General features: G+C 50.1%; 50 protein-coding genes and 6 pseudogenes. 26 read left to right on the top strand and 30 right to left on the bottom strand.

Annotated features, from left to right (window positions below):
• Positions 1-2,196 carry a KAP family P-loop NTPase fold protein gene (locus CSK29544_RS22015; RefSeq protein ID WP_007778991.1) on the bottom strand — a complete coding sequence of 732 codons (2,196 nt, stop codon included), beginning with the start codon at positions 2,194-2,196 and terminating at the stop codon, positions 1-3.
• Positions 2,197-3,282 carry a hypothetical protein gene (locus CSK29544_RS22010; RefSeq protein WP_007889785.1) on the bottom strand — a complete coding sequence of 362 codons (1,086 nt, stop codon included), beginning with the start codon at positions 3,280-3,282 and terminating at the stop codon, positions 2,197-2,199. It lies immediately after the preceding gene.
• Between the two features lie 339 nt (positions 3,283-3,621).
• On the opposite strand from CSK29544_RS22010, the gene arsR reads away from it, so the two are divergent.
• From arsR to arsC, 5 genes are read left to right on the top strand one after another with little or no spacing between them, the layout of a single operon-like run.
• The gene (gene arsR, locus CSK29544_RS22005; RefSeq protein WP_004206664.1) at positions 3,622-3,972 is read left to right on the top strand and encodes an As(III)-sensing metalloregulatory transcriptional repressor ArsR; all 351 of its coding nucleotides are present in this window, start codon (positions 3,622-3,624) and stop codon (positions 3,970-3,972) included.
• 51 nt (positions 3,973-4,023) lie between these two features.
• On the top strand, positions 4,024-4,386 hold the full coding sequence (gene arsD, locus CSK29544_RS23655) for an arsenite efflux transporter metallochaperone ArsD (protein ID WP_004206665.1): 363 nt from the start codon (positions 4,024-4,026) through the stop codon (positions 4,384-4,386).
• A 17-nt stretch (positions 4,387-4,403) separates the two neighbouring features.
• The gene (gene arsA / locus CSK29544_RS22000) at positions 4,404-6,155 is read left to right on the top strand and encodes an arsenite efflux transporter ATPase subunit ArsA (RefSeq protein WP_007871772.1); all 1,752 of its coding nucleotides are present in this window, start codon (positions 4,404-4,406) and stop codon (positions 6,153-6,155) included.
• Between the two features lie 47 nt (positions 6,156-6,202).
• On the top strand, positions 6,203-7,492 hold the full coding sequence (gene arsB, locus CSK29544_RS21995; RefSeq protein WP_007779001.1) for an arsenite efflux transporter membrane subunit ArsB: 1,290 nt from the start codon (positions 6,203-6,205) through the stop codon (positions 7,490-7,492).
• Positions 7,493-7,504: 12 nt separating this feature from the next.
• Positions 7,505-7,930 carry a glutaredoxin-dependent arsenate reductase gene (arsC, locus tag CSK29544_RS21990; protein ID WP_007779002.1) on the top strand — a complete coding sequence of 142 codons (426 nt, stop codon included), beginning with the start codon at positions 7,505-7,507 and terminating at the stop codon, positions 7,928-7,930.
• Positions 7,931-7,962: 32 nt separating this feature from the next.
• Here arsC and CSK29544_RS25060 read toward each other — a convergent pair.
• Positions 7,963-8,392 (bottom strand): annotated as a pseudogene (locus tag CSK29544_RS25060) (GNAT family N-acetyltransferase).
• A gap of 121 nt (positions 8,393-8,513) precedes the next feature.
• Positions 8,514-8,867: pseudogene (locus CSK29544_RS21980) on the bottom strand (ArsA-related P-loop ATPase); the annotation flags it as partial.
• A gap of 231 nt (positions 8,868-9,098) precedes the next feature.
• Between CSK29544_RS21980 and CSK29544_RS21975 the strand changes: the two are divergent.
• A complete protein-coding gene (locus tag CSK29544_RS21975; RefSeq protein ID WP_029039439.1) occupies positions 9,099-9,596 on the top strand; it encodes a GNAT family N-acetyltransferase in 498 nt (165 codons plus the stop codon).
• Positions 9,597-9,645: 49 nt separating this feature from the next.
• Here CSK29544_RS21975 and CSK29544_RS21970 read toward each other — a convergent pair.
• Positions 9,646-9,897, bottom strand: a pseudogene (locus CSK29544_RS21970) (aquaporin); the annotation flags it as partial.
• Here CSK29544_RS21970 and CSK29544_RS25055 point away from each other — a divergent pair.
• From CSK29544_RS25055 to CSK29544_RS25050, 3 genes and pseudogenes are all read left to right on the top strand, one after another.
• Positions 9,891-10,013, top strand: a pseudogene (locus CSK29544_RS25055) (type II toxin-antitoxin system ParD family antitoxin); the annotation flags it as partial. The pseudogenes CSK29544_RS21970 and CSK29544_RS25055 overlap by 7 nt on opposite strands.
• Entirely contained in the window at positions 9,979-10,098 is a 120-nt protein-coding gene (locus tag CSK29544_RS21965) for a type II toxin-antitoxin system RelE/ParE family toxin (RefSeq protein WP_007374422.1), read from the top strand. The pseudogene CSK29544_RS25055 and the gene CSK29544_RS21965, both read left to right, overlap by 35 nt.
• Positions 10,099-10,134: 36 nt before the next feature.
• Positions 10,135-10,297, top strand: a pseudogene (locus tag CSK29544_RS25050) (type II toxin-antitoxin system RelE/ParE family toxin).
• A gap of 179 nt (positions 10,298-10,476) precedes the next feature.
• Here the strand turns inward: CSK29544_RS25050 and pcoE are convergent.
• From pcoE to pcoA, 7 genes are all read right to left on the bottom strand, one after another.
• Entirely contained in the window at positions 10,477-10,911 is a 435-nt protein-coding gene (gene pcoE / locus CSK29544_RS21960; RefSeq protein WP_004388336.1) for a copper resistance system metallochaperone PcoE, read from the bottom strand.
• Positions 10,912-11,126: 215 nt separating this feature from the next.
• Positions 11,127-12,527 (bottom strand): copper resistance membrane spanning protein PcoS, encoded by a 1,401-nt coding sequence (pcoS, locus tag CSK29544_RS21955; RefSeq protein ID WP_002436614.1) that lies wholly within the window; start codon positions 12,525-12,527, stop codon positions 11,127-11,129.
• Entirely contained in the window at positions 12,524-13,204 is a 681-nt protein-coding gene (gene pcoR, locus CSK29544_RS21950) for a copper response regulator transcription factor PcoR (RefSeq protein WP_001188930.1), read from the bottom strand. The genes pcoS and pcoR overlap by 4 nt, the downstream gene beginning before the upstream one ends.
• 54 nt (positions 13,205-13,258) lie before the next feature.
• On the bottom strand, positions 13,259-14,137 hold the full coding sequence (pcoD, locus tag CSK29544_RS21945; protein WP_229692861.1) for a copper resistance inner membrane protein PcoD: 879 nt from the start codon (positions 14,135-14,137) through the stop codon (positions 13,259-13,261).
• Positions 14,138-14,192: 55 nt separating this feature from the next.
• Entirely contained in the window at positions 14,193-14,573 is a 381-nt protein-coding gene (gene pcoC / locus CSK29544_RS21940; protein WP_000025662.1) for a copper resistance system metallochaperone PcoC, read from the bottom strand.
• A 39-nt stretch (positions 14,574-14,612) separates the two neighbouring features.
• A complete protein-coding gene (pcoB, locus tag CSK29544_RS21935) occupies positions 14,613-15,503 on the bottom strand; it encodes a copper resistance outer membrane transporter PcoB (protein WP_001378118.1) in 891 nt (296 codons plus the stop codon).
• Positions 15,504-15,508: 5 nt separating this feature from the next.
• Entirely contained in the window at positions 15,509-17,326 is a 1,818-nt protein-coding gene (gene pcoA / locus CSK29544_RS21930) for a multicopper oxidase PcoA (RefSeq protein WP_000925242.1), read from the bottom strand.
• Positions 17,327-17,560: 234 nt separating this feature from the next.
• Here pcoA and CSK29544_RS21925 point away from each other — a divergent pair, with 234 nt between their 5' ends.
• Positions 17,561-17,998, top strand: coding sequence for a PcoE/SilE family metal-binding protein (locus CSK29544_RS21925; protein ID WP_023897694.1), 438 nt, complete (start codon positions 17,561-17,563; stop codon positions 17,996-17,998).
• Positions 17,997-18,365: pseudogene (locus CSK29544_RS21920) on the top strand (M23 family metallopeptidase); the annotation flags it as partial. The gene CSK29544_RS21925 and the pseudogene CSK29544_RS21920, both read left to right, overlap by 2 nt.
• Positions 18,366-18,398: 33 nt before the next feature.
• Here the strand turns inward: CSK29544_RS21920 and CSK29544_RS21915 are convergent.
• The 7 genes from CSK29544_RS21915 to silC all read right to left on the bottom strand — a co-directional run bounded on the left by CSK29544_RS21915 (position 18,399) and on the right by silC (position 28,063).
• Positions 18,399-18,596, bottom strand: coding sequence for a DUF2933 domain-containing protein (locus tag CSK29544_RS21915; protein ID WP_000843497.1), 198 nt, complete (start codon positions 18,594-18,596; stop codon positions 18,399-18,401).
• 40 nt (positions 18,597-18,636) lie between these two features.
• A complete protein-coding gene (silP, locus tag CSK29544_RS21910) occupies positions 18,637-21,108 on the bottom strand; it encodes an Ag(+)-translocating P-type ATPase SilP (RefSeq protein WP_131824107.1) in 2,472 nt (823 codons plus the stop codon).
• A gap of 97 nt (positions 21,109-21,205) precedes the next feature.
• Complete coding sequence (locus tag CSK29544_RS21905) at positions 21,206-21,646, bottom strand: DUF411 domain-containing protein (RefSeq protein ID WP_023897695.1); 441 nt, start codon at positions 21,644-21,646, stop codon at positions 21,206-21,208.
• An 86-nt stretch (positions 21,647-21,732) separates the two neighbouring features.
• Positions 21,733-24,879 carry a Cu(+)/Ag(+) efflux RND transporter permease subunit SilA gene (gene silA / locus CSK29544_RS21900; protein WP_000574021.1) on the bottom strand — a complete coding sequence of 1,049 codons (3,147 nt, stop codon included), beginning with the start codon at positions 24,877-24,879 and terminating at the stop codon, positions 21,733-21,735.
• A 10-nt stretch (positions 24,880-24,889) separates the two neighbouring features.
• The gene (silB, locus tag CSK29544_RS21895) at positions 24,890-26,182 is read right to left on the bottom strand and encodes a Cu(+)/Ag(+) efflux RND transporter periplasmic adaptor subunit SilB (RefSeq protein WP_001485328.1); all 1,293 of its coding nucleotides are present in this window, start codon (positions 26,180-26,182) and stop codon (positions 24,890-24,892) included.
• A gap of 113 nt (positions 26,183-26,295) precedes the next feature.
• Positions 26,296-26,649 carry a cation efflux system protein CusF gene (gene cusF, locus CSK29544_RS21890; protein ID WP_001246153.1) on the bottom strand — a complete coding sequence of 118 codons (354 nt, stop codon included), beginning with the start codon at positions 26,647-26,649 and terminating at the stop codon, positions 26,296-26,298.
• 28 nt (positions 26,650-26,677) lie between these two features.
• Entirely contained in the window at positions 26,678-28,063 is a 1,386-nt protein-coding gene (gene silC / locus CSK29544_RS21885; RefSeq protein WP_000475503.1) for a Cu(+)/Ag(+) efflux RND transporter outer membrane channel SilC, read from the bottom strand.
• 189 nt (positions 28,064-28,252) lie between these two features.
• Here silC and silR point away from each other — a divergent pair, with 189 nt between their 5' ends.
• From silR to copM, 4 genes are all read left to right on the top strand, one after another.
• Positions 28,253-28,933: a copper/silver response regulator transcription factor SilR gene (gene silR, locus CSK29544_RS21880; RefSeq protein WP_000697968.1), complete on the top strand. Its 681-nt coding sequence runs from the start codon at positions 28,253-28,255 to the stop codon at positions 28,931-28,933.
• Positions 28,926-30,401: a copper/silver sensor histidine kinase SilS gene (gene silS / locus CSK29544_RS21875; RefSeq protein WP_007374412.1), complete on the top strand. Its 1,476-nt coding sequence runs from the start codon at positions 28,926-28,928 to the stop codon at positions 30,399-30,401. Before silR ends, silS begins: the two co-directional genes overlap by 8 nt.
• 245 nt (positions 30,402-30,646) lie before the next feature.
• Positions 30,647-31,078 (top strand): silver-binding protein SilE, encoded by a 432-nt coding sequence (silE, locus tag CSK29544_RS21870; protein ID WP_007871798.1) that lies wholly within the window; start codon positions 30,647-30,649, stop codon positions 31,076-31,078.
• A gap of 145 nt (positions 31,079-31,223) precedes the next feature.
• Positions 31,224-31,574 carry a CopM family metallochaperone gene (gene copM / locus CSK29544_RS21865; RefSeq protein ID WP_007871800.1) on the top strand — a complete coding sequence of 117 codons (351 nt, stop codon included), beginning with the start codon at positions 31,224-31,226 and terminating at the stop codon, positions 31,572-31,574.
• 407 nt (positions 31,575-31,981) lie between these two features.
• On the opposite strand, the gene CSK29544_RS21860 is transcribed toward copM, so the two are convergent.
• Positions 31,982-32,890: an HNH endonuclease gene (locus CSK29544_RS21860; protein WP_007374408.1), complete on the bottom strand. Its 909-nt coding sequence runs from the start codon at positions 32,888-32,890 to the stop codon at positions 31,982-31,984.
• Between the two features lie 801 nt (positions 32,891-33,691).
• Here CSK29544_RS21860 and CSK29544_RS24090 point away from each other — a divergent pair.
• The 4 genes from CSK29544_RS24090 to CSK29544_RS21840 all read left to right on the top strand — a co-directional run bounded on the left by CSK29544_RS24090 (position 33,692) and on the right by CSK29544_RS21840 (position 36,097).
• A complete protein-coding gene (locus CSK29544_RS24090) occupies positions 33,692-34,072 on the top strand; it encodes a hypothetical protein (protein ID WP_072186403.1) in 381 nt (126 codons plus the stop codon).
• A 125-nt stretch (positions 34,073-34,197) separates the two neighbouring features.
• The gene (locus tag CSK29544_RS21850; protein ID WP_007901142.1) at positions 34,198-34,389 is read left to right on the top strand and encodes a hypothetical protein; all 192 of its coding nucleotides are present in this window, start codon (positions 34,198-34,200) and stop codon (positions 34,387-34,389) included.
• 87 nt (positions 34,390-34,476) lie between these two features.
• Entirely contained in the window at positions 34,477-35,319 is an 843-nt protein-coding gene (locus CSK29544_RS21845; protein WP_023897700.1) for a hypothetical protein, read from the top strand.
• Positions 35,309-36,097 (top strand): site-specific integrase, encoded by a 789-nt coding sequence (locus tag CSK29544_RS21840; RefSeq protein ID WP_023897701.1) that lies wholly within the window; start codon positions 35,309-35,311, stop codon positions 36,095-36,097. Before CSK29544_RS21845 ends, CSK29544_RS21840 begins: the two co-directional genes overlap by 11 nt.
• 381 nt (positions 36,098-36,478) lie before the next feature.
• On the opposite strand, the gene CSK29544_RS21830 is transcribed toward CSK29544_RS21840, so the two are convergent.
• The 3 genes from CSK29544_RS21830 to parA form a co-directional block, all read right to left on the bottom strand.
• Positions 36,479-37,351, bottom strand: a complete 873-nt coding sequence (locus CSK29544_RS21830) for a RepB family plasmid replication initiator protein (protein WP_023897702.1) — start codon at positions 37,349-37,351, stop codon at positions 36,479-36,481.
• Positions 37,352-37,815: 464 nt separating this feature from the next.
• Positions 37,816-38,055, bottom strand: a complete 240-nt coding sequence (locus CSK29544_RS21825) for a plasmid partition protein ParG (protein ID WP_029039442.1) — start codon at positions 38,053-38,055, stop codon at positions 37,816-37,818.
• A gap of 52 nt (positions 38,056-38,107) precedes the next feature.
• Positions 38,108-38,725 (bottom strand): ParA family partition ATPase, encoded by a 618-nt coding sequence (gene parA, locus CSK29544_RS21820; protein ID WP_023897704.1) that lies wholly within the window; start codon positions 38,723-38,725, stop codon positions 38,108-38,110.
• An 896-nt stretch (positions 38,726-39,621) separates the two neighbouring features.
• Between parA and CSK29544_RS25045 the strand changes: the two genes are divergently transcribed.
• The 5 genes from CSK29544_RS25045 to CSK29544_RS21805 all read left to right on the top strand — a co-directional run bounded on the left by CSK29544_RS25045 (position 39,622) and on the right by CSK29544_RS21805 (position 47,016).
• The gene (locus CSK29544_RS25045) at positions 39,622-39,762 is read left to right on the top strand and encodes a DUF5431 family protein (protein WP_007894167.1); all 141 of its coding nucleotides are present in this window, start codon (positions 39,622-39,624) and stop codon (positions 39,760-39,762) included.
• Positions 39,701-39,838 carry a type I toxin-antitoxin system Hok family toxin gene (locus CSK29544_RS23645; RefSeq protein ID WP_234007531.1) on the top strand — a complete coding sequence of 46 codons (138 nt, stop codon included), beginning with the start codon at positions 39,701-39,703 and terminating at the stop codon, positions 39,836-39,838. Before CSK29544_RS25045 ends, CSK29544_RS23645 begins: the two co-directional genes overlap by 62 nt.
• Before the next feature lie 3,084 nt (positions 39,839-42,922).
• Entirely contained in the window at positions 42,923-43,705 is a 783-nt protein-coding gene (locus CSK29544_RS21815) for a thioredoxin domain-containing protein (RefSeq protein WP_023897708.1), read from the top strand.
• A gap of 745 nt (positions 43,706-44,450) precedes the next feature.
• On the top strand, positions 44,451-45,317 hold the full coding sequence (gene repA, locus CSK29544_RS21810; protein WP_042391449.1) for a plasmid replication initiator RepA: 867 nt from the start codon (positions 44,451-44,453) through the stop codon (positions 45,315-45,317).
• Between the two features lie 895 nt (positions 45,318-46,212).
• Positions 46,213-47,016 carry a DUF4225 domain-containing protein gene (locus CSK29544_RS21805; protein ID WP_007778977.1) on the top strand — a complete coding sequence of 268 codons (804 nt, stop codon included), beginning with the start codon at positions 46,213-46,215 and terminating at the stop codon, positions 47,014-47,016.
• Here the strand turns inward: CSK29544_RS21805 and CSK29544_RS23635 are convergent.
• Entirely contained in the window at positions 46,994-47,317 is a 324-nt protein-coding gene (locus CSK29544_RS23635; protein WP_012815896.1) for a hypothetical protein, read from the bottom strand. The two genes, CSK29544_RS21805 and CSK29544_RS23635, sit on opposite strands and share 23 nt — an antisense overlap.
• 689 nt (positions 47,318-48,006) lie before the next feature.
• Here CSK29544_RS23635 and CSK29544_RS21800 point away from each other — a divergent pair.
• On the top strand, positions 48,007-48,747 hold the full coding sequence (locus CSK29544_RS21800; RefSeq protein ID WP_012815899.1) for a DUF8608 domain-containing protein: 741 nt from the start codon (positions 48,007-48,009) through the stop codon (positions 48,745-48,747).
• Between the two features lie 485 nt (positions 48,748-49,232).
• On the opposite strand, the gene CSK29544_RS21795 is transcribed toward CSK29544_RS21800, so the two are convergent.
• The 5 genes from CSK29544_RS21795 to vapB form a co-directional block, all read right to left on the bottom strand.
• A complete protein-coding gene (locus CSK29544_RS21795) occupies positions 49,233-50,009 on the bottom strand; it encodes a TraX family protein (protein ID WP_230582696.1) in 777 nt (258 codons plus the stop codon).
• Positions 50,010-50,461: 452 nt separating this feature from the next.
• Positions 50,462-51,121, bottom strand: coding sequence for a hypothetical protein (locus CSK29544_RS24515; RefSeq protein WP_042391447.1), 660 nt, complete (start codon positions 51,119-51,121; stop codon positions 50,462-50,464).
• A 42-nt stretch (positions 51,122-51,163) separates the two neighbouring features.
• Positions 51,164-51,661 (bottom strand): hypothetical protein, encoded by a 498-nt coding sequence (locus tag CSK29544_RS21785; protein WP_007778984.1) that lies wholly within the window; start codon positions 51,659-51,661, stop codon positions 51,164-51,166.
• A 48-nt stretch (positions 51,662-51,709) separates the two neighbouring features.
• Positions 51,710-52,126 (bottom strand): type II toxin-antitoxin system VapC family toxin, encoded by a 417-nt coding sequence (locus CSK29544_RS21780; RefSeq protein WP_007778986.1) that lies wholly within the window; start codon positions 52,124-52,126, stop codon positions 51,710-51,712.
• Positions 52,123-52,353, bottom strand: a complete 231-nt coding sequence (gene vapB, locus CSK29544_RS21775; RefSeq protein WP_007778988.1) for a type II toxin-antitoxin system VapB family antitoxin — start codon at positions 52,351-52,353, stop codon at positions 52,123-52,125. The genes CSK29544_RS21780 and vapB overlap by 4 nt, the downstream gene beginning before the upstream one ends.
• Before the next feature lie 179 nt (positions 52,354-52,532).
• On the opposite strand from vapB, the gene CSK29544_RS21770 reads away from it, so the two are divergent.
• A complete protein-coding gene (locus tag CSK29544_RS21770; protein ID WP_012815904.1) occupies positions 52,533-52,745 on the top strand; it encodes a hypothetical protein in 213 nt (70 codons plus the stop codon).
• Positions 52,746-52,830: 85 nt separating this feature from the next.
• Here the strand turns inward: CSK29544_RS21770 and CSK29544_RS24675 are convergent, their stop codons facing one another.
• Positions 52,831-53,391 carry a hypothetical protein gene (locus tag CSK29544_RS24675; protein ID WP_012815905.1) on the bottom strand — a complete coding sequence of 187 codons (561 nt, stop codon included), beginning with the start codon at positions 53,389-53,391 and terminating at the stop codon, positions 52,831-52,833.
• Between the last annotated feature and the right edge of the window lie 66 nt (positions 53,392-53,457).

Here is a 53,457-nt window from a genome sequence, read left to right as displayed (position 1 = left end):
TCAGTGTTCCTCATTCATCCGGATGGCATCCTCAATTGCTGCTGTCATTCCGGATAAAGCCGGTATTTGCTGCGCTTTTATGTCGCGTAATCTTTCCCGCACAGGCACACCTAAAAAACGGCTCACATGATCAAGGTTAAGCTTCAGGTACTGACCCCGGTTGCTGCTGCTGACAGGCGTTCTGAGGTTAAGCAACATCTGCAGAAAAGCCCTGTCGGTCAGACTGATTTCGCAGGCCCACTCTCTGACAACTTCATCGCCCGCAAGCTCGGCCCATGCTGACAGGAAAATTGACAGGTAAGGAACTTGTGACAGTTCTTTCCGGATCCGCGTTTCTTTAAGCCGTGTAGTTAACGCCAGGCGTAGCTGCTCTGCCTCCTCGGCAGTAAAAGGTTCTGTCTTATTCGTGCCTTGTGCGCTGTGCTTCCGCAGAAAATCACGCAGATATAATGCGGCCCATGCAAAGGCTTCTGCCTTACGGAAAAGACGGGAAATAAAACGTACCGTCTCCCTGCGTCTCCCTGACATCAGCTGTTGTATCAGCTGCGTGACGAGTGAGTCGATACCGATGTCTTCCTGACGAAAAAAAAGATTTCTTTCACGATAAAAGGGCAGGATGCGATCGCTACAGCGGAAAAAGAACGTCAGAAGATTGCGCTGAACCATGTCACCTGAATTTTCTGTGAGCCCAGGAGTGAGGCGCGTCAGGATATGCTCAAACCAGGTTCGGGAGGATATGCCGTTATCCGTAACGCTATCCAAAAGGCGTGCTTCCAGCGCAGAATAATCACTGGCCGCAAGCTCAATAATCTGCTGAATATCGGCGTCAGACATCACGTTCTGAGGAGCTGAAAATGAAAAATAATAGCGCCAGTAGGTACTGCTCCCCAGCCGGCGCTGATTTGTGGCCTGCTCCGCCTCGGCCGGACGCTGGCTTTCAAACATCCGCAGGTGCTCTCTGTCAAATCCGGTAATGCCTGGCAGCCACGTAAGCAGTTCCCACGGAGAAGCGGCCCTGGATGCTCCGAACTTCTCCAGTGCGGTGAAAAGCCTGTCGGTCAGTACCTTCGTCTCTTCCTCCCCAACCGAACCGTCACGACTGACAACCACTGACCACGCGGTCAGGTAATCTTCAGTCCAGGCGGCAAACTCAGGATTTACGGTATTAATAAGCTGCAGAAGACACAAATCAGGAAAATACACATAATCCCGCAGTCCGTGGTACCGGAAACGTATGGCATTGAGTGCATGGTTTACTTCCCGTGGGGTGGAAAGCCGCTCTCCGTAGACCTCGACAAATAGCGCCAGCAACCGCTCACTGTGTGCATCAGGCTCACGCCCGCTGACCTCGCGCCATATTAGGAGGGCGCTTTCACGAAACTGCCGACGCAGGGTAAAGCTCTCCGGTCGGGGAAGAGCAAATGACAGCGGGATTATTTTCTGCAGATAAAGCCGTCCGTCCGGTACCCCCAGCCCGTGTTCAACAGCATGTGCCAGCACCTCCCTGTCATAACACATGACATAGCGAAACCTGGAGAAATCAGCCACTGAACGAACCATACGTAATATTTCGACCGCCTGGGCGGGCTCCAGTCTGTCCAGATCGTCAATAACGATGATAAAACTGATCCCAAGGCCTGTGATTTTATTTTCAAGCTCTGCGCGCAGTTCTGCTGCCGTTTTCTGCCGTTGTTGCAGGTCTGTCTCTCCCAGCGTCTCCATCACATCGGCGGCAATCCCCAATCCGGGCACGCCTAATTTACCGGCCAGACGAGCAACCGGGGCAAGCCTGCGGGAGGTCTGCTGCGCATAGTTAACCAGCGTACCGGTTACCGTCGTCACGTTACGTATATCCGCCTGAGCCGCGGTTTCATACTTCGCCAGCCTGCCCGCAATGGTCAGCAACAACGACGTTACCGGACTCTCGTCCGGAGAAATAAGCCACGGTGAAAACGGCACGATTTCGGTAGCAGCCGGAGCCTTCTGTCTGAGCCGGGCAGTCAGCAGGTTAAGGAGACTCGTTTTCCCTGATCCCCATTTGCCCTCGATACCGATAACGGTGCTGATATTTTCATCCAGTTCGCAAATGCTCCGGGCCAGCCCGTCCGCAATGGCTGAAAAACCATAGCGGTCATCTTCAGCTTTTATAACCGGCCCCTCAAAACCGGCACGTGAAAGTTCTGTTCCGGCAGCCATTTATAAATCCCCGTACAGGGCGCGCAGCTCTGCCAGCACAGGGGCAGCGGCCGGCGCGTTCACTTCGGCCAGAAATGCCGTTTCCAGCGCCAGATAGTTGTCGGCCGTCATCGAGATATGGATGCCGCTCAGACCGAGGATGACATCAGTGCCTTCCGCGCGCGGAATATACACCGACACGTGCTTATCCCGGCTGTGCCAGCCGTGCAGCACCGGTTGCGCCGCCCGTGCCTGCAGCTGGCGAACCAGTGCGCTGAACACCTCCCAGCCCATCGCCGTCACCACGCACCCTGCCGACACAATAAGACCAAAAGTGGGCGCCTCCCACTCCCTGCCGGGCAGCTGTGGCGCGCGGTTACCGCTTACCTGAACATGCAGACGGATATCACCGACCTCAGCCGTCAGATTCAGATCCTCAGTGACCAGTCCGGTCGCGGCCACCCAGGCCTTCATCTCCTGTTCATCCAGGGCCTGCGCCTTCACGACCAGCGGAAATATCAGCCGGAGCCGGTCAGGGCTGCAAATCTGCGCCAGAGCCTCATCGGGAAAGTTCTGCAGCTCAAGCGCCCCGGAGGAGAGCGGGCGAAGCAGGTACTCTGCCCAGGAGGGATCCACATGTCGGGGCATGACGGCCATAAAGCGCTGCGTTTCTTCCGGGTAGTTCTTCCCCGGAAAATCGAAGGTCCGGTTGATGTAAAAGGTGTCCACCTCAATCTTATGCGCTTCGGCATAAAGCAGCGCGTCAAAGGTGATGTTCATGAGAGCCTCAATGACCGGCCAGCTCACGTAGCCGCTGCCGTACAGGCAGGCCCGGTGAGCATGGTCAAAGAGCCAGCGCAGCTCTGCATGTCTGAGGGTCTGGCGTCCGAAGAACTCGCCGCGGACGATTTTCCTGTAGAGCGATTCACGTGTGCCGGCAGGATCGGCGTTCAGCGCCAGCGAATCGTCGCCCGGCGCCGCAGACATGAGCTTCTCCTCGATGAAGCGGCCCGCAAGGGCATTAACGGACGTGGCCTCGGCGGACGCACGGGACTTGAGGCTCTCGATCAGTTTTTTGGGAAAACGCAGGTTCAGCTGGCTCAGCATGGGAGACTCCATATAGAAAAGATAATTGATGCTATCATAGCACTTAGCTTGCTTATGTATTTATTATAAGCTTATTTTTAAGCATTGTGTGATGCGGCGAAGAGTTCTGCATGCTTTGAGACATTATCTTTCATCACACCGGCTATTGATTTTTCCTGCTGAGATCCGAAAAAAGGTAAAGTCGGATCTCTGTAACACACATGTATTTTCCCCGGAAAGTAACGGACGTATACCAGCGTGACAGCGTCATCTGACACTTTCACACATTCGATTTTCCGAATGTATGGTTGTTTTTTTTGTCTCCGGGCGTATGCTTTACGCAACCGAACAGGAGGAATAATGACCCTTACAGCCCTTAAGCTTTTCAAAAACCTGTCCGATGAAACCCGTCTGGGTATTGTCCTGCTGCTCAGGGAGATGGGAGAACTGTGCGTCTGCGATTTCTGCACGGCGTTGGATGAGTCCCAGCCCAAGATTTCCCGTCATCTGGCAATGCTCCGGGAAAGCGGTCTATTGCTGGATCGCAAGCAGGGGAAATGGGTTCATTATCGCTTATCCCCGCATATTCCTTCCTGGGCTGCTCAGGTGATTGAGCAGGCCTGGTTAAGCCAACAGGACGACGTACAGGCCATCGCCCGTAAGCTGGCATCGGCAAACTGCTCTGGTAGCGGTAAGGCTGTTTGCATCTAAAAAAAATTTGCCTGAACATATGTGTTTTTTCGAATGTATGAGGTATTCAGAATGAAGACGTTAACGGTGTTTGACCCGGCAATGTGCTGCAGTACCGGTGTATGTGGTTCAGATGTCGATCAGGTTCTGGTTGATTTTTCTGCTGATGTGCAGTGGCTGAAAGAACGTGGTGTACAGGTTGAACGTTACAACCTGGCGCAGCAGCCCATGAGCTTTGTTCACAATGAGAAAGCGAAATCCTTCCTCGACGCATCCGGCGCAGAAGGGCTTCCGCTGCTGTTGCTGGACGGCGAAACGGTGATGGCTGGGCGATACCCAAAACGCGCTGAGCTGGCTCGCTGGTTCGGTATTCCGCTGGAGAAGGTAGGGTTAGCTCCCACCAGTTGCTGTGGTGGTAATACTTCCTGTTGCTGAATATGTCAGGAGGACATATGAAATTCTTACAGAATATCCCGCCTTACCTGTTTTTTACTGGCAAGGGAGGTGTAGGAAAAACTTCCATTTCCTGCGCGACGGCTATCCGCCTTGCCGAACAGGGTAAGCGGGTTTTGCTGGTCAGTACCGACCCGGCCTCCAATGTCGGTCAGGTATTCGATCAGGCTATCGGTAACACGATTCGCCCTGTGACAGCAGTTCCTGCAATTTCCGCACTGGAGATTGACCCGCAGGAAGCCGCCCGGCAATATCGGGCCAGAATCGTTGATCCTATCAAAGGTCTTTTGCCTGATGACGTTGTTAACAGTATCAGCGAGCAGCTTTCAGGAGCCTGTACGACTGAGATTGCTGCGTTCGATGAATTCACGGGCTTACTAACAGACGCTTCCCTGCTGACCCGCTTTGATCACATCATTTTTGATACAGCGCCGACGGGCCACACGATTCGTCTGCTCCAGCTTCCCGGTGCCTGGAGTAGCTTCATTGAAAGTAATCCAGATGGTGCTTCCTGTCTTGGCCCAATGGCCGGGCTGGAAAAGCAGCGTGAGCAGTATGCTCATGCGGTAGAGGCTTTGTCCGATCCTGAACGTACCCGCCTGGTTCTGGTTGCACGACTGCAAAATTCTACGCTGCAGGAAGTCGCCCGCACTCATGAGGAACTGGCTGAGATTGGCCTGAAAAATCAATATCTTGTGATTAATGGTGTGCTGCCTGAAGCCGAAGCTGAACATGACGCCCTGGCCGCGGCGATATGGCAACGTGAGCAGGAGGCACTGGCAAATCTTCCTGCCGGTTTATCTGAGCTACCGACAGATACCCTGTTACTCCAGCCAGTCAATATGGTTGGTGTTTCAGCATTGAAGGGACTGCTGGATACCCGTTCTGAGGCATTACCGCTCCCGGTAACGAATATCCTGTACACGCCTGAAAACTTATCTCTCTCTGGCCTGGTCGATGATATCGCTCGCAGTGAACACGGCCTGATTATGCTGATGGGCAAAGGTGGTGTAGGGAAAACCACGATGGCTGCTGCCATCGCCGTCAGGCTGGCAGACATGGGATTTGACGTGCATCTCACGACCTCTGATCCTGCTGCGCACCTGAGTACAACGCTGAACGGCAGCCTCAAAAACCTGCAGGTCAGCCGCATCAACTCTCACGATGAAACCGAACGCTATCGCCAGCATGTTCTTGAGACGAAGGGAAGAGATCTGGACGAAGCAGGGAAACGGTTACTGGAAGAGGATTTACGCTCTCCCTGTACAGAAGAAATTGCCGTGTTTCAGGCCTTCTCCCGTGTAATTCGTGAAGCGGGTAAGCGCTTTGTTGTCATGGATACCGCCCCTACCGGACACACGCTGCTGTTGCTGGATGCGACCGGGGCTTACCACCGAGAGATTGCCAAAAAAATGGGGAGTAAAGGTCATTTTACTACCCCCATGATGCAGCTTCAGGACCCGGATAGAACCAAAGTTCTGCTGGTTACGCTTCCTGAAACCACACCGGTCCTGGAAGCGGCAAACCTGCAGGCTGACCTTGAAAGAGCGGGGATTCATCCGTGGGGCTGGATTATCAATAACAGCCTTTCCATTGCGGATACGCGTTCTCCGTTGCTTTGTCAGCGTGCTCATCAGGAATTGCCTCAGATTGAGGCTGTTAAGGATCAGCATGCTGACCGTATAGCGCTTGTTCCGGTGCTGGCGTCAGAGCCCGCCGGTATTGAAAAGCTCAGAGAGTTGATGAGCTAATTTTTTGACATATACAGGGCGACAAAGTCGCCCTGTCAGGAGGTTTTATGTTACTGGCAGGCGCTATTTTTGTCCTGACCATTGTTTTGGTTATCTGGCAACCAAAGGGATTAGGGATCGGCTGGAGTGCAATGCTGGGCGCGGGACTGGCTCTGATATCTGGCGTTGTGCATGTGGGCGATATTCCGGTGGTGTGGAATATCGTCTGGAACGCGACGGCGACCTTTATTGCCGTAATTATTATCAGCCTGCTGCTTGATGAGTCCGGCTTTTTCGAATGGGCGGCATTGCATGTTTCGCGCTGGGGTAACGGTCGTGGCCGTTTGCTCTTTACGTATATCGTTCTGCTTGGTGCAGCGGTGGCGGCACTGTTTGCCAACGATGGTGCGGCACTTATTCTGACGCCGATAGTCATCGCCATGCTGCTGGCATTAGGGTTCAGCAAAGGCACGACACTGGCATTCGTCATGGCTGCCGGGTTTATTGCCGATACATCCAGCCTGCCGCTTATCGTGTCCAACCTGGTTAACATCGTTTCTGCAGACTTCTTTGGACTGGGCTTCACCGAGTATGCGTCGGTAATGGTGCCGGTGGATATTGCAGCCATTGTTGCCACGCTGGTTATGCTGCATCTGTTCTTCCGCAAGAATATCCCACCGACTTACGACCTGTCTCTTCTGAAAGCACCGGCAAAAGCGATTAAAGATCTGGCAACCTTCAGAACCGGCTGGATAGTTTTAATACTTCTGCTGGTTGGGTTCTTTGTCCTTGAGCCGCTCGGTATTCCCGTTAGCGCGATTGCGGCTGTTGGCGCTGTGATCCTGTTTGCAGTAGCTAAACGAGGCCATGCCATTAACACTGGCAAAGTGCTGCGCGGCGCGCCATGGCAGATCGTCATCTTCTCATTGGGGATGTACCTGGTGGTCTACGGTCTGCGCAACGCCGGGCTAACCGAATACCTTTCAGGTGTGCTGAATGTACTGGCGGATAAAGGACTCTGGGCTGCGACGCTGGGTACTGGCTTCCTGACGGCCTTCCTGTCTTCCATCATGAACAACATGCCTACCGTGCTGGTTGGCGCTCTTTCTATCGATGGAAGCACCGCAACAGGCGTTATCAAAGAAGCGATGATCTACGCCAACGTGATTGGCTGCGATCTGGGACCTAAAATTACACCTATTGGTAGCCTGGCAACGCTGCTCTGGCTGCATGTCCTTTCACAGAAGAATATGACCATCACCTGGGGATACTATTTCCGCACCGGGATCGTTATGACTCTGCCTGTGCTGTTTGTAACGCTGGCAGCGCTGGCGTTACGTCTCTCTTTCACTTTGTAATGAGATACTGATATGAGCAACATCACCATTTATCACAACCCGGCCTGCGGCACGTCGCGTAATACGCTGGAGATGATCCGCAACAGTGGTAATGAACCGACCGTTATTCATTACCTTGAAAATCCACCGTCACGCGATGAGCTGGTCAAACTCATTGCAGATATGGGCATTTCAGTCCGGGCTTTGCTGCGCAAAAACGTCGAGCCTTATGAAGAACTGGGGCTTGCGGAAGATAAGTTTACTGACGATCAGTTAATCGATTTTATGCTTCAGCATCCGATCCTGATTAACCGTCCGATTGTGGTGACACCGTTGGGAACGCGTCTGTGCCGCCCTTCCGAAGTGGTACTGGATATTCTTCCGGATGCGCAAAAAGGCGCATTTGCTAAGGAAGACGGCGAGAAAGTAGTAGATGAGGCAGGGAAACGGCTGAAATAACCGAAAGGGGGCGATGCCCCCTTTCTCCTGCCTCAGCGTCCGGGTACCGGACTGTCCGGCAGCGTACAGCTCCCTTTTCCCAGCTGACACTGCAGCAACACCGTGTCCAGCCAGCGGCCATGCTTGAAACCGATGTCCTTCAGCGTGCCGATTTCAGTAAATCCGGAGCGAAGATGCAGCGCTACAGACGCGACGTTCGCACAGTCCCCCACAACCGCTATCATCTGGCGGTATCCCTGAGACCGGGCCCATGTTAAGGCATGATCGAGTAAGGCTTTTCCCCCCCCCTGCAGGGCGATATACCAGGGAAATCCACGTGACTGAACGTTTTTCACCCGGGCAAGCATTTCCTGCGTGTTCGGGGGGGGCCGTCTCGAAGCTGCCTGTGCCGTGCAGGACATGATGGGCGTAAAAGCGGCGTATGGCGGGAATGTGCTGCTCTTCAGCATTGATAATGTGCATTGTATAACTCCTGTGACGTTGACTGACACACTACCGGAATTCGCGACGGCAGATTAAGCGCTTCATCTTATGACCTGTATAAGGAAATGTTTTAAGTGGAGGTGGGGCGTCGTCCCACCTGTCAGCCCGCCATTTCAGCCAGCAGGTCCACGCCTACCGGGTCGTCCTTCAGCAGTGGCGTCAGGGCAATGCGCTGTGCATAATGCCCGGCAACGTCGTCGATCAGCGGCAGTTCGCGACGGGCACGGGTGACCAGGAACGGGGAGGACGGCTTCGCGGCCGCGAGGCTGTTATTGATGACCCACGCCCAGGGTTCAATCCCGGCCCGGCGTAAGTCCTGCTGCAGCCCGGCCGCTTCCAGTACCGGCGTGGTTTCGGCAAGCGTCACGATAATGACTCTGGTCTTCTCCGGATCCTGCAGCTGCATCATTGGCGTTATCACGTGATCGTGAGCCTGCCCCATCTGGCGCACCATTTACGCGGCATGGAGAAAACATGATCGGTGTTTATACCTCTCAGAAATGAGGTACGTCACAATATATATGGAAAAATGCATATGAATCCGTCACAGTAGAAACCGATTCCCGCTAAAAATGAAATGACCTTCATCCTTTGCTGACGGGCGCATTATGTCCCGCCGCCGGGAAGCCCAGGCAGGCTCGTTTTCTGACTGCCTATGAATACAGCAAACATACGGTACAGAGAAATGGCAGAGATCATCATTAGAAAAATGCACGAAGAGGACTGGTGTGCAGTCAGGGAAATTTATCAGGAAGGAATTGCAACAAGGAACGCCACCTTTCAGACCGCAGCACCTGAGTGGCTGGAATGGAATGAAGGGCATCTTCAGGACTGCCGCTACGTCGCCACTGTTGATAACAGAGTGGTGGGATGGGCTGCGCTATCTCCTTTTTCCCGCCGGCATGCATACCGCGGTGTCGCAGAGCTGAGCATTTATGTCAGTACTCATTTTCAGGGAAAAGGCGCAGGCAGGGCTTTGCTCTCCGGGCTGATAAAGGGCTCGGAAGATGCGGGTTTCTGGACGCTACTTGCTGGCATCTTTCCGGAAAACCAGGCCAGTGTTGCTTTACATCGCAGCCAGGGATTCAGGGAAGTCGGCTGCCGGGAAAAAGTGGGTGAAATGAACGGAAAATGGAGAGATGTTCTCATTCTGGAAAGGCGTAGCCGGACAGTGGGTTGCTGAAAAAAAGAATGCCTCTGTTCATCAGAGGCATTCTGTCCTGGAAGGGACTTTATTCCGGTGAGGGTGACTTCAGTTGCGGCATAAACAGCTGGCAGCACGCAACAGCTGCAAGCCCGCCAGACAGCGGAGCGGCCCAGTACAGCCACTGATTATCCCAGTATCCCATGGCCAATGCCGGCCCGAAGCTACGGGCCGGGTTCATGCTTGCCCCCGTCAGCGGCCCGCCAATAAAAGCATCAAGAAAAACAGCAATGCTGATAATCGCGGGGTTTCTGGTCGTGAGGATGCTCATAATCCAGACTTCAGGAACTGCGCGATCTGCTGGCCGAAGGGATCAGCAGCGGCGAGGCGAAACCATGGAACAAGAATGCATTCCTGAGGAATGTCAGGGCCAGGGTGGCAAATGAAAGAGATTGAGCTGACACCCAAAGCAGAAGAGGATCTGGAGGCCATCTGGGACTACAGCTTCAGACAGATCGGGGTTGTTCAGGCGGATGCATAGATCGGTCGTATAGCTGCAGTATTTGATGTGCTGGCCATGCATGATATCGGCACGCATTGTGCAGAGCTGGGAGACGATATCTGCACACTGCCGGTAGAACCGGCATACGATCTATTTTGTATCATCACATTCTATGGTTACGGTCATTCGTATTCTCAGCCAGTCTCAGGATACGGCGCGACATGCACCCTGGAGATGACCGGGGAACAGGATTCTCAAACAATATAAGTTAATTGTGAGGTCGACATGACCAAAAAAAACATTGTGTATGGACTCTTTCATTATTATTCATTTCGCTTATAAAAAAAACGCTCCCGGACGGGAGCGTAAGCCAGTGACTTCGGCGTCAAATGAGGGTCTGACAAGTGGAGCTGCGGGTTAATTCTGGGTGATCTGGCTGCGATGCTTTTCCGCCTGCTGCTGATGAATAACGGAAGATTGACCATTATTCGCCTTCTCATGCACAACAGCGGCTTTCTCATGCTCGTTCATTTCGGAAAATGATTTTGCTGTTTCGTTAGAAGCTGCTGGCTTGGATTTCATCATTTTTTTATGCATTTCAGCCATGTCCTGATGGGCAGCAGAATTGCCGTTTTGCATCATTTCATGGGACATTGCGGCCTGATCGTGACCGCTCATATCCATCATTTTCATGCTCTCCCCCTGAACTGCACTTTTTTCAGCGGATGATTGCATCTGATGGGCAGGCGCCTGGGCATTATTTACCTGGTCATGCATGTTCATTGTCTCTGCAGCCCAGGCAGATGAAGCGACAGCCATCATGGCAATAAAGGATACAAGGATCTTTTTCATGGTTGGGTCTCCGGTGTTTTCATACCCGAACAATCAATGCTTATAACAGAGAAAGCATTTGATCTCAGGGCTGGTTGATCATCACGCCAGGAACCGGGCGATTGAATTATCACGCTGTCCTGATTTATGGCTGATTATAAAAAACCGCCTCTGTTTATCGCGTGACTGAACGATGACATTTTTGTCACCTTCCGGGTTTCTCCTGAATAACGGTATTAATCCATTAACAGACGCACACTGAACACAATTTCCCGCCCCTGCTGTTCTGCTGACAGCTCGCCGCCGTGAGCATGAATGATCGACCTTGTAATTGATAATCCCAGCCCCGCGCCTTCCGTGTTGTAGAACCTTGATGAGTCTGCGCGATAGAACCGGTCAAACAAACGTTCCAGATTAGCGGGAACCTGGCCGGACATCGTATTCGTAATCATCACGTTCACACAGTCACTGTCACGCTCAAGGTGTATCGCTGTACAGGTGTTATCGGGAGAATACTTGATTGCATTGGAAAGCAGGTTACTGAAAGCACGTCGGAGCATATCGCTGTCTCCGGCAACAACGCCCTCTCCTTCAACCGTGATTGTCTTTCCTGTTTCGTCTGCCAGGGGCTCGAACAACTCACGTAATTCATTCAGTTCGGCTGCCAGATCCACATCATGTTTATCCAGCCGCAGCAGACCATGCTCTGAACGTGCCAGAAAAAGCATGTCACTGGTCATTCGTGACAACCTTTTCAGTTCTTCCAGGTTAGCGAATAAAATTTCGCGGTAATGCGAAACATCCCTTTCCTTAGCCAGTGCAAACTGCGTCTGCATCATCAGATTACTGACTGGTGTGCGCAGCTCATGCGCGATGTCAGACGAGAAATCTGACAGTTTCCGGAATGCCCCCTCCAGGCGATCAAACATATTATTGAACTCCTGCATGGTCTCAGAGATTTCCGGCGGAGCCAGATCGGGATTTAGACGCTGATCCAGGCTGTGTACGGTCATGGAGGAAGCCAGACTGGTCATTTCCCGTAGCGGTTTCAGACCAATACGTGTGGTCAGCCAGCCCAGAAAAACAGAAATAAAGACCAGACCGATATTGAACCAGAACAGCCAGGTACTGAGTTTGTCCATAAACAGGGTGTGATACCCAGTATCCGTGGCAACCGTAATGATGACATGTTTGCTTTTACCCTGTTCCGGCGTCACGGCAACCCGCCGCGAGATACTGCGGTACACGGTGTTATTTTCTTCCGTCTGGATCATATAGTCGAGAATATCACCCGACTTATTAAGCAGGACCGCTGGAACAACAGAATTTTTGGCATAGAGTTCAACAATTTTTTCATTTTCCATGTTTTTTATAGAAATGAATAAGCCATTGTGCCCCACCATCGCATCGTTTATTTTTTCTGATAATGACTTAATATCCGTTTTGTTCCTGAACGTCTCTGTTTTAAGAAACTCTTCGGTGAGCTGAAGTTTACCTGTCAGAAAATCGCGGTCCTGATTATCGAAATAGCCATTAAGGGTGCTAATCAGGATAAAACTTGATAACCACCATACCGTAAGCATCACCGCAGAAAAAATCAGGCTCAGGCGTGTGGTCAGGGAAATTTTGAACCTCACTCTTCTCTGATCTCCAGGACATATCCGGCACCGCGAACGGTATGGATCAGTTTTGGCTCAAAGTCATCATCAATTTTACTTCTCAGACGTCTCACGGCGACATCAATCACATTCGTATCACTGTCAAAATTCATGTTCCAGACCAGGGACGAGATAAGACTCCTGGGTAACACTTCTCCGGTGCGTTGCAGCAGCAACTCAAGCAGAACGTATTCTTTACCGGTGAGATGGATCTTCTTCCCCGAACGGATCACGGTCCGGCGCACCATATCAACGGTCATATCGGCGATGGTGCAGACTGTTGCGGCCTGCGAGCGTGCCCGGCGCAGTAGGGTTCTTACACGTGCAACCAGCTCCGTAAAATCAAAGGGCTTAATCAGGTAGTCATCTGCGCCAAGCTCCAGTCCTTTCACTTTGTCCCGCACGTTGTCCTTTGCGGTTAAAAACAGGACCGGTTCTTCGTGCCCGGACTCCCTCAGTGCGCTGATGATTTGCCACCCGTCGAGGAAAGGCAGCATCACGTCCAGTATTATCAAATCATACTGTCCCTTCGACGCGGCCCCGAGACCATCGCGGCCATTATTAAAGAGATCGGCCTGATAGCCTTCCTCAACCAGTCCCTGCTGCAGGTAACGACCTGTTTTTTGTTCGTCTTCAACGATTAAAATACGCTGCATGGTCAACTCGCTGATATGAAAGTAAAAATCTCACGCATGAGCTTTGGCTGTCCCCTAGCTGACCTGAGACGGAGCAAGCATTCCGAGCCACGCTACGGCGCCCAGAATGATAATCGCAACAACGAATTCTGTCAGGATGCTGTTTCGCATCAGGGCAACGCTGCGATCATAATTCCCTTCCCTGACCATAACTTCAAGCCGGGGACCCAGGTGAAACCGGTTTGCTGCAGCCAGAAGAAGCATCAGAACAAACAGAGCCGTCTTGGCAAGCAATATCCTCCCCCAGGAACTGTTGAATAAGGGAGTTAAGTTACCCTCAGCAATATACAGATAGTTGACCAGCGCACTCAGGATCAGGGCTACAACAATCACCGTTCCTGCCGTGGCAAATTTTGCCAGGGAGTCAGATATCACAATGACGCTCTGTGCATTATGCTCGTTTCTGCGCATCAGCAGGATAGCAAATGCAACCAGAGCACCTGTCCAGGCACCTGCAGCGCCGAGATGGGTCAGATCGCTCAGTAAATGGAGATAGTAATGCAGACCGTCATGCATAACGGCGTGTCCTCCCCAGGCAAGTGTAGCCAGCGCCACGCCTCCACTCATCGTCATCAGCAGGCAGGACAATACTCTCTTATTAGTGTAAAGGAACAAAGCACCGAGTGTGGTAAACAGGGCACAGAGCCTGACAATCCAGCTAATACCCACATCAGTTTCTTCTATCACCATCTCGATAACATGGATGGATAATTCTCTGAGGTCAGTTACTCCACTCATGGCATTAGATACCAGGAGCATATTAATGCCAGTAAGAATGATGCCTGTAACAACAGCAAAGGTTATAAACGACCTGAAATTAGTCAGGTTATAGGTTTCATGTCTGACACCGCTTATTCCATATATCTGAAAAAATGGCAATCCAAATATTACCATCAAATCCAGATAAAGAAGAAAACGAATAACAATCATAATCAGGTCGTTCATAATATTACTTCACTGTAAAGGTGTAATTACCGGTAATAGGGTGCGTATCTGAAGAAACCGCGCGCCAGTCAACACGATAAGTGCCAGCGGGTAAAGGCTCTCGCGGAATAATGACCATCGATTTAGGGTCAGCGCCTGGCGCCACTTTTGCCGCGACCGGCATCGGAGAATGTGATGACATGCCTTTCATACCCGTCATCGTTAATTTTGCACCTGAGAATTTCACGGTCAGATTTTCCGAGAAATTAAGCTGAATCTTTTCCGGGGCCGCTACGGCTGAATCAGCCTGTGGCACAGAGCTTTTTAATTCCGGATGGGCCATAGCAGAGAAAGCAACGCCCATAACGAGGCCACCTGTAAGAATGGCTTTATTTAAAATCGACATTTTATTTACCTGTTTAGTTGAGTGTTTTATATCAGTGCGTTAAAACCAGATTCTGGCTCCCGCCAGGAATACTACCTGATGGTCTTTCTCACCTTCTCTTTTCGCCATATCGGATGTTTTCCCGTAAAGTTGATTCCAGGAAACGCCTATATAGGGTGCAAACTCACGGCGTATTTCATAGCGCAGCCGGAGCCCCAGCTCTGTGTCAGTCAGTCCCCTGCCGCGACCCCGCGATTCATCATCCTGACTGTAGAAATTCACCTCATAGGATGGCTGGAGTATGAGCCGGTTAGTCAGTAAAACGTCGTATTCTCCTCCCAGACGAAGGGCTGCTTTTCCGCCATTACTGACAAAACCCGTAATTTCAGACTCAAAATTATAGAGTGCCAGCCCCTGAAAACCGACAGCAGCCCAGGTCCGGGCAGAAGCAGGTCTGAAATCCTGCCTGACACCCGCAACCAAATCCCACCATGGGCCAACCGCATGTCCCCAGAGTAACTGCGCTTCAGCCGCCTCCGTTTCCCCATTGCTTCGTTCACCTTCACTCTTTAGCCAAATCCGATCTGTGTCGCCTCCAATCCAGCTGTTAACACTCCAGCTGAAATTGTTGGTGTTATCCGACCGTTGCCATTCCAGTTGATCCAGCAGAACCAGATAATTAATCGCACTGTCGTGAATCGCATGCCCCTGTAAATTGCCGAATGCAGCCTTCCGGTCGGCATCGGTAACAGGCGGAATTGGCGTTCTGCTCTCAGTTACAATGGGCTCCATTGACGTCATCTCAGTGAAATTCTCATCTGCTGGCATCTGCATGGCAGACATGTCGTGCCCGGCGTGGGGATCTGCAGAGACGGAGCCCGCCGCAATAGAAAGCTGTGAGGTAAACAAACCGGCGACCAGAACAGGTATGGCCTTCAAATTTCTCTTCATTCGCATCATTCCTCCACCCGGACTTCACGAAACATTCCCATTTCCATGTGATAGAGCAAATGGCAGTGATACGCCCAGCGGCCAAGCGCATCTGCTGTCACTCTGTAACTGCGTTTTGTACCAGGGGGAACATCTATTGTGTGTTTACGAACCATGAAATTACCGTTTTCATCTTCCAGATCGCTCCACATACCATGCAGGTGAATGGGGTGAGTCATCATGGTATCGTTGATCAGCGTGATCCTGAGCCGCTCACCGTATTTCAGCAGCACCGGTGCGGCATCTGAAAACTTGATTCCGTTAAATGACCAGGCAAACTTTTCCATGTGGCCGGTTAAATGCAGTTCTATGGTACGGCCAGGTTCACGTCCGTCAGGATCCTCAAAGCGGCTTTTCAAATCCGCGTACGTGAGAACCTTTCTTCCGTTATTTCGAAGACCAATACCCGGATCATTTAATTTCGGAGAGACGCTCATCGCCTGCATATCAACCAGTGGGTTATCCGTTTCTGACGCAGGATGACTTTGCATACCCGGCATTCCGGCCATCCGGGAATGATCCATACCGGCCATGCTGCTGTGATCCATGGGCGCGGAGGATGTCCCGCTATCCGGAAGGTCAGCACCGTCCATAGACATCATCTCTCCGCTGTTATCCATGCCTCCCATCTGGCTGTGGTCCATTCCTGCCATATCATGTCCCATTCCCCCCATACCCATATCTTCCATGGTCAACAGAGGACGGGGATCGAGGGGGGGAACGGCAGCACTTAACCCCTCTCTCGTGGCCAGTGTCCCTCGAGCGTAACCGGTCCTGTCCATGGATTGTGCGAAGATGGTATAGGCCTCACCCTGAGGCTCCACAATGACATCATAGGTTTCGGCAACGGCAATCCTGAATTCGTCAACGGTAACCGGGTTTACATACTGGCCATCTGCAGCCACGACCGTCATTTTCAGCCCGGGGATACGGATATCGAAATAGGTCATTGCCGAGCCGTTGATAAACCGTAAGCGTATCTTTTCACCGGGACGGAACAGTCCGGTCCAGTTTTTCAGCGGGGCCTGCCCGTTCATGAGATAGGTGTAGGTGTAGCCACTGACATCCGCGAGGTCAGTCGGATTCATTTTCATTTCAGCCCACATTTTCCGATCGGCAATGGTGGCTGACAGCCCCCTGGTATTCACGTCGCGGAAAAAAGAGCCAACGGTTGGTTTATTGAAATTGTAGTAATCCGACTGTTTTTTTAATTTTTTCAGCAGGCTGTGAGGATTTTCATCGGTCCAGTCAGACAACATGACCACATGCTCACGATCGTAAGCAAACGGTTCTGGCTCCCTGGCATCGATGATAATGGCACCGTATACCCCCTCCTGTTCCTGCAGACCGGAATGGCTGTGGTACCAGTAAGTCCCGTTCTGCTTAACCTTAAAGGTGTAAACGTAGGTATCATCAGGCTCTATGCCCATAAAACTCAGCCCCGGAACACCATCCATATTGGCCGGAAGAATAATGCCGTGCCAGTGAATGGACGTCTGTTCATTAAGACGGTTTTTGACCTTCAGGGTAATGGTGTCACCTTCTTTCCAGCGAAGAACGGGCCCCGGCAGGCCTCCATTGATTGTTTTGGCCTGACGCTCACTGCCCGTGATATTGACGGCCGTTTCACCAATGGTCAGGTCAAACTGAGTACCCTGCAGGGATGCGGCAACTGGCAGGCTCAGACTGGAACGCGCATTGAAACTCCATACGCCAAGACTTCCGGCTACGCCAGAGAGGGTTAACCCCTTCAGGAAAGTTCGTCGAGACGTTTTCAACAGCATGCGCATTCCCTTATTTAAAGTATGGTTACTGACAGAATTCGAGAACCGATTTAAATTAAATTACTGGTTCATCCACTTACAATGAAATGAATCTAGCACACCTTAAGAAACAAATTCATTACAATCGTGTAATGTACATAGCTGTATTACATTTACGTCATCTTCCCCACAGGTTGATTATTTTTATATATGATCATAAGGACATCTTTTATGTACCTCAGAAGGTAATTACACATGAATATATTAATCACGACCACTGCGTTTACAGCTTTATTTTGTGGGGCAGCTTTTGCTCAGTCCAGTGATATTGCCCATGAAGCACATCGATTTGTTAATAATGCCTCAGCCGTCAGTCATGTGAACTCCTCGACGCATGAAAACTTACCGGACAGGGTTAATAAAAACAACACGCCCTCATTCTCTGAAATGAATGAACATGAAAGGGCCATTGTTGCTCATTCATTTATGAACAACAGCGCGTCCTATGCGCATCAGAAAATGATTGAGGAACATAAAAAAATGCTGTCCGGCAGTGATGCAAATTCAAAGACCTCGTCTTCTTCTTTTAACGAACTGAATGCCGGAGAAAAAGCCGCTCTCGTGCATGAGCAGGTCAATAATGCCGGTGCGGAAGCACATCAGACGCAGGCAAGAAAGCTTCGCGGGCTGTAATGGCATTGATTATTCCATGCCCATGAACACGAAAATAGTCAGCGTCATCGACGGAAAAATCACCCGGGCCGAATACAACAGTACCATGGGATATTTTGTTGAAGTAACGGGAAAAGCCGGTGTTAAAACTCGCTATCTCCACCTCAATAAAATACTCGTTACTAAAGGGGCCAGGGTTACCCGGGGAGACGCTATTGCGTTATCCGGTAACAGCGGACGTTCATCCGGTCCTCATCTGCATTACGAGCTGGTCATCAATAACAATCCTGTTAACTCACTGGCGTTCCGGGCAGCGGCACCCGCTGATAACAAACTTGAACAGCATGCCTTTGCGCATGCCAGAGACTACGAACGATACCTGGACTGATAACGGGGCCGCGACGCGGCCCCGTCTGCCGGATTAATTTTTTTTATCGTTTTCACTTCCTTGATGTTGATGATCTCCATGCCCTCCGTGGCCGTGGAAAAGATGCATTAGCGGGCAGACCAGCAATAACAGATATGGCCAGTAACCTGCCACATGTGACCAGTGTTCGCGCAGGAGGGCAAATGCCGCGATCGCGGCGACAGCAATAAGCGCATAGGTGGTACTTTTCATACTGGACTCCTTCTGTTCGTAACAGCCCCTTCACTCAGTGTTATTTCCCGAGCCTGACACTTTTCAGACGCAACGCATTCACAATGACGCTGACGGAGGAAAGAGCCATGGCCGCCGCCGCAATAACTGGCGACAGCAGTATTCCATACACAGGATAAAGCAGACCTGCAGCCACAGGCACGCCAAGTGCGTTGTAGATAAATGCAAAAAACAGATTCTGTCGGATATTTTTCATGGTGATTTCTGACAGATGACGGGCCCTGTTCAGTATCATCAAGTCGCCTTTGAGAAGGGTGACTCCGGCACTTTCAATTGCCACATCTGTACCCGTTCCCATGGCTATACCCACGTCAGCCGCTGCCAGCGCCGGGGCATCATTCACACCGTCTCCGGCCATCGCAACCACATGGCCAGACGCTTTCAGTCGGGTTATCACTGCTTTTTTGCCATCCGGCAGAATCCCGGCTTCAACCTCATCTATTCCCAGTTTCCGTGCGACTGCTTCAGCGGTAAGCTGGTTATCCCCGGTGAGCATAACGATGCGGATCCCCGCCTGACGCAAAGCTTTAAGCGCATCCGGCGTGGTTGCTTTCACGGGATCCGAGATAGCTATCAGGCCTGCAAGGTGCCCGTCTGTGGCCACATAGATAACGGTAGCGCCTTCCATCCGCAACGTATCCGCAACGGCCTTTTGATTATCAATAACGATACTGTTTTCCTGCATAGCCAGTTCATTACCAATAACAACCCGTTGACCTTCGACATCGCCTGAGACACCTTTACCCGACGGCGCATTGAAATGAGTGACTGCGGGTATTGCGATCCCCTTTTCCTGTGCTGCTTTAACTACTGCCATACCCAGCGGATGCTGCGAGCCTTTTTCCACTGCGGCCGTTACACGCAAAAGAGATGTTTCCCCACCCGGATTGAGACTGATAATCCCTGTCACCGTCGGCGAACCTTCCGTGAGCGTGCCTGTTTTGTCGACAACCAGCGTGTCCACTTTTTCAAGACGCTCAAGGGCTTCGGCATTCTTGATTAACACCCCGGCCTGGGCTCCTTTGCCCACCCCCACCATTATCGACATCGGCGTGGCCAGCCCCAGCGCGCAGGGACAGGCAATAATCAGGACCGACACAGCCGCAATGAGACCGTGCGCCATCCTGGGCTCGGGCCCCCAGACAGACCAGATCATGAAAGCAACAACCGCGATAAGTATCACCAGAGGAACAAACCAGCCTGAAACGCTGTCAGCCATTCTCTGGATGGGGGCCCGCGAACGCTGTGCATCAGCGACCATCTGAACAATTCGTGAGAGCATCGTTTCATCACCGACTTTCTCTGCACGGATGATAAGACTACCTGTCTGATTAATGGTCCCCCCGATGACAGGGTCACCCTCCGTTTTGGTAACAGGCATAGATTCCCCGGTCACCATCGATTCATCAACGGTTGTTTTGCCTTCGACCACGATACCGTCGACCGGAATACTCTCTCCAGGTCTGATGCGGAGCTTATCGCCAGGCAGGACATCTTCCGCATTAATATCCGTTTCATGACCGTCTTGATCCAGCCGCCTGGCGGTTTTGGGGGCAAGGTTAAGAAGCGCAGTAATGGCACCTGAGGTTTGTTCCCTTGCCCGCAATTCAAGGACCTGTCCCAGCAGAACAAGCACCGTAATAACAGCTGCGGCTTCAAAATAAATGGCCACCAGGCCATCCATGTTTCTGAACGATGCAGGAAACCAGGAGGGGAAGACGGTTGCAATGACGCTGTAAACCCAGGCTACGCCGGTCCCCATTGCAACAAGGGTAAACATATTCAGGGAGCGGTTACGTAACGACATTCCGGCCCGGGCGAAGAATGGCCAGCCACACCACAAAACGACAGGAGAGGCCAGAAGTAACTGCAGCCATGTGTTGTACTGTGGCGGTACTGTATTCCTCAAAGCGGGAAACAGATGAGAACCCATTTCGAGTATCAGAACCGGAAACGCCAGCAACAACCCCAGCCAGAAGCGTCTTGTCATGTCGCGAAGTTCATCACTCGTCCCCGTGGATGCCGTAGCTACGAGCGGCTCCAGTGCCATTCCACAGACAGGACAGCTTCCGGGACTACTACGGCGTATCTCCGGATGCATCGGACATGTCCACACACCTTCAGAAATCTCTTTCTCCGCCTGGCGGTGAGACTGTTTTATCTTATCAGGGCTGACTTCATGGTGGTCGTGGTGATGGTGATGTTCACTGGCATCTTCGGTAAAATAATGATCGGGATGGGCTTTAAATTTGCTCTCACAGCTGGCGGAGCAGAAATAAAGCTGATGGTCCTGGTATCGAATGCTGCTGTGCGCCTTGTCAGGCAGGATGACCATCCCGCACACGGGATCTCTCACCTTATGCAATGCGTGACTCTCGTCCGGGGATGATGTCTGCTCAGAAGCAGTCTGGTTGTTATGTTCCACTGCATTGTCATTTTTCACAGTAACTCTCCTTATGCATATCTGAAGCATTTTCTGTCTTCAGGATATGTCATGGATGCGATTACCACGAATGCCGCCGGCATAAGAGTGCCTGCTGCCGGCGTCCCGTTATCAGCCGTTCCGCTGACTATTCGATTCGCTGGAAGACTTTTTTACTGCCCTCCGGTGAGAATGCGATAACATCGTAAGCCTCTTTTCGGGCCCCCATCTCCATTCCCGGACTTCCTGCTGGCATACCGGGGGTGGCGAGACCGTATATACCCGAACCAGACTGCATGGCCTTATGTATCGTTGCCGCAGGCACATGGCCTTCAATGATCAAATTACCTACAACCGCGGTATGACAACTTCGTAGTCCAGCAGGAACAGCATGCTTTTCTTTCAGGGCTGACAGCGCCTGATCATTCATGACGTGAGTTCGCACTTCGAACCTGTCTTTTTCCATCGCTTTGCCCCACAGGGAACAACAGCCACAGTTTTCAGATTTGTACATATCAATGACTTTTTCACTCGCCATTGCAGGCAGTGACAGGCCGAGAGCCAGGGCCATTAGAACCACTTTTTTCATACTCACCTCTGTATATTATCGATATAAACCCTGACGTCAGGGTGAATCAGTGCAGAAGGACGCCCACTGGGGGCGCCCTTTCAGGGTTATGACACGCTTTTTTTATGTCTGCGCAGCCAGATTAATTTGTAGGCGGCAGGAATAATGAACAGGGACAGCAGCGGAGCCGTGATCATCCCACCAATCATTGGCGCAGCAATACGGCTCATGACTTCTGAACCTGCGCCGGTTCCCCAGAGTATTGGCAGCAGACCCGCAATGATCACCGCCACGGTCATGGCTTTCGGCCGGACACGCAGTACGGCACCATGATAGAGGGCTTCATCAAGACCTTCCGGTGTGAACGTCTCTTTACGGGACAATTCCGGGTGCGCTTCAATGGCATGACGCAGATACATCAGCATGACCACGCCAAACTCTGCTGCCACCCCGGCCAGGGCGATAAACCCGGTTCCGGTCGCCACTGACATATGGAAGCCCTGCCAGTACAGGAACCATATTCCGCCAACCAGGGCGAACGGCAGGCTCATCAGGATCAGCAGGGCTTCGTCAACCCGGCGGAATGCCAGATACAACAGGATGAAAATGATCATCACCGTCATCGGCACCATCAGCTTCAGTTTCTTGTTGGCATGCTCAAGCAGTTCAAACTGTCCGGAGAATGCCACACTGGTTCCCGGTCTCAGTTTCACTTTCTCGCTGATGGCCGTCTTAATGTCGTTAACCACCGACACCATGTCCCTGCCGCGGGCATCAACATAAATCCAGCTGGCTGGCCGGGCATTTTCGGTTTTCAGCATGGTTGGTCCAGAAACGACGTTAATATCCGCGACATCGCCCAGCGTGATCTGCTGCTTCATCGGGGTCAGGATCGGCATCTGTTTCAGCGCCTGCGGACTGTTCCGGTAATCCTGCGGGTAGCGAATGTTAATAGGGTACCGGGCCACCCCTTCAACCGTCTCACCCACCATAGCACCTCCGATTGCTGAAGAGACGAACAGCTGGACATCACCTACCGTCATCCCGTAGCGGGAGGCTTTCTCCCGGTTGATATCGATATCGATGTAGCGCCCGCCCTCAAGTCGCTCAGCCAGGACAGACACCACGCCAGGCACGGTTTTGGCTACCGCCTCGATACTCTGCGCCGTCGCGTCGATATCGGACAGAACAGTCCCGGACACTTTGATACCTATCGGGCTTTTGATCCCGGTTGAGAGCATATCAATACGGTTACGGATAGGCGGCACCCAGAGGTTTGCCAGACCCGGTAAACGGACTGTCCTGTCGAGTTCATCAATAATCTTGTCAATTGTCATGCCGGGACGCCACTGATCCTCAGGTTTGAGCTGGATCGTGGTTTCCACCATTTCGAGCGGCGCGGAATCCGTTGCGGTCTCTGCTTTACCGGTCTTGCCAAATACAGAAGCCACTTCAGGAACGCTTTTGATTAACTTGTCTGTTGTCTGCAGGAGCGCTGCAGCTTCTGCCGGAGAGACGCCAGGCAAGGTCGACGGCATATACAGCAGATCGCCCTCGTTAATCTTCGGCAGAAATTCACCGCCCACCTGACTCAGTGGCCAGATAACCGTGAAAATGGACAAGGCCGCAACCAGCAGAGTTGTTTTTGGCCAGTGGAGGACCCGCAGCAGCAAAGGATGATACGCTTTGATCAGCACCCGGTTCAGGGGGTTACTTGTCTCGGCAGGAATTTTCCCCCGGATCCAGAATCCCATCAGAATAGGAATGACGATGATGGCCAGTGCGGCCGCTCCCGCCATGGAGTACGTTTTCGTGAATGCCAGCGGGCCAAACAGACGACCTTCCTGCCCTTCCAGGGTAAAGATAGGAATAAAGGACAGGGTGATGATCAGCAGGCTAATGAACAACGCGGGTCCCACTTCCACGGAGGCGTCGGTAATCACCTTCCAGCGGGTGGCGTTGTCAATCTGCTCACCCGGATGCTGATGATCCCACTCCTCAAGCCGTTTGTGCGCATTTTCAATCATCACAATGGCGGCATCCACCATCGCACCGACGGCAATCGCTATCCCTCCCAGCGACATGATATTGGCGTTCAGTCCCTGGAAGTGCATGACGATAAAGGCGATACACAGGCCAAGCGGCAGAGAGATAATCGCCACCAGGGCAGAACGTACGTGCCACAGGAACAGAGCACAGACGATGGCCACCACGATAAACTCTTCCAGAAGTTTGGAACTGAGGTTATCAATCGCCCGGTCGATTAACTGGCTGCGATCGTAGGTGGTCACGATTTCAACGCCTTCCGGCAGGCTGGCCTTCAGCGTCTCCAGTTTATCCCTCACTGCCGTGATAACGTCGCGCGCATTTTTACCCGACCGCAGGATCACCACGCCGCCAGCGACTTCTCCCTGGCCGTTCAGCTCGGCAATACCACGCCTCATTTCGGGCCCGGTCTGCACGCGGGCAACATCCCGCAGATAAACCGGCACGCCGTTCTCACCTGTTTTCAGGACGATGTTATTAAAATCATCAATGCTCTGAAGATAACCGCTGGCACGGACCATATACTCCGCTTCGGCCATTTCAACGGATGAGCCACCGGCCTCCTGGTTAGACGATTCAAGTGCCTGTTTCACTTCGGGCAGGCTGATACCGTACTGGGACAGTTTTACCGGATTGACCTGAATCTGGTACTGTTTCACCACGCCGCCAACCGAAGCGACCTCAGCCACGTTCGGGATGGTTTTCAGCTCAAATTTCAGGAACCAGTCCTGCAGAGAGCGCAGTTCTGAAAGGTCGTGTTTTCCGTTGCGATCGACAAGGGCATATTCAAATATCCAGCCCACTCCCGTGGCGTCCGGGCCGATTTCAGAGCTCACACCCGCAGGCAGTTTGCCCTGAACCTGATTCAGGTATTCCAGCACGCGCGAACGGGCCCAGTACAGATCGGTGCCGTCTTCAAAAATGACATACACATACGAATCACCGAACTGTGAAAAGCCACGCACGGTTTTTGCGCCAGGTACGGACAGCATGGTGGTGGTAAGCGGATAGGTGACCTGGTTTTCTACAATCTGCGGGGCCTGTCCGGGATAGCTGGTTTTAATAATGACCTGCACATCTGACAGGTCAGGCAGCGCATCGACCGGCGTGTTAATTATCGTCCATGTGCCCCAGATGCTGAGAAACAGTGCGCCCATCATGACCAGGAAACGGTTGGCGACAGAGCGCCGGATAATCCATTCAATCATCGTCGTCTCCTCAGTGCCCTGAATGCATATTTACAGGCTGCTCAGACATTGCTGGCATACTGTTTTCTGTTTTTTCAGGGTGGCGCATACGTTCCAGCGCGCCCGTAATATTGGCTTCGGAGTCAATGAGGAACAGGCCACTGACCACCACGGTATCGCCTTCATTCAGGCCGGAGCCAATGCCGGACTGTTGCTGTGATTCATGCAGAACGTGGATCTGTTTCGGCACAAACTTGCCTTCATCATCAACAGTAATCACGCGCTGTTCTTTGCCGGTATCGATAACGGCCTGGCTTGGTATCAGCAGCATCTCCTGGCTCTTGGTATTCAGTTTCAGATAGGCATTCATGCCCGGCTTGAGAAACTCATCCTTATTAGAAACCTGGAGACGGACCTGAAGCGTACGGGTTGTCTGATCCACGCTGGGAAGAATGTTCCATTTTTCGACATGGAATGTTTTATCCGGATAAGCCGGTACCGAAATTTCAAACTGCGACGTATCTTTCAGCAGATATGCGATAGATTCTGGCACTGCAGCGCTGATCCAGACCGGGTCCATCCCCTGAATCTGAGCCACTACTTTATCTTTCGAAATATTCATTCCGGTGCGCAGGTCAAACGCAGTAATGACACCATCAATAGGTGCTTTAATGGTAAAACGGGTCTGGATTGTGCGGGTTGAACGCAGCCTTTGAATATCCTCTTCCGGCATACCAGCTAGACGAAGTCGCTCCAGAACCCCTTTTATCTGGGTTGACGTACCGCCTGTACCGGATAACAGCAGGAACTCACTTTGTGCCTCAACCCATTCAGGAATGGTGATATCGATAAGCGGAGTGCCTTTCTTCACATGATCGCCAATCGTCAGGGGATACACTTTTTCGACGAAACCGTCAGAGCGCGCCTGCACAATGACAAACTGATACTCGTTGTAACTGACATTAGCCGGGATTGTCTGAGAATAATTCAGCATTCCTCGCGTGACTTTTTGCGTTTTTAATCCCAGATTCTGAACCTGCGTTGGATCGATACGGATCCCGCCACTGCTTTTATCGCCGCTTTCATCAGCATATTTTGGCACCAGGTCCATATCCATAAAGGGAGATTTTCCGGGTTTATCAAATTTGGTATCCGGTTTCATCGGGTCATACCAGAAAAGTACCTTTCGCTCCGGTGCCTTTTGTTCGGTTTGTACTGTTTTTTGTGATGAGTTTACATACTGCCAGGCAGTAACCGATATCAGCCCTCCTGCTATGAGGCTGCTGATAATTATTGCAGCATATTTTATCTTTAAAGAAGCCATACAATTTCTCGCTGAAAAATCAAAACACCTGGCATATGCGCCCGATCATTCATTCACAGTAATCCCTTAATGAATGTTCAGGCGCACTGGATGTATTCGCTCCGGACTGATAATCAGGATTGCGTAACGTTAATGCTTTTGAGTAAGGAGATATTGCCCTGCTGAATAAACGAGAAATCGACATGGTTGCCGGTTTTCAGGGCATTGATAGCGTCGTCTGCATTAACAAAAGTGAAGCGCATGGTCATTGCAGGCCAGCCCACAGCAGGGATTGCTTCGTGCGAAATGGTAATCTTTTTACTATTCATATCAATGTCTTTAACGACACCGGTGCCCTTGATAACCTGCTGTACCGAAGCATCACTGGCAGCATTCATATCGCCATGCTGATGTGTTTCAGCATGAAGACCGGCAGAAAACATGACAGAGAAGGCACCAAATAAAACGGCTTTAAGTGAATTACGCATTTTTAATTTCCTGATTAATTAAATAAATTTACTCTACCCAACCGCCACCCAGCGCGGTAAACAGATTAATTTCGTTAACCTGTCGGGAATAGGTAAGATCGAGAATGGTTTGCTGCGTAGCGAAGAGGGAACGTTCTGCATCCAGCACTTCGATGTAACTGACAGCACCACTTGCATATAATCCTCTGGCACGCTGGAGAGTTATCTGAAGTGAATCAAGATAACGCTGCTGTGACTCAAGTTGCTGGCTAAGGCTGTCGCGCAGCGCAAGCGTGTCGGAAACATCCTTAAAGGCTGACTGAATTTTTTGTTCGTAATTAACCACCGATTGTTGCTGGCGAATTTCAGCCAGCTTCAGATTGGCTTTATTCCTGCCAGCATTAAAAATAGGAATTTCAATTTTAGGGATAAAATTCCACATTCCACTTCCTGACGTAAACAGGCTTGACAGCTCCGTACTGCTTGCGGAAAGACCACTGGTCAGGGTAATTGAGGGGAAAAAGGCCGCTCGCGCTGCGCCAATATTGGCATCAGCCGCTTTCAGCTGATATTCCGCTTCCATAATATCCGGTCGCTGCAGCAAAATTTGTGAAGATAGATTTGGTGGCAATTTTACTGGTGCGATCTCCCCGCCTTTCATCCCTTTTTCTGACGGAAGTGCGCGGTACGTTCCCAGCACCAGTTGCAGGGCATTGTTTGCCTGAGCCAGATCGCCTTCTCGTTTGGCTATTTCGGCGCGGGTACTTTCGATTTGTCCTCTCGCCTGTTCAAGTGCCAGAACGTTCGTACTCCCGGTCACGAGCTGTTGCTCAACGAAAGCATAGGACTGTTCATAATTTTTCAGCGTTTCCCGCGCAATACGGAGTTGTTCGTACGCCAGTTGCTGGCTGAAATAGCTCTGTGAAACGTTGGAGACCAGCAGGATGTGTACGGCCCGACGGGCTTCTTCGCTGGCAAAGTAGTTCTGGCGGTCAGCATCACTCATGTTCTTAAGTTTGCCGAAAAAATCGAGCTCATAGCTGAGCTCCAGTCTCGCGTCGTACTCCTGTGTGGTCGGCTTGTCACCTTTCAGACCACCGCTGTATGTTATCCCGGATGAGGCATTCAGCTGGGGATAACGATCTGCATCCGTGACGTTGAACTGGGCTCGGGCCTCTTCAACCTTCAGGGCAGCCATTCTCAAATCACGGTTATTAGTCAGAGCTTCACCGATCAACCGGGTAACCTGGGGATCGACAAAAAAGTTACGCCAGCCCGTATCCTGATAGCCATTTACCGCTGGCGTCAGGCTGTTATGGGACAGTGAAAACTGCTGGGGTACCGGTGCTGCGGGCCGCTGATATTCAGGCGCAAGCGACACGCAGCCTGCCAGGATGAATATCGTGCTAATGCTGAGTAATTTTAATTTGAACATAACGCTTCTCGTCCAGGCAGACCTGGTAAATGGTTCAAATGAAGTCCAGAGTATTGATAGGGGTACTTTACCTAACGCTCTCTGTTTGCCGAGTGACAGGATAATGACAATGTTGTCATTTTTGCTGTAATCCGTTGATAACGATCGTGGGCGCAATAGAATGACATTAGCAGCCAGCCGGGGAGCAAGATGAAAATATTGATCGTCGAAGACGAAATTAAAACAGGTGAATATCTCAGCAAAGGGCTTACAGAGGCAGGGTTCGTAGTGGATCACGCTGATAATGGTCTTACCGGATATCATCTCGCCATGACAGCCGAGTATGATTTAGTCATTCTGGATATCATGCTACCTGATGTGAACGGCTGGGATATCATCCGCATGCTGCGCACTGCCGGAAAGGGTATGCCGGTCTTACTGCTGACAGCCCTCGGCACGATCGAACATAGGGTCAAAGGACTGGAACTGGGTGCGGACGATTATCTGGTTAAACCCTTTGCGTTTGCCGAACTGCTCGCCCGGGTGAGAACCCTTCTGAGGCGGGGAAACACGATGATCACGGAAAGCCAGTTTAAGGTGGCTGACCTCTCGATTGATCTCGTATCCAGAAAAGTCAGTCGCGCCGGAAACCGCATTGTGCTCACCAGTAAAGAGTTCAGCCTGCTGGAATTCTTCATTCGCCATCAGGGAGAGGTTCTTCCCCGCTCCCTGATTGCCTCTCAGGTCTGGGACATGAATTTTGACAGCGACACTAATGCAATCGATGTCGCAGTAAAGCGACTCCGCGCTAAAATAGACAACGATTACGAGACAAAGCTGATCCAGACAGTCCGGGGCGTGGGCTACATGCTGGAGGTCCCGGATGCATAGCAAACCTTCCAGACGCCCTTTCTCACTCGCTCTGCGGCTGACCTTTTTTATCAGCCTGTCCACGATACTGGCTTTTATCGCCTTCACCTGGTTTATGCTGCATTCTGTTGAAAATCATTTTGCCGAGCAGGATGTCAGCGATCTTCAACAAATCAGCACCACACTGAACCGTATACTGCAGTCCCCGGTGGATCCGGATGATAAAAAAATAAGCAAAATAAAGGAATCAATTGCCAGCTACCGCAACGTTGCCCTTTTGCTCCTCAATCCCAGGGGTGAAGTGCTCTTTAGCTCAGCTCAGGGGGCGGCACTACGCCCGGCAGTGAATTCAGCAGATTTTAGCGAGCACAGCCGCGCACGGGATGTCTTTCTCTGGACGGTGGAGGATCCTGCGGGACCGATGGATACCGGGTCCGAAATGAAGATGGAAACATACAGGATTATCGCCTCCTCTGGTCAGGCGATATTTCAGGGCAAACAGCAGAACTATGTCATGCTGACTGGCCTATCCATTAATTTCCATCTCCATTACCTCGATGCGCTGAAAAAGAACCTGATTGCGATTGCCGTCGTGATAAGCCTGTTGATTGTTCTGATCATTCGAATCGCTGTCCGTCAGGGGCACCTGCCCCTTCGTAATGTCAGCAATGCCATTAAAAACATCACCTCCGAGAATCTTGATGCGCGACTGGAACCGACACGCGTTCCCATTGAGCTGGAGCAACTGGTTATCTCGTTCAATCATATGATTGGAAAGATTGAGGATGTCTTTACCCGCCAGGCCAATTTCTCTGCCGATATCGCGCATGAGATCAGAACGCCCATCACCAATCTGGTGACGCAGACTGAAATCGCACTGAGTCAGGATCGAACACAGAGGGAACTTGAGGATGTCCTCTATTCCAGTCTTGAAGAGTATAACCGGATGACCAAAATGGTCAGCGATATGCTGTTCCTGGCACAGGCAGATAATAATCAGCTGATACCTGACAGGGTCATGTTTGACCTCAGAGCGGAAGTCATGAAAGTCTTCGAGTTTTTCGAAGCCTGGGCCGAAGAACGCAATATCACGCTCAAATTTAACGGGATGCCCTGCCTGGTTGAGGGAGATCCACAAATGTTCAGAAGGGCGATCAATAATCTGTTATCCAATGCCCTGCGTTATACCCCGGAGGGACAGGCAATCACCGTCTCAATAAGAGAGCAGGAGAGCTTTTTTGACCTTGTGATTGAAAATCCGGGGAAACCAATCCCTGAAGAGCATTTATCAAGGCTGTTTGACCGTTTTTATCGGGTAGATCCGTCCAGACAACGAAAAGGAGAAGGCAGCGGCATCGGCCTTGCGATTGTGAAGTCCATCGTGGAAGCACATCACGGAAGAGTGCAGGTGGAATCGGACGTACGTTCAACTCGTTTTATCCTATCCGTGCCCAGACTGGAGAAAATGATTCCGGAAACCCAGTACTGAGAATAAAGATTTAAATGACAAAGATGTCATTAGCCTGTCATGCAGCAAACAGAAGCCATTCGATATAATTAGTGCAACTTATCAGGAAGGCATTATTACTTCATCCATACACGGCATCAGCACAAGCCAGGAGTTGTATTAAAGCCTCATCCCGGCGGAATAAGGTCTGTAGAGTTGTCAGTTGTACTACTGAGGACACAGATCGAAATTCACGGACATCACTAATTCAGAAATGGAGAGTTACCATGAAAAATATCGTCTTAGCATCAGTGTTAGGTTTGAGCTTAATTTCTACGGCCTGGGCCACTGAAACTGTAAATATCCATGAGCGTGTCAATAATGCTCAGGCTCCGGCCCATCAGATGCAGTCTTCTTCAACTCCAGCCGCCATCCAGGGGGCAGCTCCACGGATGGCCGGTATGGATCAGCATGAACAGGCTATTATTGTTCATGAAACCATGAACAATGGTTCAGCAGATGCACATAAAAAAATGGCGGAAAGTCATCAGAAGATGATGGGAGCTGGCACCGTTAACGCTTCCCGTCCGGCGACTTCGTTTGCGGCGATGAATGAACATGAAAGAGCAGCTGTTGCCCATGAATTTACGAATAACGGTCAGTCCGGCCCCCATCAGGCTATGGCTGATGCACACCGCCGCATGATCAATGCGGGCTGATGACAACTGAAGTTTCCGTGCGGTTACCCTTTCCTTGATAGATTGTCCCTTATACGGATATGTTGTTATTTTTTGCCCCCTTCAGGGGGCTTTTTTGTCTGACTCAGCTAAACTTATCCGGTAACCATCTGAAAGGGTTTATTATATGAAAATCACAAATTCGCTTTTTGTTATACTGATGTTATCCCTGCCAGCGATTTCCGCAGAACATTCAGAAATGAAAATGTCAGATATATCCTCATCGGCATCGTCACAGGAATATATGTCCGGCATGAAAGGTATGCATGACAAAATGATGGCCGCTGTAAAAGAGTCCGATCCCGACAAGGCTTTTGCGAAAGGCATGGTAGCACACCATGAAGGGGCAATAGCAATGGCTGAGACCGAGCTAAAATACGGAAAAGATCCGGAAATGAGAAAGCTCGCGCAGGACATCATTAAAGCTCAAAAAGGTGAAATTGAGCAGATGAATAAATGGCTTGGTAATCAAAAATAATGATTGCGGAAATAATATATTGCGCGTACAGTCAGAGTGTTCCCGGGCACGGGAACCTGTTAATCGTTAATTAATCAAAACCCGATTCATTTCGGGTTTTTCCTTTTACCCCCCCCAACGCATGCACTGCACCGAGTGAAATTCACCTGAGCCAATTCTGCTTGCTTATTATTTCGATGGGAATTGCTGATTTTAATTAAGTCTATGTTTTAAAGGTGTTTCTCATGCCTGGGTTTGGCAGGGGTTCGTCCTGTTCTCTGGTCATGCGCAATGGCAATTCGCAGTCAGGGCTCAAGACTACTTTTACCTCTTTTTTAACAGAAAGTTTCTGGACCCGATACTTGCCGGAAACATCATCTGCTGTTCATCCCGACCAATAAAACGAAGGTATCACTCTCGTTTGAATCTCACTTACTTTCCATTTTGTAATAAAGAATCAAGTTTTCCAGTGATATATCAATACCAACTTTTTTTAATAACCTTTTTCGCGCAGTGTATATTTCTTTCAGCATATCTTCATAACCCTGACCAAGGTGAATTTGTTTATGGCAATTGCAACACAGAGATATGATATTTTCTTCAACATCAAGAGATGTGTCAAAAGCATCTTGCCTGGACATAGGTACAATGTGATGAGGTTCTGTGTAATTTAAGGATGAATTTCGCCTTCTGAATGTTGGGTGGTCACTATCGACTTCACATCTGTAACCTGCTTTATTCAGCGCATTTTGGGATACGCCTTTACTCCTGGGATACGAGAGGCCATTTTTTACTTCTATTGCATTTTTCTTTGGTTTGGCTTCCCCTGTATATTCAAACGTCTGAACGTTGTCAAAGATATTGCTTTTCTCTATGGCATTGATCAACTCATCGTCAGAGTAATACTCACTGCTGGCCATTTCTGTTGTACCAAAAAAATCCAGTTCGTTAATTGCCTGAACAAGTTCCTCACGAATTGTCCATAAGTTTCTTTTGGGTTTTCCGCCGATTTCTTTACTCTTCATTACGGTAATGAATTTTGTACCGGATGCGATATTTCCGACACCTTTAACCTCGAATCTACCAAGTTCTTTTTGAACTCTGCCACCCAGTCCGTTTATGACTCCATTAGCACTCATGCTGTGCAGGTCGTACTTCTTACCAATATCGAAGCATGTGCAGGAATGATTTGGCTCAATAAACCATTTTTTTAACGCTGCAATACTTTTTGTGTCAAAAACTTTATCATTTGTTAATAAAGTTTTCCATTCTTCCACACTGATATCAATGTCACAGACATACTCTCCATCAATCACTTCGCATATTTTTTTAATCACATTCATTCCCCTGTTATACAGATAGTCATAATGAAAATATAAAGCTCGCTAACCGGTATGGTTGCGTAAGGACCGTAGTCTCTCAGAGACCGTGCTTTCTTTTTTTTCAGGCCTGGGCACTAAAGGGTCTGTTGCACCCCGAAAAAATTTGTTGCGGGGATTGCTCATTGAGATGAGCCTCTGCTCGATCATACCAGATCAGCAGGCTGCCCCCAATGCTATGGCTTCTTAGTTTGGCCATTATCCGGCCTTCCTCACGACCAATAAAATAGAGACATTACCCGTGACGCTGCCACCGTCTCAGCCCGGAACGATCAGTGAGCGCTTCTGATGACCTTCGGTTTTTTTAACGAAGCGGGTGGGATACGGTTTGTTGCTGAAATCTTAATAATAACCAACAACTGATGCTAATTTCGCACTTTTAACATATATGAATATAAATGTTATGAATAATTGCATTTACAGGAAATATCATGCGTTTTGTCATCCGGGATCCGAAAAAAGGCAGAGGCGGATCTGCGCACACCGCCCCACCGGGCAGACGCCCGGAAACACAAGATATGCCTCTCCGTCAGCTGCCTTTTAATCCATATGTTGTGTTATCCCCCGTTCCGTGACGCGGCGCGCAGCCGCAGATACCGCCGCAGCGTTAAGATAATGAACGTGGTACACTTCCGGAAAAGCGTAAATACGGAAAAAATCGGATCATACAAGAACGGCCGTCCGGTAATTTATCTATGTTATATTAACTTGGATTACTATTTGCTTTTATATAGTAAACATCATGGTTGGTTGGACAATATGAATTTACTGACGGACGAGACGGTTGTCCTGATTAGAGAGATGATTGCTGGGAACTACGATACCGACGAAGTCTGGATCGTCGATATCCCCGATAAAGAAACAGGAGCATCTCATCGCGTGGTGGTTAACGGGGACAGTATCGTGCTTGCCGGAGTGAATTCGAAAGGGCAGCTACATGAAAATCCCCAGGCCAGGCAAAAGCCGGGAGGCCCCCCGCCGAAGACGCTCAGCGGGACATTCGCTAATCAGCCGGTTAAAGAACGCCTCGATCGTCTTATGTGTGCAATTGCCCAGCAAAGAGCCCGGCAGGAAAAGGCCTTCCTCGATAAAGAGCTTAAAAATACTGCGATAAAAAAGAGCGAGAAGAAACGCCTCTGAAGCGCCCGTTCAGCACAGTAATTAATGTTCCAGGGCCAGGCTGAAAGATAAGGAGCATAATCATGGTGGATGTATAAGGTACGGCAGAAACAGCAAACACAACCGTTCAGGGGATTACCCTATGGATGCCCCTGCTCTCCTCATTGGTGGGCGGTGTGCTTGGCGGCACCGTTGCCATAATTGCGAACTGGCAGATCCATACCCTGGCCCGTAAAAGAGAAGTCAACGCGGCCGCCGACAAGGTTCTTAATGAAAAGCGCGCCGCAGAAGATAAACAATCTCAGGAACGTCTCCATGGCAGGCCCATTAAGATTTAATCCAGTGCCGCCGCATTCCGGCTGGCGGCTGGCGGCTTTAATTCCGGAAATATCTGCCTTCAGTAACCATCGGGATTATACCTGATCATGATTGATTCGCCCTCCGCGACACCACGATACCGCGCAGACGAAAATGCCTGGCTGATCACCCTGCCGGCAAAGCAGGACGGAACGCACCAGTTCCGGCCCCTAACTCTTGTGGCTATCCGAACCGTAAAGGACGTCTATTTTCCCTCGGGCATGGATGACCGCTGCCCCCGACGCCTGGTGCACTGTGACTGTGAGCTGAAACTCTACTGGCGGGGAGGTGGCTGGCATCAGGAAAAATCTTTTCTGGCGCGTTACACCATCAATCCCTATGACAACACCACCGAGCTGAACCTGACCAACAGTGACTTTATGCTGCCATTCGAACTGCGGGGGCGCGGGCTCGGATCGTGGGTTATGCAGCAGCTGGTCAGCTGGGCAAAAGTCCTGCCACCGGGTACGCCTGTAAAACCGATCAGGACGGCACCCGTCGATGAGAAGGATGTGGAAAACCACGCCCGGCGTGACCACTTCTGGCACGGTCTGGGTTTCCGCTTTGCGCCCGGCAGCAGGACGTCGCTTCCCCTGAGCGTGAACGAACTGCAACTGCCGGCAGGCCGTGGTGCGAAGCCGGATGTCGTTCTGCTGCAAAAGGGCGTGCATACACTGACTCAGGCCATTGACCGGTACAGGCTGACGATTGAGGCCAAAGACAATGCCCTTAAGGTCAGCAGAGAGGAGATCGCACGTCTCACCCGCCTGCAGCCCCATATGCTGCTTATAAGGGGTATTCGCGCCCCGTTTACGCTGCTGTCTAGGCTAGTCCATCAGGCGAAGGCAATCGCTGCAGGCAGGCTCCGTAAGCAAAAAGACCATCCCCTTTCAGAAGATCATGAAGGATAACTACGTGACCATGAACAACTATCCCGCCCTGTCGTCGCAGGCGGTATCGTTACCCGTCGCCATCGATTATCCGGCCGCGCTGGCGCTGCGTCAGATGGCGCTCGTTCAGGATGAACTGCCGAAATACCTGCTGGCACCGGAGGTCAGCGCCCTGCTCCACTATGTGCCGGATCTGCACCGCAAGATGCTGCTGGCAACCCTCTGGAACACCGGCGCGCGCATTAACGAGGCGCTGGCGCTTACCCGGAGTGATTTCTCGCTGACGTCATCCCTGCCTTTCGTTCAGCTGGCAACCCTTAAACAGCGCGCGGAGAAAGCTGCGCGGACGGCAGGTCGGGCACCGGCCGGCAGCCAGGCGCATCGCCTGGTGCCACTGTCAGATCAGCATTACGTCAGCCAACTGCAGATGATGGTGGCCACCCTGAAAATTCCGCTAGAGCACCGCAACAAGCGTACCGGCAGAATTGAAAAAGCGCGTATCTGGGAAATCACCGACCGCACCGTACGCACGTGGATTAATGAGGCCGTCGATGCCGCTGCCGCTGATGGTGTCACGTTCTCGGTGCCGGTGACACCGCACACGTTCCGGCATTCCTACGCCATGCACATGCTGTACGCCGGCATTCCGCTGAAGGTACTACAGAGTCTGATGGGGCATAAATCGGTAAGCTCGACGGAGGTATACACGAAAGTTTTTGCGCTGGATGTCGCCGCACGGCATAGGGTTCAATTTTCAATGGCAGAAACTGATGCTGTTGCAATGTTGAAAATCAGATAGCTAAATTTTGCGCTATGTGAACAAAACAAGGCTTTGACGGTATAACAGGCCAGACTTCATCTAGCGCAATGTCATTATGAATATAACCGCTATTATATATCTCTCCTGACGATCAGAACGGTTTGGCTTCTGGCTGGGCGTTAACTCAGCCTCCAACAAGGTGGTTACTTTCATAAATAGCTCGCTGCGTTCATAACAAGCGGCTACTTTCATAAGATCGCCTGACTTCAGGCACCTCTTTATTCATGAAATTTAGGCTATCCCCTTGTCATCAATGCCTTCAGGCTATCAAAAGATGAGTACCTTATGAAAGCAACCGCTTTTAAACAATCAAAAGTATGAATGCAGCCGCTTTCAAACAGTTTATGAATGTGACCGCCTTCACGCTACTGGCAACGTAAGGCGCGGCGATCGAGAGTGAACAATGAACATGATTTCCCTACCCTTTTTGGTTTCTGTGTAATCAAGATAACCAATGCTTTTTAAATCCTTCATCGCGCGCCGTATAGTTGCATTCTGGTCCTTTACCTGAGATTCCATTGCAAGCCTTTCACGCAGCCGCTTCATGGAGACATACAACGTACCGGCAGGCATACTTTCGAAATAGACATAAAGGGATTGGGCTGATTCCTTACGGGATAATGCTGACAGCGCTTTCAGTCCGAGTAAAACCTTATGATCATAGCGATATAGCTCCCATAGACTCGGATCTCCAACTATCTCAACTTCATTCGTTTCCATATCAAGTTGCGCACGTTGGACAAGGTGGGTTACAAGGCTGCGCTTGCCATCCTGGCTGCGAAACGAAAGAGTCACGCTAGACAGGTTAAAAAGAGATTCGCTTAATCGATTTCTGGCTCGGCCATTGATGTCGGTTGGTCTCAGACCGCACATCCTTGCGAACTCTGAGAAAGGTAGACAAATTTTGTCGGAGGTATAACCATACTTGGAGAACGCTGAAATAATCCCGATCCAAGTCTTAAAGTCGGTTGACATACCGAGCTTAGCCCCCTGGATTTTGATATTGGTGTACCCTTCCTGCCGCGCAACTTCCAGGCTTGAAAGTTCTTCCGACGCATCAATAAGAAAATCACGTTTTCCCTTCTCTTTTGGAGATACCGGAGTGAACACACTGAGGCGTAACAAAGCCACAGGCTGAACAGTTTTGTTACTGTTCGGCGTCAGCTCATAACTCTCCCCTGACTCTTTCTTTTTGATCGCAAAAGGACTTTGCTGCGCTTCAGAATTTTCCATTTATCCACATCCAGTGAGTAAAAGCAGCTGTCTTTATGAAAGTAACCGCATTTAACTTATGAAAATAACCGCCTACGTTATGAAAGTAAACGCCTTAACTATGAAAGTAACCGCCCGGCTTATGAAAATAACCGCCGTGATCGCTATTTATTTAATATAAAACAGTGAGTTACAGATAAGGTGATCTCTATTGAACTGTAATGATCTATATAATGATCTGATCAATTGATCTATCAGGTGAATATGTGGATAAAGTACTACGTGATCATATGGCTATAAATCTTGCTACGTGCGTACACGCTAACACCTATCTTGAGGCCCTATACTGGTTAGCAGCCAAGTACGATTACACTTTGTATCAAGCCTACAAACCAAACGCCCATCACCTATAGATGTTTCATTTAGCCAACTAAAGTAATCATTCGCTTAAGAAAGAACATTTGAGTTAATGAGTAAAAACTCACTTACTCATTATCTTTTAACCACGAATCAACGAGATCATTCATTACATCTGAAATAGAAGCGCCTTTTCGGGCACATGCGGCTTTTAATCTCTGATGTTTTTCTTCTGCCATATTGAAATTGACGCGTTTCTGTATGCCCGATGGTTGGGCTGATATAACTTTATCTAAATCCCTGTTTTCACCGAAGGTCATAACCCGAGGTGAGGCAGTCTGATTACGGTTCTGTTTTACTAAGCTCATAACAACACTCCAGCACAAATTTACTCATTTGAGTTTATGTGTAAATGTGTATTTAATCAATTAATTTAAGGATCTCACCTGCAAGCACTTCTATCTCACCTTTGGCAGCTCCGTCATTAGTATCAAACACCGTTTCGCCATCAAGAACAGATTTCACATAGCTCTGTCTTTGCGTAATAGACGTTTTTAAAGAAGGAATTCCTGTTGCAGCGATGCTCTCACGCAGAACACTAAGCATCGTAGCTTGCTCGATTTTGCGTGTAATAAGGAAACGGCACTCAACAGGTCTGCTATATGACTGAGCTTCCAGCACACTTATAACTGCACCAGAAGCTGAAAAATCCAATGGTGACGGTGTCACTGGAATGATAACCAGATCGCTGACCATAACTGCAGCGGCAGTAATTACAGAAAGCGCACCTGCTCCATCAATGATGACATAGTCATAATCTGCAAGTTCTTTTCTTATTGTATAAACATCCTTTTCTGATGCTGCAGTGAATACGTCAAAGTTCGCTTTTTCAGCCTTGTTCCAGTTTGCAAGGCTTTGCTGCGGATCGGTGTCTACAACAGCCACACGATGTCGCTTAGCAATGCTCGTACTGACGTTAATTGTGACAGTAGTTTTACCGCTCCCACCTTTTGGATTCAAAAACGATATTACTTTCATTTATACCTCACATTTTACTCATATGAGTTTATGAGTATTTACTGTAATGAGTTTTTACGTAAGCAGTTTAAAGCATAAAGGAAAATGTGTAAATGAAATTATGTGTATTTACTCATATGAGTATGAGGCTTAGATACAAATTTATCCGCCTACGGTCGGACACAGAATCAATATCCATAGAAACGCGCATAGCGATGTTTGGCTACTAGCTATGCCAGTGAAGGGACGATGGTGCCTTAAGGGGTATCTGAAGACGACGACACAGGCCCCATGGTTACAACTGTAGCCATAGAGCATCTGCGGAAACATTATAAATCATTATTTCAACTCATTTGAGTTTTTGAGTAGATGAGTAATGTAGTTTCGTACGATGAAAATTGATAGTTATGTCAGCACCTACATAAGGGTGGAACTCTGAACTGATCGGCCATACTGGGAGTTACACCGTCATCTGTAGTGCATTAACCAACCGATAATCTTACTGAGAACAAATCTACAACCACGACACGATACAGCCAGCCTTGATGTGTCCTGACGTAGGTTTATCTAACGCTCATACGGAGCATCTGGATTGGGTCGCCTCTCGAACCCGTGTTTGGCGACACAATACCAGCTTCACCTTTGCGTGCCCGCAGCCTACGTTAAAGTGAATAGCGCGCCGCTATGATTCATGAGGTTCTGGGAATATTAGGAAAAGAATGACCGAGGAAAATGGTGAGCGTTTATACAGGCTTAAGGACTGTTAGTCCTGGGCAGATAATCGACATGGGGATATAATGCCCGTGGCGCTTGAGGCTTTTTGTCTCATGACGTTCACGTGGTGTGTAACATTGTTGTGAGGCAGAAAGAAGAAAGCCCCGAAGGTAATTTTTCAATTAACCAACGAGGCCATCTGCATGCTTGAACAACATCAGGATAGCCTCTTACCCGCCGTAAGGCAAGGAGAAGAAGGCCATGAAACTGCCGCGAAGCACTCTGTTCTGGTGCGTATTAACCGTATGTTTAACGCTGTTGATATTCACATTACTGACGCGTAATTCGCTCTGTGAATTACGACTGAAGGACGGGCAAAGGGAGTTCGCTGCGTTTCTGGCTTACGAATCCGGTAAGTAGCAATCTGGAGGCGGGGAAAACCCCGCCTTTTCAGAGAAGATGTTGGATTGCATTGCCACGAGCGCCTTTATAAGGGGCTGTCAGTTCAGGCTGGCAGCCCTTTTTTCTGCATACAGGCCGGTGAAGCCCGTCGGCAGGCTCTGCAGGCAGGGGTTTATATAAAGCTGATGAAAATATTTACGCCATCAAAGTTCTAATGTTGCCTGCGGGCGTTTAGCGATTATTTGTACAGGCTACGCTGAAATATCAGTGTAAGATGAAGATAAACTAGTCATCATTAATCAGGTTCTTGACTGGCGCGTCCCCGACAACAATAAGTAGATGTAAATCCTACAATTAACAGTATGTCGGAAAATGTTATTGATGGCGGCTTATCAGTAAACCCTCATTCTTCGTTGAATTATCATGTGCCTTTTGAATTTTTGCAGCAGGCTGAATAGAACGCTAACCAGAAGGTTAACAAAACGACACTACTATTTGACGGTTGTATCCAATAATCGGGGGGCAGGTAAGTAATAATAATTTCTTTCGTGGTTAAATTTACACTTTTCTCACTTGATAGTCTTTTGCACTTAATGAAAATAATTAGTAGTTTTTTGTAAGTCTATAGGTTCTTTTGTTGTATTTATTTTTGCTACTTTCACTTTATACTTTTGTGTTTTTTATGGGGGAGCGTATGTTTAAAAAAAGGTGCGTCTTTATAAAAGAACTCTTTGCGGTGTGATTGTTGGTATTATCGTTATTTTATAGGTTGTGTCTTTTGCTTCACCATGCGTTTATTTGTTTTTGCGTGAATTATTTGTCGTGATCGTGTACGTCTGTATTTATGTTGTTATTTATGAGGAAATGGCATGTGAAAATTGAAATCTTTTTTAAAGTAATTTCTCGCTTCATGACGTTTATATGATGTATGAAGCGTCATCAGGCATAAATAAAAAGGCCTCGAAGGTAACTTTTCAATTAACCAACGAGGCCATCTGTACGCGTGACAAACTTAGTATAATCCTCTTGCCCTTTAAAAGGCAAGAAAAACATGGCAGTTAATCGTATGTTTGAAAGTTTTGATGTGACCACTCCTAAAGCTTAATTTTCTCAGCCAAACTTCATCCTGATGGGCATCTTTTGTTGTTTCGATTAGATATTGCCAATTTTCTACTTTTCGTTGTGGGATACGTTCGCGGAAATTATATGTTTGGAACGAACAAACGAGCGGGACTGCCTGAAATCAGAGTGGTATTTATCAAGCCAGTAGAGCCTTACATAAAAAACACTAAGAAAACAACCTAATCAGAAAAGAAACGCCTTACAAACACGCAGGGGGCGCTTCAGATGCAGATGTTAATCATATCAAAAATAATCTTTTGCACTAGCAAAAGATTATATCAGGCCGCGCTTTACCTCACCCTTAAAACATCACACCCCACGCAAGACGTTGTCTTGCAGATTAAATCTTTAATTTCAGCTACATATGGTGAAAAAGTTTCGTCGGTAGGTAGGTGTAAGCTAAAACTATCACACAACCCGACACTAAAAGTTAACACAATCCTGATACCTGTTAGTGTCGATATGTCTCACCCATATCACACAAAGGTAGATGACGAGAATTTTCATTGAGATGGTTGTCGCATGGTGTCACACTGTCGCACATCACAGAGCCGGATTGTACTACTGTATAAGATGCCAAAGTGTTGGATTGTGCGATGCTCACAGCCTGACTCCAGAAAGAACTTACACAACCAGTTAGCTTTATGTAGTGTCGGTTTCGACACCGTTTTAAAAGAGATAAAATCTGGGGCGATTAGCATTTACCTTATAAGTAGAATTGAACGAGAAGAACAACATCTTTTTTCTAAAGATATGCAGAACAATAGTTTTTCGGGAAATAAAAATATCTCTGTAGGCTGCAATTAATTAGCCTAGGCGTGTTTATCTATAAATAGACGCGAGACACGAGAGCAGAGAGGATGGTTTTGATCTAGAGGACTATCGGCTTAATCTGATCAGGAAAACCACAGCTTCGCGAGAATGTATGATGATCATATCAACACTGACCGTAAAAATATATTTAAGAGATAATGGGCAAAGAAGGGGGAGGGCGACTGGAGTAAACGCTGGGCTTTATTCTCACTATGAATAAAGTTAGCTTTACATGAAGCAAAGTAATATCATTTTTTGAAAAATGATAAAAATTTATCTACGGCTGAAAATTTCGGCTATTAAACTATATGAGGCGCCCTCACTGTTTCACGGCAAAGCTTTTTTTTCAGCACCGTTTTTTTTTGGGCAGGTAATCTTCATACAAGATTGTTAATGTTTTAAGCCTAAGCATCCTCCGTATGAACCTGCAAAACCACTTTTAAATATCGCGACGTATTCATTCTCTTTGTCATTGTTTTATTATTCAAGCTAATCTGATGATAACGCAAATCTTATCGTCTAGTTCTTTAGATGTTAGCATGCTGCAGTCTGATGTCTTACAGCTTTGTTAAGACGAAGATTGATAAGCCTTTTTATTAGTGTCTCTTTGGTTTTTTATATCGCTGTTCTGCTTTATTTATAAAGTGTAGGCGAATGTTCCAGATTTAAAAAGGTGGCTACCTGTTACATTTTTGCATTTTGGTTGTTACATATGTATTAATCATCTTCTGGCACAAAGCGGCATACTCAACGTCAGTAAAGCGCTATTATTCTAGTGTTCTACATCGCGCTGCTTTTTTGATGAAAGGAACTGATAGAACGCAAGCTCATTAGTTGGCATAAAGAAACCTGTGCTATATATAAATTTAAAGGTGAATAAGACCCTTTTATCTTTGGCTGAAGTAGCTGGTTTTAATGCGGGAGCTATTGGCTGAATAGTTAGCGTGATTGTTATATCAACAAGTAAAATTGAGGGGCTTAATATATTTTTCGTTTTTGAAGCCGGTAGGTAGGAGAGCGGATTCCCTTGCGCTTCCTCGCTCAGACCGTTCACGGTCTGAGTCTGCGGCGAGCCCTGCCAGCTTTTTCAGACAGCCTGCAGCCTGAGCGGGAAGAATTCGGGCATAATCGACATATTCAGAAAGAACGTAGATCAGAGGAGTGACTATGACACGTACCACTCTGGCCGCGCTTGGCGCGGCTTTTTCATTATTCGCGGGCAGCGCCGCGGCTGTACCGGCACAGACTTTTACACCGGAGCAGGAAGCCCGCACAGGAAAGACAGGAGCCGACAATAAAATCGACGAAGCGAAGATTAAGGAGATTAAGGCGATGATCCGCCAGAAACTGCAGTTGCCGGAGCAAAAAAACCCCGTACCGGTCGTTATGGCAAATCAGGAAGCGCTGCTGCATGATGCAGACACACCGGCGTATGGCCCGGAAAAGGCAAAAGTAGCCGTCATTGAGTTCCTGGATTACCAGTGCCTCTACTGCTACAAAATGACCTGGGAAATCGAAAAGGTAATGAAAACGAACCCGGGAGTTCGTTTCGTCTTTAAGGCGTGGACCATTTATGCCGGGGAATGGCCTTCATCGGAACAGGCGGCTCAGCGCGGCCTGGCAGTGTGGAAAGCGAAAGGTGAACAGGCTTACATGACGTATCACAACAAACTGTTCAACACCATGCACATGAACGGTGAACTCACCACAGAGGATATTGATAACGCAGCAATGGCCGCGGGCTTTGTGGCAAACAGCATACCGGATAACAGCGCCGCGCTTTCGCGCAACGACGCGCTGGCGAAGCAGCTGGGACTTATCGGGGCGCCAGCTCTTATCATTATGCCGGTGACTGGCGCGACGCCAGACAACATCACCGTGCTGGAAGGAGGCGAAACCGCAGAAGAGATTCAGCTGGCCATCAGAAAAGCTGAACAGACGTCGCAATAATTTTACCTGTCAGACTGCGTATGATGGCATTTCCGCCAGAATCATCATTCTTAACGCAGTGCATCCTTCTCTCTCATGCAGCCTGAGTTCCCCTGCGCTTCCTTGCTCAGACCGTTCACGGTCTGAGTCTGCGGCGAGCCCTCCCGGTTTTTTCCGACAGGTTTTGATACCGCCTTCTGAAGCCTGAAAGGAGATGCCGGTCACGGTATTTTTCCCGGAACATGAAAATTTTCAGCAGTCGCACACTTGCTGAGCGGTGACAGGTAGAAAATTAGCAGGCAAAGCGGTAGACTTCTGCGAGCCGGGACGCCTGTGGTGAGGTATCTGGCTGATATATTTTAAATTTCTGACTTAACTGAAATTGCCCGCTCGGGACTGGTGTGGTGACCGGAAATGAGCGGATGCGGTGAAAGCCTGTGGTGAGGCTGAAGCCGGACAGATAAGGCAGAAAAAACTTCTGCGTTCGTTAATGCGACCGGACGGAGAAGGAAGGACAAAAGGATTGGGCGCGTCCGTAAGACGCTCAGGAGCGGGAAAGGCAGTTGCCGGAGCCCGAATGCAAAAACCCCCTGAAATCTGTACAGAAACTTGGCGGAATCTTCAGATATTCAGGGGGCCCAAAAGCAGGCTGGTAGCCTGTGAAGGATTATAACGCATGCATTACATAACACAACACCCGGCCGCCATAAGAAAAGGCCGGCGTGAATGATAATCTGATCCCCCCGCCGACCGGCGCCACCGTGGCATCCATTCCACGGCCTGCAAATGCCCTGACCCGGTTTACCTGCGTCCGGCGCACTACAAACCCCTGAGTGGTGAACACGGCCGCGCGCTGCGTAACCTCATGCTGCACGATCGTAAAACGGGTCACTGGCAGGTACGCCGTCGCGTGTCTGCCGATATTCGCTTTGTGATACTGCGCCATGCCTGCGGCCGCAAACGCGCCCTTCGCCCGGAGATGCGCCGCCTGATCGATGCCCTGTTCGTGGTGTTCGTTAACGCGGCGGACCTGGCCACCGATATCATCACCCTTAATGTCTCCAGACTGGCGGAAGCCCTGAGCCCGCGTGACGAGAACGGCACCATCATCCGTGAAAAGGCGGTGACCGTTTCCCGTGTGTCCCGGGCCATCCGACTGCTCTGCCTGTTCGGCGTCATCGATGCGCCGGCGACCGAGTGGGACCTGATGAACGGCTGCCGTTTCCCGAAACATGTCCTGCTCACCGAGGCGGGCTGGCAGCTGACCGGCATTAACATGGACAGGCTTCGCGCCGAGCAGGAAGCGCGCCGGCAGGCCATCCGCGACGGTATGCTGCAGCCAGGCGAAACCCTGAGCCTGAAGGCTGCCCGCCGCCGCTGGTATGAAAGCTGCCGCAACCGGACTGTCCTGAGTCGCCGCACGCGTGCGCTGGAAGGCAAACAGCGACGTCGTCTGGAGCAGCTGCCGTTCGATGAGCGCAAGCGCCAGGTGGCAGAGCGCCTCTACCGCAGCCTCGGGGAGCGTGCCGGCATGGTTTCATCACAGCAGTTTGAAAAGATGGTCTGGCAGCAGCTCTATCAGCTCGAACTGGTGAATCTGGACGCACCGGCCGCGGCGCCACCTCTCCACTGACCCCGTTTTTTGATTCTCCGCTTTGCTGCGGAGGCTTCCCCACGTCCGCACACTTTCACTGCACAAAAAACACCCGAACGTTATGGCCGTCGTTACCCGTTCCGGCGGAATTATCCCGCCGGCCGCCGCGCAGATGATGTTATCCACACTTATCCGCAAACAGGAAAAAGGGTTTAGCTGCAACCAGCTTCGTGTTAGGCGCAATTCAATCAGGGGTTTCACCCCTTACTTATATTCATAAGAGAACCCTTATTTCAGCCCACTTATCCCGTGGATAACGGGGAAAACCAGAAGTAGCTCCCTGCGCTCCGCGCCGGGCACGGGGCCGGTGCACAGCAGCAGGTTTAGTTACAACACACAAAAAATTGAAGTAGTTTATGCCCCGGCGGCACCATCGCCGTTCTGAAGCCAGAGTGCCACGTCCGGCCACGCTGAAACCCTCGCGCCGTACCTGAACGCAGGGAGCCCGCATCCACCCACTAAAAAGCCGCGCCCGCCCCGGGCCGAAGGCCCGGAACAGGAGCCGCTTTAGCGGATGTTGTAACTACGCCGCTAAGCGGCCCCTGACGGGTCCGCCAAGCCGGAGATACGGCCGGACTACGTCCGTCCCACTCCGAAGGCGCAGGGAGGCGTTTACGTGGTTTTAAAGGGGTTTATGGCCTGGCAGGACGGGGGGGGGCTTGTGGCATATGACAGTAAGCAGGGCCCGGCGGTTTGAAGGCAGCGCCATATGGAAGGTCTGTGAGCCGCCTTTTATGCCCTTCGGGCATGTTTATCGGGCGCAGAGGCCGCTGTCTTCATGAAGAATTCGATCATCCAGACGATTCAGATCGCGCAAAGTTGAAAATTTCATGTCCGGGGATATGCTGTGAGAAGGCATCAATAAGGACATAAAATGGACACGCTCCTTTTCCCCGGTCAGAACCGCCGTGCATGGTCTGATACCATGATTAACCTTGAAGCACGGAAACTCGTTAATACCGCAAATACCGTGGCGTCCATGCATCTGCATGACGGACTTTCGCGGCTGCAGTTTGTTGACGAGATCAAGTCAGTCATCATGAATCAGTTTGAAGCGGCAAGACGCGCAAAAACAGATGATGAGTGTATGGCCTGCATTAAAACGCTTCGTGCAGAAAATGACAGCCTTCTTGAGCAATCCCGGGCGCTGAAATCTGGTTACGCAAAGCTCTATGCCGAGGTAAAAGTCGTCAAGGAAGAAAACAAAATCATCGGTTACATCATTTCCGGGGTGGACGTCGTCATCGGCGGTATTGCGATTTTCGGCGGGATTACGATGATGGCCACCATGACACCGATGGGCGTGATTGCCGGGGCAATCATTATTGTGAATGGCGTTAACACCATTACCAAGGCAGCAGCCCGCACTTTACTTGATGATAAAAAGACAGAAGGTATTTTCGCTGACGGCTCTATGGAAGTTGCTGAGTTCCTGGGGTTCAGTCGTCAGCAGGGGCTGGGTGCCTATAAAGCCGTCACTCTCGTCAGTGACGTTTATGGCATGTACGGGCTTCGATTAAGGCCAGAGGTGCAGCGCCTCTGGTACTGGACAAGACCCGACTTTTTCAGAAAGGTCTCCAAAACCTCACGTCCGATGATGGCTCTGAATATCGCTGGATGGGGGCTTACCGCCAGCGTTGCGGTAAATTTATTATCTATCGATCCCGGCGAGAAATAAATTTCTCCAGCCGGCGGGCTTTCATACCAAGAGAAGGTGGAAACGTTGCCCATACAATTACCAGCGCTATAACAGCACTCACACCACCTGAAACAATATGGGTACGGTTGCCGGCAAGCAGTACACATAGCATTACCAGTATCAGGCCCACCGTTACCCATACTGAAACCCGAAAGCGACGGGAAAGCGCAGAGATGAGCGCGTCCATAGTGCCTCCTCCATGAGAGACCCGACTCTTCAGGTTTTCAACATCGCGTTCACTAAAGCCTGCGTTATATAAGTCTTTCTCACTGATGATCATAATCTTCTCCCTTTCCGGATAAAATTATATACAGGCTTGACGCGTAACGGTACGGATTCCGTAAATGTTTACCTTGCTTCTCACCCTGCCCGCAGCTGGCTGAACTCTTGACCGCGCTGTATGAAACTCTGACCCAGTTTTCACCCGGACACCCAATGCATGCACGGGAACCATCAAGATGAGTAGTAAGAGGCCAGCTCAGCGGGATAATGCTTATTAACATAATAAGTTGCTAACTTAAGTGGCTAAGGCATATGAAATGAAGCAGGGCCCGGTGGTTTGAAGGCAGCTTCTTCCTGGGGGAAAATGAGCCGCCTTTTATGCCCTTCGGGCATGATAATAACCGGTGTTTGAACATGGGGATGAGATGTACCAGCTGACTTATTTTCTTTTCGGGGGCGCATTACCTCTGTCGCGACCGGAGGGGTTACCTGTTGTGCTTGGCCAGTTCCCGCCCTGTCCCGGATGGCTTGATGGACCGCGGCCACCCGTTTTCGTTGTGCCTGAATTGCCGGATTTTGACATTGTTTCTTTCCTTATAATTGTTTGTTTGTCTGCGTTCACGACATGTCGGTAACTTTCACTATTTCATTTTGTCATAACGAGCCCGTGTCGTATGGTTAGTGCATATTACGCTGGCCTGTTAGAAAGCTTAACAGGTATGAATTTAATCTTATGAAAAGTAATTAATGATGAGAATACATAAACTTTCGAAAGCTTTCGATAAGACTGGACAGGTTGAATGGCCATGCCCGGCCTGTGGGCAGCTGACTCTGGAAATAATTCAAGAATCTCTCTATGAGGCACCTACCTCTGAGAACCGGGGAATGCAGGACGAGTTGTGGTTTGAGGCTGATATGTATTCTGGTGTATTTTGTTGTATGGCAAAATGCTCGCGATCCCAATGTCGGGAAGTTGTGTGCTGCTCTGGTATAAGCCGTTATGAATCTGGCTGGGAACATGAAAAGGGTACGGTATACTGGCAGGTATTCAAGCCCGTCAACTTTGTGCCAGCGCTTAACCCTTTCACAATTAAAGTTGAATGTCCGGAAGAAATCTCAGAACCGCTTGCTGCATCATTTTCGGTTTACCTGGCGCAGCCGGGTTCGGCGGCCAACCTGATTCGGATTACTGTCGAGCGTTTGCTGACAGCTATCGGCGTTCCTGAACGGAATGACAAAGGCAAAAGGATTGTTCTACATGAGCGACTCGAAAAGCATCTGCCCGACAACTATTCAGACTATGCCAGCCCGTTAATGGCGATTAAATTTCTCGGTAATGCCGGCAGTCATACACTCGACGAAGTTAAAGTAAGAGATATCGAGGATGCATTTGAGATAATGGAGTATGTTGTGAACGACATTTTCTCAAAGCGTAAAGAATCCATAGAAGTGCTGACCAAAAGACTTAATCAGAGATTCGGAAAGTAAATGTACATGCAGTCTGTCCGGGATAGAAGCCAGATCTGAGAAGGGGGTACGGTATATCTAACCGCCACACATCAACCCCATAAGAGATGGAGGGTAAGCTGACGCACCCCAATCAGTATGCACATTAACTTATTAACTTATTAACTTATTAACTTATTAATAAAGTAAGAGCATTTACCTTCAGACATCCCGACAGGCAATCATCGTAGCTTTAATATCTCAGACGTGAGGTGCAGAAGTCTTGCTGCATCGGGATTATTTTGATGTTTTGTAAGGCTCAGCCACAGTTCAAGAGTTCCACACGCCGCTGCATAACATGCCTCCTTTTTCTCAGGCAATTCTCGTACTGAGGCTGCGTATTCAGTAATAAGCCGCTCGGTTTCATTAGTCACTGTTTCATACGTGAAGACAACGTCATCGCTTCGCATCAGATCGCCTTTTTAATGGTTTATCAGGCCTGTAGAGAACAGGCAGACCTCTTCTGTTTAAACAAAATACACTATCGTTCCGGCGAGCAGGAGATGCCCCGCATAAACCGGATAAAAGAACCGGGCCGGAAGCCAGCGCCGGTGTTTGTCCGCCATGAGCTGCTGTGCGGCAGTCACGACCATCCAGGGAAAAAGACACGTCGGTAACGTGGCAAACACAAGTGTCGCCACAGGCATGGTGGCAAGATGTGAGGCGCCGTTGAGGGTTACCAGCGACAGGAAAACTGCCCAGCCGGCACAGTACCGAACCTGCGCTGATGCGCTGCCGGCGATTACAGCCAGCCCCACCGTCAGAATTTCGCCCTGCAGACCATAGCTTGCCGGCGACAATGGCCAGGCAAGTACCGCCAGCAGAGCTGTACCTGCGGCGAGGCCACAGGTTCCGGACTGTCGGTGCCAGGCCAGGAGTTGTGTTGTGCCGGCAAATACGAAGAGAATATTCAGCGCGTACCACGGATCGAGTTGGCGAAATGCCAGCATGAATACCGGCTGGGTTACTACTGCCCACAGCCATAACCGGTTTGCCTGAAACTGCAGACGTTCCGGCTTCCTGTTTACGTTGATGGCCCAGATCAGACTGAACAACGGGAAGGCCGCTCTGCCGAGCGCATACAGTTCCGGCCGCAGCGGGCTCAGAAACAGCGTGTTGAAGTGATCGAGGAGCATGGCCAGCATCGCCAGGAGTTTCACCAAATCCACTGCTCCGGGATTCAGCAGTGTCATTCGCTGCAGTGCTCTGAAAGGAATTTTGTGAATGGTTGACAGTACCTTCAAACGTATTCTCCTGCTCACTGCGACAGGCAGTGTAAATATAACTCTGCACCCAGTTCCAGAATATCCGCCCGGTGCATGCCGGCACTCGTATATATGCCTTTTCCATTATTTTTCTGGCCGCAAATTCTGATTTATCGCGAAGGATCAGCATAGCCTGAATTTTGTTTTTCTGCGAAAGATAAATACTGAAAAGATGAAAATCGTTCATAACCTGGAGCCGATAAAATAATTAACAAGAGCTTTGCTTGTTATCGGCAATGGAACTATTTACTTTACAGGTAATACCGCAATAAAACCATCAAATAAGTTCGGGCGATCTATTTTTGTGCATAATGCTGGCCGGGTAACGCCGCCAGTATGAAGGAGTAATAATGAGGCTCCATTTTCCACTGAACGTATATTGTAAATATCATTCGGTCTCTTTTTTTTGCAGCGATCGTTCGATGAAAAAATTAATATTGTCTGGCAGTAATGAGACCTTTGATAATATTTAACGCATAACTAATGTTCAGTGTTGTCATGTTTGCGTTCAACTGTGACAGCATGCCAGCGTTGCTTGCAGCAACATACGTTTGCAGCGGTCCGGTATACTTCTTTGACGTCACCACTGTCAGCTGCACCGGAGCAGAATCCAGAGCGTCAAGCCCCGTAACGATGTCTTTCTCCGCTGCGCTGATATACACCGGCGAGCCGGCAATAACAAAGTTGTCGCCCGGATATGTGTGCATCAGCTCCGCTATCGAGGCGCAGCGACCGGGAAACGGTGGCTGCGTCGTCAGACTTTTCCATACGGCGGCAGGCGCATGCGTCATGGCATGGAATGTCGCCTCATAGGGCAACGCCGGATCGGTGGCATGCCGCAATCCCAGACCTGCGGATATCACCCACAACTCGGTTTCTGGCCAGCATGTCATTGCCGACACAGCCCGTTTCCAGTGTGTGCCGCGGTAGAGTTCTCTGGTTGTGAATTTCGCGGCGCTGCTTTCACTGTTCAGCAGAGCCCGCCAGGTTGCCATTGCGGCGCTGAGATCGGTGTTGTGATAAGGAAACACCCTGCTTCCCGGCGCAGCTGCTTTACTGCTGCTGCACGTCGTGATGAGATGTATGGCCATGTCATATTCCACCGATGCGCGAGCCGTTGCCGGGCACACGCATCAGCTCTCCTGGTACGTTTGTACCTTTTCCAGCTGCTGTGCATGTTTTTCACGGATCTCCTTCGCGGCAGGCTGCCAGCGTTTCGCCCACTCTTCATCCAGACGCCCTTCACTCACAATTTTCAACGCGATGGCGTAAGGCGTGCGGCCCTGCTTCTCAGACAGCCACAGCACCTGGTTATCGATTTCTTCGTCCGGAATGCCATCGATGATGCCATGTATCAAATCGAGATCTTCACTGGCCCAGGGCTTTCCGCTACGCGGAAACACCAGGTCGGGTTCACGTGGTTTTTTAGGCGGCTTTTCGGCCTTCGCCTGTTTGCGTGCTTCTTTTTCTGCCGTAGCCTGACGTATCCGCTCGTTAAGACCTCCGATCGTGGCCACGGTCATGACCATATTTTCACGCTGTTCCCGCGTCAGCAGACCATCCTCACAGATAAGATCATTGAGGGTGGAGAGCAGCGTGTTAATCCGCGTCTCCGTGAGTTTTACGCCCATATCAGCCTGTCCTTTTCATTTACCGGCTGCCCTCAGCGGCAGCTCGGGTTATTTCGTCCAGTCTTCCAGCATCAGTCCCGGAACACGTTCAAATTCACGCACATTATTGGTAACCAGTACGGCGCCGGCTGCAATGGCATGCCCGGCAATCGCCGTATCATTCGGACCTATCGGGGTGCCGGCCGCGGTCAGCGCCGCCTTGATTTCTGTGGTCGCGTCCACCGCGGCCCGGTCCCACGCCAGAACGGCATCAAGCCGCGCACAGAATGCCTCAACCAGCACCGCGTGACGCGGGGAGGCTTTTTTGCCGATGGCACCGAACCGCATTTCGGCATAGGTAATGGCTGAGACGACAATCCGGTGTCCCCGCAGTACCGTCTGCTCCAGCTGCTTCAGTACCGCTTCGGGCTGTTCACGCATGATGAATGAACAGATATTGGTATCGAGCATATAGGTCTTTTTCACAGGTCAAATCGTCCTTCGTCGCTGACCACGTCGGCGCGCTCCGCCATAAAGTCCGGATCTGCTTTGTCGAGCTGCGCGAAGGAGCCCCACGTCGGGCGGACGGGACGCAGGATGATACTGTCGCCTTCCCGGATGATTTCCAGCTCGCTGACGCCCTCAAAATCCATATCCCGCGGCAGCCGGATAGCCCGGTTCTGGCCATTTTTAAATACAGACACAGTACGCATACTCTTTCCTCTTCGGATACCCGGGCAGATCTGCCCGTACAGGTGCATTATACAAGGTTGAAAATGATTTGCATATGCCTAGCATATGCCTTTTTGTTTGCTTTAATTTCTGGCAGTCGTCTCCGTCGTGACGCGATCCTGAATGGGGGGAGTTCCCCGATACCGACAGGAGTTTTGAAATGTTTAATGACATTATCCCGCTGGCACAGCTGGCATACAGAACGGAAGTGGCAAGAAGTGAGTACCGGGAAAAAGGTACCGAAAGTGCCTGGCGTAATTATGAGGACCTGTACCTGGCTCTCGGATGCCGGGCAGTGTATCCGGGGCGGTTGACTGTCAGGTGCCCGATCGCGTTACTGTTGATGGTATTGCTGGCCATCGATGCAGAGTAAACCGGCAGCGGCTCCTGACTGCGAATACAGCCCGGAAACGGGCTGTATCTTCGTAGCAGTAACAGGCCGTACGGCGGTTACTGATTTAATCTTGTTCCGTATATCCAATAACGATTTTTTCCACGGGGCACCCGGGTTCCGTGTCGACCGCTCTGTTTTTCTCTTCCTCAAGGATTTGATCTGCCTTATCGCGGAGCCATACGTACATATCATCTCCACGTTCCCTGGACGACGAGAGTTTTATTGGACGCGTTTCTATGGGTCCTTCGACTTCCCCAATTCTTCGTAACAGGGTGCCTATCACCCCTTGCGACTCGATGGGTTCACTCACGATGTAGTCCGGATATCCTTCAAACTGCTCCAGCGTCAAATCTATGTACTCACCGTCCAGCATGACAATTACATGGGCGTGAACAGGCGAGTTTTCCAGCCTGCTGCCATTCATGTAAATAATGCAGGGATGGCCACATTTATTATCCGTGAGATACTGTGCAAGACAATTACTGGCCATATCGCAGCTGCCGTGCGGAAAATTATGCAACTCCGTTTCCCATCGTCCCAGGTGACGGCACTCCTCCGGGCAGTCCCGGGCCAGCTCCAGAGCCTTACGAAAAGCCCGGACTCGAAACTCAACATCTTCTCTCACACTCTTTCCCTCCGATAAAATTATCTGACCGGCATCGATGTTCCTCCTGGCCCGTTCTCACCGGTA

It is taken from the genome of Cronobacter sakazakii (assembly GCF_000982825.1).
GTDB lineage: Bacteria > Pseudomonadota > Gammaproteobacteria > Enterobacterales > Enterobacteriaceae > Cronobacter > Cronobacter sakazakii.
Note: the sequence above shows the minus strand (reverse complement) of the source record. Positions and strands in the feature narration are given on the sequence as shown.

Coding starts and splice junctions, on each gene's coding strand:
- CSK29544_RS21825 (WP_029039442.1), bottom strand. CDS start 38,055: ATGAGCTTAGTAAAACAGAACCGTAATCAGACTGCCTCACCTCGGGTT.
- arsR (WP_004206664.1), top strand. CDS start 3,622: ATGACCCTTACAGCCCTTAAGCTTTTCAAAAACCTGTCCGATGAAACC.
- arsA (WP_007871772.1), top strand. CDS start 4,404: ATGAAATTCTTACAGAATATCCCGCCTTACCTGTTTTTTACTGGCAAG.
- arsD (WP_004206665.1), top strand. CDS start 4,024: ATGAAGACGTTAACGGTGTTTGACCCGGCAATGTGCTGCAGTACCGGT.
- silA (WP_000574021.1), bottom strand. CDS start 24,879: ATGATTGAATGGATTATCCGGCGCTCTGTCGCCAACCGTTTCCTGGTC.
- pcoA (WP_000925242.1), bottom strand. CDS start 17,326: ATGCTGTTGAAAACGTCTCGACGAACTTTCCTGAAGGGGTTAACCCTC.
- CSK29544_RS21805 (WP_007778977.1), top strand. CDS start 46,213: ATGGACACGCTCCTTTTCCCCGGTCAGAACCGCCGTGCATGGTCTGAT.
- CSK29544_RS22010 (WP_007889785.1), bottom strand. CDS start 3,282: ATGCTGAGCCAGCTGAACCTGCGTTTTCCCAAAAAACTGATCGAGAGC.
- CSK29544_RS21785 (WP_007778984.1), bottom strand. CDS start 51,661: ATGGGCGTAAAACTCACGGAGACGCGGATTAACACGCTGCTCTCCACC.
- silB (WP_001485328.1), bottom strand. CDS start 26,182: ATGGCTTCTTTAAAGATAAAATATGCTGCAATAATTATCAGCAGCCTC.
- pcoR (WP_001188930.1), bottom strand. CDS start 13,204: ATGCAGCGTATTTTAATCGTTGAAGACGAACAAAAAACAGGTCGTTAC.
- pcoE (WP_004388336.1), bottom strand. CDS start 10,911: ATGAAAAAGATCCTTGTATCCTTTATTGCCATGATGGCTGTCGCTTCA.
- arsC (WP_007779002.1), top strand. CDS start 7,505: ATGAGCAACATCACCATTTATCACAACCCGGCCTGCGGCACGTCGCGT.
- CSK29544_RS21770 (WP_012815904.1), top strand. CDS start 52,533: ATGTTTAATGACATTATCCCGCTGGCACAGCTGGCATACAGAACGGAA.
- CSK29544_RS21815 (WP_023897708.1), top strand. CDS start 42,923: ATGACACGTACCACTCTGGCCGCGCTTGGCGCGGCTTTTTCATTATTC.
- silC (WP_000475503.1), bottom strand. CDS start 28,063: ATGTTCAAATTAAAATTACTCAGCATTAGCACGATATTCATCCTGGCA.
- pcoC (WP_000025662.1), bottom strand. CDS start 14,573: ATGTCGATTTTAAATAAAGCCATTCTTACAGGTGGCCTCGTTATGGGC.
- cusF (WP_001246153.1), bottom strand. CDS start 26,649: ATGCGTAATTCACTTAAAGCCGTTTTATTTGGTGCCTTCTCTGTCATG.
- CSK29544_RS24515 (WP_042391447.1), bottom strand. CDS start 51,121: ATGGCCATACATCTCATCACGACGTGCAGCAGCAGTAAAGCAGCTGCG.
- CSK29544_RS21845 (WP_023897700.1), top strand. CDS start 34,477: ATGATTGATTCGCCCTCCGCGACACCACGATACCGCGCAGACGAAAAT.
- copM (WP_007871800.1), top strand. CDS start 31,224: ATGAAAATCACAAATTCGCTTTTTGTTATACTGATGTTATCCCTGCCA.
- CSK29544_RS21925 (WP_023897694.1), top strand. CDS start 17,561: ATGAATATATTAATCACGACCACTGCGTTTACAGCTTTATTTTGTGGG.
- CSK29544_RS22015 (WP_007778991.1), bottom strand. CDS start 2,196: ATGGCTGCCGGAACAGAACTTTCACGTGCCGGTTTTGAGGGGCCGGTT.
- vapB (WP_007778988.1), bottom strand. CDS start 52,353: ATGCGTACTGTGTCTGTATTTAAAAATGGCCAGAACCGGGCTATCCGG.
- CSK29544_RS24090 (WP_072186403.1), top strand. CDS start 33,692: ATGAATTTACTGACGGACGAGACGGTTGTCCTGATTAGAGAGATGATT.
- arsB (WP_007779001.1), top strand. CDS start 6,203: ATGTTACTGGCAGGCGCTATTTTTGTCCTGACCATTGTTTTGGTTATC.
- CSK29544_RS21840 (WP_023897701.1), top strand. CDS start 35,309: ATGAAGGATAACTACGTGACCATGAACAACTATCCCGCCCTGTCGTCG.
- CSK29544_RS21850 (WP_007901142.1), top strand. CDS start 34,198: ATGCCCCTGCTCTCCTCATTGGTGGGCGGTGTGCTTGGCGGCACCGTT.
- silP (WP_131824107.1), bottom strand. CDS start 21,108: ATGCTTCAGATATGCATAAGGAGAGTTACTGTGAAAAATGACAATGCA.
- CSK29544_RS21975 (WP_029039439.1), top strand. CDS start 9,099: ATGGCAGAGATCATCATTAGAAAAATGCACGAAGAGGACTGGTGTGCA.
- silR (WP_000697968.1), top strand. CDS start 28,253: ATGAAAATATTGATCGTCGAAGACGAAATTAAAACAGGTGAATATCTC.
- CSK29544_RS21830 (WP_023897702.1), bottom strand. CDS start 37,351: ATGGAAAATTCTGAAGCGCAGCAAAGTCCTTTTGCGATCAAAAAGAAA.
- CSK29544_RS21915 (WP_000843497.1), bottom strand. CDS start 18,596: ATGAAAAGTACCACCTATGCGCTTATTGCTGTCGCCGCGATCGCGGCA.
- CSK29544_RS21965 (WP_007374422.1), top strand. CDS start 9,979: ATGTCAGGGCCAGGGTGGCAAATGAAAGAGATTGAGCTGACACCCAAA.
- parA (WP_023897704.1), bottom strand. CDS start 38,725: ATGAAAGTAATATCGTTTTTGAATCCAAAAGGTGGGAGCGGTAAAACT.
- CSK29544_RS21905 (WP_023897695.1), bottom strand. CDS start 21,646: ATGAAAAAAGTGGTTCTAATGGCCCTGGCTCTCGGCCTGTCACTGCCT.
- CSK29544_RS21800 (WP_012815899.1), top strand. CDS start 48,007: ATGATGAGAATACATAAACTTTCGAAAGCTTTCGATAAGACTGGACAG.
- pcoD (WP_229692861.1), bottom strand. CDS start 14,137: ATGGTAATATTTGGATTGCCATTTTTTCAGATATATGGAATAAGCGGT.
- silE (WP_007871798.1), top strand. CDS start 30,647: ATGAAAAATATCGTCTTAGCATCAGTGTTAGGTTTGAGCTTAATTTCT.
- silS (WP_007374412.1), top strand. CDS start 28,926: ATGCATAGCAAACCTTCCAGACGCCCTTTCTCACTCGCTCTGCGGCTG.
- CSK29544_RS25045 (WP_007894167.1), top strand. CDS start 39,622: ATGCTTGAACAACATCAGGATAGCCTCTTACCCGCCGTAAGGCAAGGA.
- pcoB (WP_001378118.1), bottom strand. CDS start 15,503: ATGAAGAGAAATTTGAAGGCCATACCTGTTCTGGTCGCCGGTTTGTTT.
- CSK29544_RS23635 (WP_012815896.1), bottom strand. CDS start 47,317: ATGATCATCAGTGAGAAAGACTTATATAACGCAGGCTTTAGTGAACGC.